At 69.3% G+C, this 54,041-nt stretch carries 49 protein-coding genes and 1 tRNA gene; 18 read left to right on the plus strand and 32 right to left on the minus strand.

The genetic code is table 11. The annotated features are described in order from the left end of the window. The 3 genes from C882_RS24815 to C882_RS21870 form a co-directional block, all read right to left on the minus strand. Positions 1-215 (minus strand): hypothetical protein (locus tag C882_RS24815; RefSeq protein WP_152415464.1); only part of this gene is annotated, 215 nt, incomplete at its 3' end. A 20-nt stretch (positions 216-235) separates the two neighbouring features. Next, positions 236-397, minus strand: a complete 162-nt coding sequence (locus tag C882_RS25175; protein ID WP_160166807.1) for a hypothetical protein — start codon at positions 395-397, stop codon at positions 236-238. Between the two features lie 249 nt (positions 398-646). Continuing rightward, positions 647-723, minus strand: a tRNA-Met gene (locus C882_RS21870). 167 nt (positions 724-890) lie between these two features. Between C882_RS21870 and C882_RS21875 the strand changes: the two genes are divergently transcribed. Both C882_RS21875 and C882_RS21880 read left to right on the plus strand, forming a co-directional pair. Next, complete coding sequence (locus C882_RS21875; RefSeq protein ID WP_009542874.1) at positions 891-2,150, plus strand: patatin-like phospholipase family protein; 1,260 nt, start codon at positions 891-893, stop codon at positions 2,148-2,150. Positions 2,151-2,292: 142 nt separating this feature from the next. Then, a complete protein-coding gene (locus tag C882_RS21880) occupies positions 2,293-3,435 on the plus strand; it encodes a helix-turn-helix transcriptional regulator (protein WP_043647210.1) in 1,143 nt (380 codons plus the stop codon). Between the two features lie 304 nt (positions 3,436-3,739). Here the strand turns inward: C882_RS21880 and mnmA are convergent, their stop codons facing one another. The 5 genes from mnmA to cysE form a co-directional block, all read right to left on the minus strand. After that, positions 3,740-4,972, minus strand: a complete 1,233-nt coding sequence (mnmA, locus tag C882_RS21885) for a tRNA 2-thiouridine(34) synthase MnmA (protein ID WP_009542876.1) — start codon at positions 4,970-4,972, stop codon at positions 3,740-3,742. Between the two features lie 110 nt (positions 4,973-5,082). After that, a complete protein-coding gene (locus C882_RS21890; protein ID WP_009542877.1) occupies positions 5,083-5,412 on the minus strand; it encodes a ferredoxin family 2Fe-2S iron-sulfur cluster binding protein in 330 nt (109 codons plus the stop codon). Between the two features lie 114 nt (positions 5,413-5,526). After that, positions 5,527-6,696 carry a cysteine desulfurase family protein gene (locus C882_RS21895; RefSeq protein WP_009542878.1) on the minus strand — a complete coding sequence of 390 codons (1,170 nt, stop codon included), beginning with the start codon at positions 6,694-6,696 and terminating at the stop codon, positions 5,527-5,529. A 117-nt stretch (positions 6,697-6,813) separates the two neighbouring features. Continuing rightward, on the minus strand, positions 6,814-7,278 hold the full coding sequence (locus C882_RS21900; RefSeq protein WP_043647212.1) for an Rrf2 family transcriptional regulator: 465 nt from the start codon (positions 7,276-7,278) through the stop codon (positions 6,814-6,816). Positions 7,279-7,344: 66 nt separating this feature from the next. After that, positions 7,345-8,214 (minus strand): serine O-acetyltransferase, encoded by an 870-nt coding sequence (gene cysE / locus C882_RS21905; RefSeq protein ID WP_043647214.1) that lies wholly within the window; start codon positions 8,212-8,214, stop codon positions 7,345-7,347. A 288-nt stretch (positions 8,215-8,502) separates the two neighbouring features. Here cysE and C882_RS21910 point away from each other — a divergent pair, with 288 nt between their 5' ends. Beyond that, positions 8,503-9,153: an alpha/beta hydrolase gene (locus tag C882_RS21910; RefSeq protein WP_009542882.1), complete on the plus strand. Its 651-nt coding sequence runs from the start codon at positions 8,503-8,505 to the stop codon at positions 9,151-9,153. Here the strand turns inward: C882_RS21910 and rfbC are convergent. Beyond that, positions 9,150-9,731 (minus strand): dTDP-4-dehydrorhamnose 3,5-epimerase, encoded by a 582-nt coding sequence (rfbC, locus tag C882_RS21915; protein ID WP_009542883.1) that lies wholly within the window; start codon positions 9,729-9,731, stop codon positions 9,150-9,152. The two genes, C882_RS21910 and rfbC, sit on opposite strands and share 4 nt — an antisense overlap. A gap of 95 nt (positions 9,732-9,826) precedes the next feature. Between rfbC and rfbD the strand changes: the two genes are divergently transcribed. After that, a complete protein-coding gene (gene rfbD, locus C882_RS21920; RefSeq protein WP_009542884.1) occupies positions 9,827-10,720 on the plus strand; it encodes a dTDP-4-dehydrorhamnose reductase in 894 nt (297 codons plus the stop codon). Here rfbD and C882_RS21925 read toward each other — a convergent pair. Then, the gene (locus tag C882_RS21925; protein WP_052000265.1) at positions 10,708-11,811 is read right to left on the minus strand and encodes an anhydro-N-acetylmuramic acid kinase; all 1,104 of its coding nucleotides are present in this window, start codon (positions 11,809-11,811) and stop codon (positions 10,708-10,710) included. The genes rfbD and C882_RS21925 overlap by 13 nt on opposite strands. A 118-nt stretch (positions 11,812-11,929) precedes the next feature. On the opposite strand from C882_RS21925, the gene tyrS reads away from it, so the two are divergent. Both tyrS and C882_RS21935 read left to right on the plus strand, forming a co-directional pair. Then, positions 11,930-13,180: a tyrosine--tRNA ligase gene (gene tyrS / locus C882_RS21930; protein WP_009542886.1), complete on the plus strand. Its 1,251-nt coding sequence runs from the start codon at positions 11,930-11,932 to the stop codon at positions 13,178-13,180. Positions 13,181-13,298: 118 nt separating this feature from the next. Continuing rightward, entirely contained in the window at positions 13,299-13,568 is a 270-nt protein-coding gene (locus tag C882_RS21935) for a hypothetical protein (protein WP_009542887.1), read from the plus strand. A 117-nt stretch (positions 13,569-13,685) separates the two neighbouring features. Here the strand turns inward: C882_RS21935 and C882_RS21940 are convergent. Continuing rightward, positions 13,686-14,860 (minus strand): IS3 family transposase gene (locus C882_RS21940; RefSeq protein ID WP_085952461.1). Its coding sequence is split into 2 segments (ribosomal slippage): positions 13,686-14,590 and positions 14,590-14,860, totalling 1,176 coding nucleotides; the frame shifts between segments, so codons are not numbered across the junction. 459 nt (positions 14,861-15,319) lie between these two features. Here C882_RS21940 and wecB point away from each other — a divergent pair. Beyond that, a complete protein-coding gene (gene wecB / locus C882_RS21950) occupies positions 15,320-16,444 on the plus strand; it encodes a non-hydrolyzing UDP-N-acetylglucosamine 2-epimerase (RefSeq protein WP_009542890.1) in 1,125 nt (374 codons plus the stop codon). Between the two features lie 4 nt (positions 16,445-16,448). Here wecB and C882_RS25865 read toward each other — a convergent pair whose 3' ends face one another. The 6 genes from C882_RS25865 to C882_RS21975 all read right to left on the minus strand — a co-directional run bounded on the left by C882_RS25865 (position 16,449) and on the right by C882_RS21975 (position 23,773). Continuing rightward, a complete protein-coding gene (locus C882_RS25865) occupies positions 16,449-16,742 on the minus strand; it encodes a type II toxin-antitoxin system RelE/ParE family toxin (protein ID WP_083876139.1) in 294 nt (97 codons plus the stop codon). Further along, the gene (locus C882_RS21955) at positions 16,739-16,984 is read right to left on the minus strand and encodes a type II toxin-antitoxin system ParD family antitoxin (RefSeq protein ID WP_043647217.1); all 246 of its coding nucleotides are present in this window, start codon (positions 16,982-16,984) and stop codon (positions 16,739-16,741) included. The genes C882_RS25865 and C882_RS21955 overlap by 4 nt, the downstream gene beginning before the upstream one ends. A 124-nt stretch (positions 16,985-17,108) precedes the next feature. Continuing rightward, entirely contained in the window at positions 17,109-18,698 is a 1,590-nt protein-coding gene (gene ahpF, locus C882_RS21960; RefSeq protein WP_009542892.1) for an alkyl hydroperoxide reductase subunit F, read from the minus strand. 120 nt (positions 18,699-18,818) lie between these two features. Beyond that, positions 18,819-19,382, minus strand: coding sequence for an alkyl hydroperoxide reductase subunit C (gene ahpC / locus C882_RS21965; RefSeq protein WP_009542893.1), 564 nt, complete (start codon positions 19,380-19,382; stop codon positions 18,819-18,821). 114 nt (positions 19,383-19,496) lie between these two features. Continuing rightward, positions 19,497-22,739, minus strand: coding sequence for a YhdP family protein (locus C882_RS21970; protein ID WP_043647219.1), 3,243 nt, complete (start codon positions 22,737-22,739; stop codon positions 19,497-19,499). 164 nt (positions 22,740-22,903) lie between these two features. Then, positions 22,904-23,773 carry a hypothetical protein gene (locus C882_RS21975; RefSeq protein ID WP_009542896.1) on the minus strand — a complete coding sequence of 290 codons (870 nt, stop codon included), beginning with the start codon at positions 23,771-23,773 and terminating at the stop codon, positions 22,904-22,906. 202 nt (positions 23,774-23,975) lie between these two features. Here C882_RS21975 and C882_RS21980 point away from each other — a divergent pair, with 202 nt between their 5' ends. From C882_RS21980 to C882_RS21990, 3 genes are read left to right on the plus strand one after another with little or no spacing between them, the layout of a single operon-like run. After that, entirely contained in the window at positions 23,976-26,978 is a 3,003-nt protein-coding gene (locus C882_RS21980) for a bifunctional [glutamine synthetase] adenylyltransferase/[glutamine synthetase]-adenylyl-L-tyrosine phosphorylase (protein WP_009542897.1), read from the plus strand. 51 nt (positions 26,979-27,029) lie between these two features. Further along, positions 27,030-27,506: a thioredoxin-dependent thiol peroxidase gene (gene bcp / locus C882_RS21985; protein WP_009542898.1), complete on the plus strand. Its 477-nt coding sequence runs from the start codon at positions 27,030-27,032 to the stop codon at positions 27,504-27,506. Continuing rightward, complete coding sequence (locus C882_RS21990; protein ID WP_009542899.1) at positions 27,503-28,309, plus strand: ferritin-like domain-containing protein; 807 nt, start codon at positions 27,503-27,505, stop codon at positions 28,307-28,309. The genes bcp and C882_RS21990 overlap by 4 nt, the downstream gene beginning before the upstream one ends. A 4-nt stretch (positions 28,310-28,313) precedes the next feature. Here the strand turns inward: C882_RS21990 and C882_RS21995 are convergent, their stop codons facing one another. Together C882_RS21995 and C882_RS22000 are read right to left on the minus strand one after the other, a co-directional pair. Then, on the minus strand, positions 28,314-28,700 hold the full coding sequence (locus C882_RS21995) for a type II toxin-antitoxin system VapC family toxin (protein WP_043647222.1): 387 nt from the start codon (positions 28,698-28,700) through the stop codon (positions 28,314-28,316). After that, complete coding sequence (locus tag C882_RS22000; protein ID WP_009542900.1) at positions 28,697-28,942, minus strand: type II toxin-antitoxin system Phd/YefM family antitoxin; 246 nt, start codon at positions 28,940-28,942, stop codon at positions 28,697-28,699. The genes C882_RS21995 and C882_RS22000 overlap by 4 nt, the downstream gene beginning before the upstream one ends. 137 nt (positions 28,943-29,079) lie before the next feature. Here C882_RS22000 and C882_RS22005 point away from each other — a divergent pair, with 137 nt between their 5' ends. After that, entirely contained in the window at positions 29,080-29,970 is an 891-nt protein-coding gene (locus C882_RS22005) for an alpha/beta fold hydrolase (protein ID WP_009542901.1), read from the plus strand. Next, positions 29,957-30,409 (plus strand): NUDIX hydrolase, encoded by a 453-nt coding sequence (locus C882_RS22010; protein ID WP_236262736.1) that lies wholly within the window; start codon positions 29,957-29,959, stop codon positions 30,407-30,409. The genes C882_RS22005 and C882_RS22010 overlap by 14 nt, the downstream gene beginning before the upstream one ends. Here the strand turns inward: C882_RS22010 and C882_RS22015 are convergent. Further along, the gene (locus tag C882_RS22015) at positions 30,399-31,346 is read right to left on the minus strand and encodes an alpha/beta hydrolase (protein ID WP_009542903.1); all 948 of its coding nucleotides are present in this window, start codon (positions 31,344-31,346) and stop codon (positions 30,399-30,401) included. The two genes, C882_RS22010 and C882_RS22015, sit on opposite strands and share 11 nt — an antisense overlap. A gap of 92 nt (positions 31,347-31,438) precedes the next feature. On the opposite strand from C882_RS22015, the gene C882_RS22020 reads away from it, so the two are divergent. Continuing rightward, complete coding sequence (locus C882_RS22020) at positions 31,439-32,020, plus strand: LOG family protein (RefSeq protein ID WP_009542904.1); 582 nt, start codon at positions 31,439-31,441, stop codon at positions 32,018-32,020. Between the two features lie 292 nt (positions 32,021-32,312). Here C882_RS22020 and C882_RS22025 read toward each other — a convergent pair whose 3' ends face one another. From C882_RS22025 to C882_RS22045, 5 genes are all read right to left on the minus strand, one after another. After that, the gene (locus C882_RS22025; RefSeq protein ID WP_009542905.1) at positions 32,313-33,206 is read right to left on the minus strand and encodes an alpha/beta hydrolase; all 894 of its coding nucleotides are present in this window, start codon (positions 33,204-33,206) and stop codon (positions 32,313-32,315) included. 36 nt (positions 33,207-33,242) lie between these two features. Beyond that, a protein-coding gene (gene prfB, locus C882_RS22030) for a peptide chain release factor 2 (RefSeq protein WP_152415466.1) occupies positions 33,243-34,374 on the minus strand; the annotation gives its coding sequence in 2 pieces (ribosomal slippage) (positions 33,243-34,304 and positions 34,306-34,374; 1,131 coding nt in all). 86 nt (positions 34,375-34,460) lie between these two features. Continuing rightward, entirely contained in the window at positions 34,461-36,002 is a 1,542-nt protein-coding gene (locus C882_RS22035; RefSeq protein ID WP_009542908.1) for an IS200/IS605 family accessory protein TnpB-related protein, read from the minus strand. Positions 36,003-36,360: 358 nt separating this feature from the next. Next, a complete protein-coding gene (locus tag C882_RS22040; RefSeq protein ID WP_009542909.1) occupies positions 36,361-39,153 on the minus strand; it encodes a penicillin-binding protein 1A in 2,793 nt (930 codons plus the stop codon). Between the two features lie 135 nt (positions 39,154-39,288). Next, complete coding sequence (locus C882_RS22045; RefSeq protein ID WP_085952463.1) at positions 39,289-40,554, minus strand: N-acetylmuramoyl-L-alanine amidase; 1,266 nt, start codon at positions 40,552-40,554, stop codon at positions 39,289-39,291. 670 nt (positions 40,555-41,224) lie between these two features. Between C882_RS22045 and C882_RS22050 the strand changes: the two genes are divergently transcribed. Continuing rightward, positions 41,225-43,945: an Rne/Rng family ribonuclease gene (locus C882_RS22050; protein ID WP_009542911.1), complete on the plus strand. Its 2,721-nt coding sequence runs from the start codon at positions 41,225-41,227 to the stop codon at positions 43,943-43,945. Positions 43,946-44,101: 156 nt separating this feature from the next. Here C882_RS22050 and C882_RS22055 read toward each other — a convergent pair whose 3' ends face one another. After that, on the minus strand, positions 44,102-44,563 hold the full coding sequence (locus C882_RS22055) for a YybH family protein (RefSeq protein WP_052000266.1): 462 nt from the start codon (positions 44,561-44,563) through the stop codon (positions 44,102-44,104). A gap of 219 nt (positions 44,564-44,782) precedes the next feature. Between C882_RS22055 and C882_RS22060 the strand changes: the two genes are divergently transcribed. Beyond that, on the plus strand, positions 44,783-45,907 hold the full coding sequence (locus tag C882_RS22060; protein ID WP_009542913.1) for a helix-turn-helix transcriptional regulator: 1,125 nt from the start codon (positions 44,783-44,785) through the stop codon (positions 45,905-45,907). Between the two features lie 97 nt (positions 45,908-46,004). Beyond that, entirely contained in the window at positions 46,005-46,442 is a 438-nt protein-coding gene (locus C882_RS22065) for an SRPBCC family protein (protein ID WP_009542914.1), read from the plus strand. 48 nt (positions 46,443-46,490) lie between these two features. Here the strand turns inward: C882_RS22065 and C882_RS22070 are convergent, their stop codons facing one another. From C882_RS22070 to C882_RS22090, 5 genes are all read right to left on the minus strand, one after another. Continuing rightward, complete coding sequence (locus tag C882_RS22070) at positions 46,491-47,273, minus strand: hypothetical protein (protein WP_009542915.1); 783 nt, start codon at positions 47,271-47,273, stop codon at positions 46,491-46,493. A 109-nt stretch (positions 47,274-47,382) separates the two neighbouring features. Beyond that, a complete protein-coding gene (locus C882_RS22075) occupies positions 47,383-47,826 on the minus strand; it encodes a YkvA family protein (RefSeq protein ID WP_009542916.1) in 444 nt (147 codons plus the stop codon). A 4-nt stretch (positions 47,827-47,830) separates the two neighbouring features. After that, positions 47,831-48,625 (minus strand): tellurite resistance TerB family protein, encoded by a 795-nt coding sequence (locus C882_RS22080; RefSeq protein ID WP_009542917.1) that lies wholly within the window; start codon positions 48,623-48,625, stop codon positions 47,831-47,833. Between the two features lie 77 nt (positions 48,626-48,702). After that, positions 48,703-50,322, minus strand: coding sequence for a B12-binding domain-containing radical SAM protein (locus C882_RS22085; RefSeq protein WP_009542918.1), 1,620 nt, complete (start codon positions 50,320-50,322; stop codon positions 48,703-48,705). Continuing rightward, complete coding sequence (locus C882_RS22090) at positions 50,323-51,345, minus strand: tetratricopeptide repeat protein (RefSeq protein ID WP_009542919.1); 1,023 nt, start codon at positions 51,343-51,345, stop codon at positions 50,323-50,325. 188 nt (positions 51,346-51,533) lie between these two features. On the opposite strand from C882_RS22090, the gene C882_RS22095 reads away from it, so the two are divergent. Further along, on the plus strand, positions 51,534-52,484 hold the full coding sequence (locus C882_RS22095) for an isocitrate/isopropylmalate family dehydrogenase (RefSeq protein ID WP_009542920.1): 951 nt from the start codon (positions 51,534-51,536) through the stop codon (positions 52,482-52,484). 144 nt (positions 52,485-52,628) lie between these two features. Beyond that, positions 52,629-53,366, plus strand: a complete 738-nt coding sequence (locus C882_RS22100) for a trypco2 family protein (RefSeq protein WP_152415468.1) — start codon at positions 52,629-52,631, stop codon at positions 53,364-53,366. An 87-nt stretch (positions 53,367-53,453) separates the two neighbouring features. On the opposite strand, the gene C882_RS22105 is transcribed toward C882_RS22100, so the two are convergent. After that, positions 53,454-54,041, minus strand: a 588-nt coding sequence (locus C882_RS22105) for a TCP-1/cpn60 chaperonin family protein (protein WP_043647224.1), incomplete at its 5' end; no start/stop codon positions are given.

Genomic DNA, 54,041 nt, shown 5'->3' on the forward strand with positions numbered 1-54,041 from the left:
TGCCCGTCGGATTTGGTATGAGCCGGTTTCGCCGCGCCGGGCCGCAGCGACAGGGCCAGCGCCGCGCCCGGCAGGATGACCGCGATCAGGCCGAACAGGTTCGGGTCCGCCGCCAGCCCGGTCGGCCGCAGAAACGGCGAGGAGAAGGGCCGGGTCACGCCAAGGGCGCCGTCGCACGACAGCGTCTGCCACGCTCCACCGAGCCTGGTGACCACCGTCAGGGCCGACGCCGCCGTCAGCGCCGCAAGAATGGCAGGCAGATCGCGCCGAACCTCAAGGGTGCGGCTAGGACAAGTCCGGTGTAGGACGCCGTGCTGCCGTGGACCCCGCCGCCGGACAGCGCCGCACCGATATAAATGCAGTAGAGGCAGGTCGCGATGATGCCGCGCAGCGCCATGCCGCCTGCCCCGCCTTCATAATCCGTAACGGAGCCACACGGCACGGCATCGCGCACGGTGTTTGCCTCAACGGTTGCCAGCGCAGTCGCGCCGCGGGTTGCGACGCACCGTTCAAAACCGTTGCAGCACCGGCACAGTTCCGTAACCCTCCCGGGGTACTCCCTGAAGTCGGACAGCGGCCAGATCAGGCATAGCATGAGCAAAAAAGAGAAAAGCCCCGAAACCTTTGGTTCCGGGGCTTTTTAACTTGGTAGCGGAGGAGGGACTTGAACCCCCGACACGCGGATTATGATTCCGCTGCTCTAACCAGCTGAGCTACTCCGCCATCGCGCTGGGAGGCCCGTATATAAACGGACGCAGCGGAGGCGTCAACACCTTGTTTTCATTTTTGTGCACGCCCCGCCCTTGCCCGCCGGCCGCACGCGGCCCACCCTTGTTGTGCGGCGCAGCATGACCCGTTCGCGCCCCGTCCATGGGAAAAAGGAGGACACCGTGAGCAGCCACCAGGCCGACGGCACAGCCACCGAGCCCGACATCCCGCCGCTGGGCGCCGACACGCCCGGCCGTCGCGCCGACGCCCCGGCCGATCGGCGCAACCCGCCCCCGGCGACCGGGCGCCGGGCGCGCTTCCAGAGCCCCGGCATCCGCCCCTGCGGCGGCGGACGGCCGGTGAACCTCGCGCTGCAGGGCGGCGGCGCGCACGGCGCCTTCACCTGGGGCGTGCTGGACGCCATTCTGGCAGACGACCGCATTTCCATCGAGAGCATGTCGGGCACTTCCGCCGGAGCCATGAACGCCGCCGTGGTCGCCAACGGGCTTGCCGGTTCGGGCGACCGCGAGGCGGCGCGCGTGGGGCTGGAACGGTTCTGGGGCGCCGTCGCCCACACCTCGCGCCTGTCGCCCTTCAAGCGCGGCCCGCTGGGCTGGCTGACGGGCTCGTGGGGGCTGGACGCCAACCCCTTCTTCCTGGGCGCCGACCTCATGCAGCGCCTGTTCAGCCCCTATGAACTGAACCCCATCAACCACAATCCCCTGCAGAGCATCGTCGAGGAGCAGGTGGACTTCGACCGGGTGCGCCGCTGCGACCGGGTGCAGGTCTTCGTCACCGCCACCTCGGTGCGCTCGGGCCGGCCGCGCGTCTTCCGCCACGACGAACTGACGGCCGACCACATCATGGCCTCGGCCTGCCTGCCCTTCCTCTATCAGGCGGTAGAAATCGGCGACGAAGCATACTGGGACGGCGGCTACATGGGCAACCCGGCGCTGTGGCCCTTCATCTACCGGGGCGGCAGCCGCGACATCGTGCTGGTGCAGATCAACCCGCTGGAACGCGCCGACGTGCCCAAGCGGGCCCGCGACATCATCAACAGGCTGAACGAGATCACCTTCAACGCCAGCCTCTACCGCGAGATGCGCGCCATCGCCTTCGTGTCCCGCCTGCTGGAGGAAGGCCGTCTGCCGCCCGAGGACTACAAGAAAATGTTCATTCACATGGTCTCCGGCGGGGACGAGATGGCCGCGTTGTCGGCGTCGAGCAAGTTCAACACCGAGTGGCAGTTCCTCACTTGGCTGCGCGACCTGGGCCGCGACCGTGCCCGGCGCTGGCTGGACGACAACGCCCGCCATCTGGGAGAGCGGAGCACGGTGGACGTCGGCCGCACGTTCCTGGGCGCTGGCGAGCACCACAGCCTGCCGCCCTGGCTCGATCCGGCATCCGATCCCGCGCCACCCTCTTCCGCGGACGCCGAGTAACCCCGGAAGATGCAATTTGGCTCAAAGGACTCCCGCTGCGGCGGCGAAAGTGGTAGGACTCGTGTCATATCCGAACGGATACGTTCGCGGGGGCATGACGCAGGGGAGCTACGCATGCCGGCAGTCAAGGGGAGCCGCGCGCGTGCGGGGGGAGCAACTGACACGGATCATTGCGGCCATCTATGATGCCGCCGCAAGCGACCCGCCGGATTGCGGCGGGTGGGCCTCCGTGGCGCGGCTGATCGAAGCCGCGACCGGCGGTGCCTGCATCCTCTCGCTGGATGACGCCGCGTCGGGCCGGGTCCACGTGGCGGCGGCGCCCAGCCTGGATGCCCGGTTCCGCGAAAGCTACGCGAGCACCCACGCGCGCAACAGTCCCTGGATCCGGGCGCTCCGCCGGCGCCCCCACCCCGCCGTCATCACAGACGCCCAGGCTGAAACGGACGGCGATTCGGCTGGACCGCTGACCGCTGGCGCCTTCTACCGCGACTGGATGGAACCGCAGCGGTTCCGGCACAGCATCGCCTCCGACGTGTTGCGCGACGGACCCGACATGGTGGTGCTCAAGACGCTTTTTCCGGAAGGCTCGCCGCCGGAAGGCCACCACATTCGCCTGCACACCAAGTTGCAGCCGCACCTGCGTCGGGCGGCCGGGCTGTTTCGCCTCGACCAAAGCCGCCGGGTCGCCCTGCACGCAGCGGAAAGCGCCCTTGAAGGCCTTTCGGTTGCCGTGTTCCTGGCGCGGCAGGACGGACGGATCACCTTCATGAACCGCCCGGCCGTCGTCCTTCGAACCACAGGTGATGCGCTCAAAGTTGACGACGCCGGCCGCCTGACGGCGGCCGATGCCCAGGCGGCGCGGCGCCTGCGAAAGATATTGTGCGAGGTCTCCGCCGGAGCGCACGACGCCATGGCCATGCGCTTGCCCCGCCCGTCGGGAAAGCCGGACATGCACCTCATGGCCGCCCGGCCCCAAGCCGGGGCGGATGCCCGCCTGGCGACACCGACCGTGACCATCTACGTCACCGATCCGTCGCATCCGCCGGCCCTCTCGCTGACCCGCTTGCGCGATCTGCACGGCCTCACCGCCGCCGAAGCGCGGGTGGTGGCGGCGCTCGCACGCGGCGCCAGCATCGGCGAGACGGCCCGCGACCTGGGCGTCGCGGACGCCACCGCACGGCATCACGTCAAGCAGGCCTTCGCCAAGACGGGCACACACCGGCAGGCCGACCTGGTCCGCCTGATCCTGGCCGATCCCCTGATGCACGACCGGCGCGAAGCCTGAGTCGTTTCGGCAAAAAAAGAGGGACATTCCGGACGTGCCGGAATGTCCCGATATCTGGCATGCGCGATCCTGGGGCAGTCCAACCGCCGGGGGTCACAGTGGCGGGTGTAACTGGATCAACGCAGCTAGCAGTAGTTTTGCAAAACGCAAAGCGTAATGCATCCACCAAACGGGGGATGAATCACGAGAAAGTTCTAAGCGATCCGTCGGTGAAGCTCGAAAGGCGCCGGAAGCGGGCCACAAGGGCCGGCGATCTGCGCGCCGTGCCGGGCCATCCGTATACGATCGAGCACGTCGTCCCGTATCAGGCGGCGCCGCGCCGCATGATCCAGCCGCCGCCCAGCACCCGGTCGCCGTCATAGAGCACGCAGGCCTGCCCCGGCGCCACGCCGTGGACGGGATCGTCCAGGTCCACCTCGGCGCGTCCCGCCGAGTCGCCGGGACGGACCAATGCTGCCGCGGGGGTGAAGCTGTTGCGGATCTTGACGGTGCAGCGCACGCCCTCGGCCGGCGGGGCGGCACCACCGCCCAGCCAATTGAGATCGCGGATGACGAAGCGGTCCCGCCCCAGAGCGCTGCGCGGGCCGACGATCACCCGGTTCGCCGCCGGGTCGAGGCGCACCACGTACAGGCGCTCCGCCATGCCGCCGACATCGATGCCCCGGCGCTGGCCGATGGTGTAATGGATGATGCCCTCGTGCCGGCCCAGCACCGTGCCGTCCACGTGGACGATGTCGCCCGGCTTCGTCGCGCCGGGACGCAGCTTTTCCACCACCCGGGCATAGTCGCCGTCGGGCACGAAGCAGATATCCTGGCTTTCCGCCTTGTCGGCGGTCGGCAGGTTGTAGCGGCGCGCCAGGGCGCGGGTCTCGGCCTTGCTCAAGCCGCCCAGCGGAAAGCGCAGGAAGTCCAACTGCTCCGCCGTGGTGGCGAACAGGAAATAGCTCTGGTCCTTGCCGGGATTGGCGCCCCGGCGCATCTCCACCCCCTGCCCGCCCGGCACACGGCGCACGTAGTGTCCGGTCGCAAGCGCGTCGGCACCCAGGTCGCGGGCCGCCGTCAGCAGATCGCGGAACTTGACGGTCTGGTTGCACAGCACGCAGGGCACGGGTGTTTCGCCCGACACGTAGGAGTCGGCGAACTGCTCCATCACGTCGGACAGGAACCTGCCCTCGTAATCCACCACGTAGTGCGGGATGCCGATGGAGTCGGCGACGCGCCGGGCGTCGTGAATGTCCTTGCCGGCGCAGCAGGTGTTGGCCTTCTGGATGGCCGCGCCGTGGTCGTAGAGCTGCATGGTGACGCCCACCACCTCGTAGCCCTGCTCGGCCAACAGCGCGGCGGTCACCGAACTGTCGACGCCGCCGCTCATGGCGACGACGACGCGCGTCTCGGCCCGCGGCTTGTCGATGCCGAGGTCGCCGGCCGTGGCGGCGATGGCCGCCAGGTCGCTTTCGCTGAAGCCGGCGGCGGCGTCAGTTTCCGACGCGGGCGCGCGGGCGGTCAGGGAGCAGGTGGGGGTGTCGGGCATGGTCATGACAGGTCAGATAGGGCCGGCAGCCGCCAATGGGAAGAGGCGGACGGGCGCCCGCAGGCACCGTCGTCCGCCTCCGCATCCTGTCGCGCGGCGCGAAAGCCCGGCGCGTCTCAGTCCATGGCGTTGCGCGTGCCGGCGGGCAGGCGCACGGTCAGGCCGTCCAGGTCGTCGTTCAGGATGATCTGGCAGCCGAGCCGCGAGGTCTTGGTCAGGCCGAAGGCCAGGTCCAGCATGTCTTCCTCGTCCTCGCTGGCTTCCGACAGCTTGTCGAACCACTCCGGCTCCACCACCACATGGCAGGTCGAGCACGCCAGCGAGCCCTCGCAGGCACCCTCGATGTCGATCCCGTGACGGTGCGCGACCTCCAGCACCGACAGCCCTTCCGGGGCGTCGAAGGTCTGCGCCTCGCCGTCTCTGTCGATGAAGGTGATCTTGGGCATGCGCCGCTTCCTTTCGTCCTCAGGTAGACAGGTTGATCGATGGATGGATTACGCTCCGTCCGGCGGGATGCATAGCGTTCCCTTTCCCTCGGAGCAAGGAGATTGCGACGGCTATTACGTCCTTTGCGCCACGCCGCCGTCGACCGTCGCCACCGGTCGGGCGCGACGCGCGAGCGGCCGCCACGCCTCCAGGAACGCATCGACGTCCGCCACCGTGCTCGCCCAGCCAAGGCTGATGCGCACCGCCTCGCGTGCCGTCTCTTCGCTCAGCCCCATGGCCCGCAGAACGTGGCTCGCCGCCACCTTGCCCGATGAGCACGCGGCGCCGGCGCTGACAGCCACGCCGCCCAGGTCGAGCGCCATGAGCTGGCTCTGGTTGGTGACGCCCGGCAGGCCGACGCAGGTGGTGTTGGGCAGCCGTGCCGCCGCGCCCGCGCCATGAATGACGGCCGACGGTGCGATGTCGGCAATGCCCGCCTCCAGCCGTTCCTGCAGGGCGCGGGCGGCCTCGGCCTCCTCGCGCCCGCGGCTGGCCAGGACCTTCGCGACGGCCCCGAAGCCGGCAATGCCGGGCACGTTCTCGGTGCCCGCGCGCTTGCCCCGCTCCTGCCCGCCGCCGCGCTGCACCGGCGCCAGCGCCAGCGGATCGGCGACGATGAGCGCGCCCACGCCGGGCGGCCCGCCCAGCTTGTGGGCCGACAGCGTCAGCAGGTCGACGCGCAGGGCGTGGATGTCCACAGCCATGCGCCCCGGCCCCTGCACGGCGTCGCAGTGGATGATCGCGCCGGCGTCGTGGGCGATCTTCGCGGCCTTCTTCACCGGCTGCACCGCACCGGTTTCGTTGTTCGCCAGCATGACGGAAACGATGACCCGCGCCGGCTCGGGCTCCTCGGCCAGCAGGGCGGCAAGCGCCTCAAGGTCGAGGATACCGTGCGAATCGACAGGGCAGAGGCGCGTCTCGGGGTGCGCCTTCAGCACGGCGTCATGCTCCACGGCCGAGACGATGGCGCGCGCCCGGCCGGTGCCGGTCAGGGCCAGGGCGTCGGCCTCGGTCCCGCCCGAGGTGAAGATCACCTGTTCCGGCCGCGCGTTGACCAGGGCCGCCACCGCTTCGCGCGCGTCCTCCACCGTGGCGCGGGCGCGGCGGCCGGGGCCGTGCACCGACGACGGATTGCCGCCGGCCTCAAGCGCGCGCGTCATCGCCTCCAGCGCCTCGGGCCGCAGGGGCGCGGTGGCGTTGTAGTCCAGGTAGACGGCGGGACGGTCGGAACGGCTGCCAGACATGGTCAACGGGATTTGCGGTGGCTCGAATCGAAAGGACCGCCGCACCGCCGCCCGGGATCATCCCAAAGCGGCGCATCGGCGGCCCTCTTCGCCAAAACGAACGGCTGGGCGGTTGGGTTACTGCGCGGCGGCGTTGATGGCCGGATCGCCGAACAGACCGCTGGTGCCCAGCACCTTGCGCTGCGTCACCTGCTCCAGAGTCACGCTGGAGAGGTACAGATAGATCTGGTTGCCCAGTTCCTCCCACAGATCGTGGGTCATGCAGCGGCCCTTGTTGTTGTGGCAGCCGGCGGGCGTGCCCGGCGTACAGCGGGTCGTCTGGATCGGCTCGTCCACCGCCAGGATGATGTCGGAGATGCGCATCTCGCCGGCGGTGCGCGACAGCAGGTAGCCGCCGCCCGGACCGCGCACGCTGCGCACCAGACCACCCTTGCGGAGCTTGCCGAACAGCTGTTCCAGATAGGACAGGCTGATTTCCTGGCGCTCGGCGATGTCCGCCAGCGCCACGGGCTTGCCCTGCGAGTGCGAGGCCAGGTCGGCCATCGCCATCACCGCGTAGCGGCCTTTCGTACTCAGTCTCACGGTCCGTACTCCCTCTTGCCCCTGCCGCGCCCGCGGCGTTACCGGGCGTTCCCTATCTTTGCGCCGTCACGCCTGACCGCCGGACGCGGCGCGACGCTCATCCTCGTCCCGCTCCCCCACCGGAGAGGCGGCATCACTGCCCGGAACGGACGCATCTTCCACACCGGTGCGCGGCTCCCTCTCCTCGGCGCCCGTGGCGGCATCGCCGCTGCCGCTCACCACGTGCGGAAGCCTCTGGCCGCGCCCAGGCGCCGCACCGGGCACCGCGCCCGGGGAAGCCTCGCGTTCCTTCTCCAGGGTCTCCACCCGATCCATCAGCGCGCTGATCTGGCCGCGCAGGGCGTCCATGGTGCGAACGACGGGGTCGGGCAGATGCTCGGTCGGAACGCCATAGGCGCAGAAGTCTTCCTCGATGCCCTTGGGCTTGCGCATCACCATGCGCGCAGGGATCCCCACCACGGTGACGCCCGGCGGCACCTCGTCGAGCACCACCGCGTTGGCGCCGATGCGCGCGCCCTCGCCCACCGTATGCGGCCCGAGGATCTGCGCGCCGGAACCGACGATGACGCCGTCGCCCAGCGTCGGGTGGCGCTTGCCCTTGTGCAGGGACGTGCCGCCCAGCGTCACACCCTGGTAGAGGGTCACGTCGTCGCCCACCTCGGCCGTCTCGCCAATGACCACGCCGGTGGCATGGTCGATGAACACGCGGCGGCCGATGGTCGCGCCGGGATGGATTTCCACGCCCGTAAAAACCTTCGCCAAATGCGAAAAGAAGCGCGCCGTCAGGCGGAAACCCTTGCCCCACAGCCAGTGCGACGCCCGATGGGTGGCGATGGCGTGGAAGCCCGGATAGCACAGGAAGACCTCCAGCCGAGATCGGGCGGCCGGGTCGCGCGCCAGGATGGCGTCCATGTCTTCCTTGAGTCGTGCGAACATCTTCAAATTCTATTGAAATTCCGCGTCACACGTGTGCTAAGATGCGGCCCGTTTTTAAACGAACGAACGCATCCAAGTTTACGGCGCGCGTCAGGTGACGACAAAGGGCTTATCCCTCGTGGAGTTGAATATATGATCCCCGACCAAGCCGGTCAAGTTTGGCCGGGCCTTGTGGCGGTCCCGGCGAAACGCCGCCGCCACCCTGCCGTTCCGCCGTATTCGTGCGTCCTCCCCGGTGCCGTCGGCGCCATGTCCCTCCGTCGCGTACAGCGAGGCTGAACGTCCCCCATGCCCGAAGTCATCTTCAACGGGCCGGAAGGCCGCCTGGAAGGCCGTTACCACCATTCGAAGCGGCCCAACGCGCCCATCGCCCTGGTCCTCCACCCGAATCCGCAACACGGCGGGAGCATGAACAACCGGGTGGTCTACAACATTTACCAAACCTTCGCGCGTCGCGGATTCTCGGTGTTGCGCTTCAACTTCCGCGGAGTCGGCCGGTCGCAGGGTGTGTATGACGCCGGCCAGGGGGAACTGTCCGACGCCGCGAGCGCGCTGGACTGGATGCAGCAGATCAACACCAGCGCCGGGGCCTGCTGGGTGGCGGGCTTCTCCTTCGGCGCTTGGATCGGCATGCAGCTTCTCATGCGCCGGCCCGAGATCGAGGGATTCGTCTCCATCGCGCCGCCGGCCAACCAGCACGACTTCACCTTCCTGGCGCCCTGCCCGTCCTCGGGCCTGATCGTCCACGGCAACCGCGACGAACAGGTGCCGGAAGCCTCGGTCGCCAAGCTGGCGGCCAAGCTGTCGCAGCAGAAGAACATCACGGTCGACTACCACCAGGTGGAAGGTGCGGACCACAGCTTCACCGACCACCAGGAGGAGCTGGTGAAGGTGCTCGACAGCTACCTCGCCAGCGTGCAGGGCCAGCCGGCGCGCTAGGCGACGGGTCCCCGGCCAGCGTCCGCCATGCGCGGCAGGGTATGGCGCGGAATGTCGGCGAGGCGCGGCAGGCGGCGGTCCTTCTCGGACAGTACCGGGGCGCCCTCCGGCCAGAATATGGCGATGTCAGGGTCGTCCCAGGCGACGCCAATCTCGGCCTCGGGCGCATAGACGTCGGTGCACTTGTAGAGTACCACGGCGTGATCGCCGATCACCTTGAACCCGTGCGCGAAGCCCGGGGGCACCCACATCTGCCGCGCCGTGTCTGCATCCAGCGTGGCACCGAACCAGCGGCCGAAGGCGGGGCTGTCGCTCCGCATGTCCACCGCCACGTCGAACACCGCCCCCGAAAGCACCAGCACCAGCTTGCCCTGGGCGCGCGGATGCTGCAGGTGGAGGCCGCGCAAGACGCCGGCGCCTGACCGCGACACCGTGTCCTGCACGAACGGCAGGCTGATGCCGGCCTCGCGCCGGTACCGCTCCGCCTGCCAGGCTTCCAGCAGGACCCCACGCGAATCGCGGAACAGGCGCGGCTCGATGAGCAGGACGCCCGGCAGCGGCGTTTCGAAGACCTTCACCTTGCGCTCCCCAATGGTACTTGTACTCTGCGACCGTAGATCATCATCGCCCGCGTACCGGCGCGCAAGACGGGAGAGAGAGGAAAATCGGCGGCATGAGGGTGCTGATCACCGGCATGACGGGACAGGTGGGCGCGTATCTCGCCGCACTGCCGCCGCCCTCCGGAATCTCCTGGCGACCGGTCGACCGCGCGGCGCTGGACCTGTCTCAGCCAGAGACCGTGGCCGCATCGGTGGACCGTCTGGCGCCCGACGTCGTCGTCAACGCCGCCGCCTACACGGCTGTCGACCGGGCGGAGACGGAGCCGGATCTGGCGGATCTGGTCAACCACCGGGGCCCGGCGGCGCTGGCTCGGTTCTGCGCGGCGGCGAGCGTGCCCCTCATTCATCTCTCTACGGACTACGTGTTCGACGGCCGGGGCGGCGCGCCTTATGGGCAGGAAGATGCGCCAAACCCGCTCAACACCTACGGCCGCACCAAACTGGCCGGCGAGCGGGCGGTGCTGGAGGCCGGCGGCCCAGCGCTCGTCCTGCGCACGGCCTGGCTGTTTTCGGTCCGCGGGCAGACCTTCGTCCGCACCATGCTGCGCCTGGGTGCGGAGTGGGACATCTTGCGCGTGGTCGCCGACCAGCGCGGCTGCCCCACCGCCGCCGCCGACGTGGCGCACGCCCTGCACCACATGCTCGCCCGCATTGCCCGCGGATGGCGAACGCCATCCGGCGTCTGGCACCTGTGCGGCCCGGCGGACGCCACATGGCATGACGTGGCGGAGGCGCTGTTCGACCTGGCGGAGCCCGTGTGGGGCCGTCGGCCCGCCGTCGCGGCGATCACCACGGCCGACTGGCCGACGCCGGCGGCCCGCCCCCTCGACAGCAGGCTCGACTGTGCCGCCACCGTGCGGGACCTTGGTATCGCCTGCCGGCCGTGGCGGGACGCACTGCCCGAGGTGGTGGCGGCGATCCTGGCGCGTCCGCCTCAGGGGTTGTGACGGCGCCCGCCACTCAAGGGCTCGGGGCACCCCGTCGTGCCGGGCATGGTCAGCGGCAGGCCGCGCAGGGACCGCACGGCCAGGAAGGCGAAGGCCTGCGCCTCCACGGCGTCTCCGTCCCAGCCGACCAGCTCCACCGGCTCCACCGCCGCCGGCGCCAGGCGCCGTGACAGCGCCGCCACCAGCGCCGGGTTGAGCCGCCCGCCGCCGGTGACGATCCACAGCGCCGGAGCCTCCGGCAGGTGGTCGCGCGCCTTGGCGACGGCGGCCGCGGTGAAGGCCGTCAGCGTCGCCGCGCCGTCCTCGGTGCCCAGAGCGGCGACGGGTTCGGTTGTGAAATCGTCGCGGTCCAGGGACTTCGGCGGCCGGGCCTCGAAATACGGATGCGCCGCCAGCATCTCGGCCACCACGCCCTCGTCCGCCCGGCCCTTGAGCGCCAGCCGCCCCTCGGCATCCATGGGCACGCCGGCGCGGGCGTACACCCAGTCGTCGATGAGCGCGTTGCCGGGGCCGGTGTCGAAGGCGATCAGCGTGCCGTCGCGGCCGATGAACGTCACATTGGCGACGCCGCCCACGTTCAGCACCGCCAGCGGCTTGTCCAGGGCCTCCGCCAGGGCGGCGTGATAGACGGGCACCAGCGGCGCCCCCTGCCCGCCGGCCGCCACGTCGTCGGTGCGCAGGGAATCGATCACCGGCACGCCGGTCTCGCGCGCCAGCAGGGCGCCGTCGCCGATCTGCCAGGTCCGCCGCGCCTCGGGCCGGTGCAGGATGGTGTGGCCGTGGAATCCGATGACATCCACCGCTCCGGTCTCGGCCATCAAGCCATCCACCACCTCGGCATGCAGCAGCGTCAGCTCGCGCTCCACCGCCGCGATCTCGTCGGCCGGCGCGGCGCCGCCCAGGCAGGCGCGCAGGCGGTCGCGGAAGGCCTTGTCGTAGGCGCGCGTCAGGCGCGGGCCGGTTTCCAGCACACGGTGGCCGTCGGTGACGATCATGGCGGCGTCGATGCCGTCCATGCTGGTGCCCGACATCAGGCCGATGGTCCGCAGCGGCTGAAAGGTGGAGGCGGCAGGGGCGAAATCGGACGGCATCACGGCGGGCGGGCTCCATGCATGGCAGGCTGCGTTGTCGGGCGGAAGCGAGTGTGCTAAAGGACCCCCCTTCCCGCAACGCCGATCAAGACTGGCAAGAACAAAAGGCAAGATTCCCATGGACACCTACCGCTCCGATTTCCTCCGGACCGTGGTGGAGCGTGGTTACCTCCACCAGTGCACGGACATCGAGGGGCTGGACGCCCGGATGGCTGGGGGAATCGTGCCGGCGTATATCGGCTTCGACTGCACGGCGGACAGCCTGCACGTCGGCTCGCTGATCCAGATCATGATGCTGCGCCACCTGCAGAAGGCCGGTCACAAGCCCATCGTGCTCATGGGCGGCGGCACCACGCGCATCGGCGACCCCACGGGCCGCGACGAGGCACGCAAGCTGCTCGACGACGACGCCATCGCGCGGAACATGGCCGGCATCAAGAGTGTCTTCGCCAAGTACCTGACCTTCGGCGACGGCCCGACCGACGCGGTGATGGTCAACAACGCCGACTGGTTGGACCAGCTGAACTACATCGCCTTCCTGCGCGACTACGGCCGCCACTTCTCCATCAACCGCATGTTGACGTTCGAAAGCGTCAAGCAGCGGCTGGAGCGCGAGCACAGCATGTCGTTCCTGGAGTTCAACTACATGATCCTCCAGGCCTACGACTACCTGGAGCTGAACCGCAAGATGGGCGTGAGCCTTCAGATGGGCGGCTCCGACCAGTGGGGCAACATCGTCAACGGCGTCGAACTGACGCGCCGCTGCGACGGCAAGGAGGTCTTCGGCCTGACCTCGCCGCTGCTCGCCACCGCGTCGGGCGCCAAGATGGGCAAGACCGCCAGCGGCGCGGTGTGGCTCAACGCCGAGCGCCTCAGCCCCTACGACTACTGGCAGTTCTGGCGCAACACCGAAGACGCCGACGTCGGCCGCTTCCTGCGCCTGTTCACTGAACTGCCGCTGGAGGAATGCGCCCGGCTCGAACAGATGCAGGGTGCGGAGATCAACGAGGCCAAGAAGGTTCTCGCCGACGAGGCCACGACGCTCGCCCATGGCCGCGAGGCCGCCGAGGCCGCCCGCCGCACCGCCGAGGAAACCTTCGAAAAGGGCGGTGCCGGCGGCGACCTGCCCACCATCGACCTCCCGCGCGCCGACCTGGAGGCGGGCGTCGGCCTGGTGGACCTGATGGTGCGCCTGGAACTGTCGGCCTCCAAGGGCGAGGCGCGGCGCCTGATCAAGCAGGGTGGTGCCAAGCTCAACGACGCGGCCGAAACGGACCAGGAGCGCGTGGTGACGCTGGCCGACCTGGACGGCGACCACATCAAGGTCTCCGCCGGCAAGAAGCGCCACGCGCTGGTGAAGCCGGCGTAGCGCGCGCATTCCGACGTGTGCACGACGGGCGCTTCCGGGGGACCGGGAGCGCCCGTTATCTTTTGGGACCGGCCGCGCTAGTATGACCCAGTCATACCGCCCAGCGTCGAGACATATCATGACCGTCAAGACCACGCTCAGCTTCACCGACCGCCACGCCGAATTCCTGAAGTCCAAGGTGGAGGAAGGCGTTTACGCCTCCACCAGCGCCGCCGTCGCCGCCGCCGTCGAGGAGATGATCCGCGACGAGATGGAACGCGAGGCGGCCCTAAATGCCATGGCCGACGAAATTCGCGCTCGAATGGCGACACCCCGGGAGGAGTTCATTGACGAGGAAGAAGCATTCTCGTTGGGTGACGCGATGCTTCGCGGCCCTGACGACGAATGAGCTACCGCATCATTTACCACCCCGCCATCCGTCAGGACGTTGCGCGTCTGACACATCAGAGGTGGCCCCGGTTGTTTGGACAGATTGGCGGCTAAATTAAGCTAATCCCGGTGGTTGTTACGCCGCCATTGGAATGGCCGGCACCGTCTCCGGGGCGCGCCCCGGAGACGGTGTCGGAGCGATCTCATGATACGCCTCGTCTGGCGTCTGTCCATCCAGCGCCGAGTGCAGCCGCCGGGTGTTGTAATAGGCGATCCAACGGCCGAGCCCGTCGCGCAGTTCACTGCCGGTCTCGAAGGCGTGCAGGTAGACGTACTCGTACTTCATGGACCGCCACAGCCGCTCGATGAAGACGTTGTCCATCCAGCGGCCGCGGCCGTCCATGCTGATGCGCACCTCGGCGTCCTTCAGGAGGTCGGTGAAGCGCGGGCTGGTGAACTGGCTGCCCTGGTCGGTGTTGAAGATGCCCGGCGCACCGTGGCGGTCCAGGGCTTCCTCCAGCGCCTCAATGCAGAAGTCCGCCTCCATGGTGTTGGACAGCCGCCAGGACAGCACCTTCCGCGTGGCCCAGTCCATGATCGCCACGAGGTACAGGAAGCCCCGCCGCATCGGGCTATACGTGATGTCGGCACACCAGACCTGGTTCGGCCGGTCGATCACTACGCCGCGCAGCAGGTACTTGTAGACTGGGTGCTGCGGATGAGGTGTGCTCGTCCGCGGCTTCTGGTAGATGGGCGACAGCCCCATCTTTGCCATGAGCCGCGACACGCGCTTCCGGCCGACCGTATAGCCCTGGCGCCGGAGATGACGTGCCATCTGCCGAGCCCCGTAAAACGGGCACTCCAGGAAGGCCTCGTCGATCAGCCGCATCAGCACCAGGTTGAGCGGGCTCTCGCCGGTCGGGCTGTAGTAGAACGACGAGCGACTGATGGACACCAGGTGGCACTGCCGCGTGATGGGCAGCACCGGGTGCTCGGGCTCGATCATCTGCCGCCTCCGCTCGATGCTCATCGACCGAAGGCCTTGGACAAAAAATCCCGCTCCACAACCAGTTGGCCGATCTTGGCGTGGAGCTTCTCGACCTCGGCATCACTCGCCTTCTTCGCGTCGCCCTTGCTGGCGAAGGTCGCCGCCATCCCCTCAATGGCCTGCCGTTTCCAGGTCGCGATCATCGTCTGGTGAATGCCGTGCTTGGCGGCCAGTTCCGCCAGCGTCAGCTCCCCCTTGATCGCCTCCAGCGCCACCTTCGCCTTGAACTCAGCCGTGTAGCGCTTCCGGGTCACTTTCCCCATAAATCCAGGTCCTTCTCATGCTCGGGACCAGCTTAACATCCTGTCCGGATTTCGGGGGCCACCTCTGGTAGCCGGGATACATCCCGCCGTAGACTGACGGACGTCAGAAACTTTATCCGTCTTCTGAGCGAGATGCCGCACCGCGGCTCGACCCGAGACGACGTACTCGCGAGACTTAGGTCCGTCCCTGTCAACGGCAAGGCGACCATTACCTTCATCGTCGATGATGAACGGCGCGAGCTATTCATTTATTCCATCTCGCACGCTGGTCAGGATTGGGCACGCCTTGTCCGGCAGCGACGCCTCCAGAAGTGAAACCGTTCACGCGGAAGCGCGGTGACCGCGTGATGCCCCCCCGACACCCCCCATGAACCGCCGCCCGCCCTCTTCCGGTGAATAGGCGGGGCGTTCTTCCGTCCCCATCCTGCTGGTCAGGAATTCCACGGGACGAGACGCCTCATGAAGCCGCTGATCCATGTCATCGCCGCCGCCCGCCCCAATTTCATGAAGGTGGCACCGCTGGTGCGCGCGCTGCGGGCGGAAAAGTGGTGCGAGACGGAACTCGTGCATACCGGCCAGCACTACGATGCGGCCATGTCGGACGCCTTCTTCCGCGATCTCTCCATACCCAAACCCGACCACCACCTGGAGGTCGGCAGCGGCACCCACGCCGAGCAGACGGCCGGCGTGATGGTGGCCTATGAAAAGGTCTGCCTCGCCCGGCGGCCCGACTGGATCATCGTCGTCGGCGACGTCAATTCCACGGCGGCCTGCGCGCTGGTGGGTGCCAAGCTCTGCATCCCCGTCGCGCACCTGGAAGCGGGCCTGCGCTCCGGCGACCGCACCATGCCCGAGGAGATCAACCGCGTCGTCACCGACAGCATCGCCGATCTGCTCTGGACCCCCTCCCCCGACGGGGACGAGAATCTGGCGCGGGAAGGCCGGGCGCAGTGCGTGGAGCGTGTCGGCAACATCATGATCGACACCTTCGAGATGCTGCGCGACCGCATCGAGGCGGCCCGCTCCTACGAGGCGCACGACCTGACGCGCGAGGGCTACGGCGTCGTCACCCTGCACCGCCCCGCCAACGTCGACGACCGCGACACGCTGACGGCGCTGGTCGACGGTCTGGTGAGCGTGGCGGCCGAAACGCCGCTGGTCTTCCCGATCCACCCGCGCACCCGCAAGATGCTGACGACCTTCGGTCTGCTGGACCGGCTGGAGGCCGCGCCGGGAATGATCCTGACGGAGCCGCTGGGCTACATCGACTTCATGGGGCTGGTCACCGCGGCCCGGCTGGTCATCACCGACAGCGGCGGCGTGCAGGAGGAAACCACCTACCTCGGCATCCCCTGCCTGACGCTGCGCCCCAACACCGAGCGCCCGGTGACCATCACGCAGGGCAGCAACCGGCTGGTCGCGCCGTCGGACCTGTCAAGCGCCGCCCATGCCGCCCTCGCCACCGGCCGCCGCACCGCTCCGCCGCCGGCGCTGTGGGACGGACAGACGGCCGCGCGGGTCGTGGCGTCGCTCAAGCGCAGGATCGTCGGAGCAGCGGCGGGGACGGAGGCTCTGACGGCTTGACCCGTCATAGATGCCGGTCCACGTCCATGCGCTGATGTAGAATACGGATCACCTCAATGTCGCCGCCATGCGTGCAGCAATAGAAAAGGATGTGCGAGCCGGCGCGACACCGAAGGTAACCTGCGCGCAAGGCTTCGGCACTTGTTCCCGTCCGTCGCCCGGCGGCGAGGTCGTCGCAAACACTGGCGATCAGACGAACATACCGATCAGCCTGTATTTCGCCCCACCGTTCGACGGTGTAATCCCAGATCTCCCCCAAGTCGGCCCGGGCGCGAGGAGAGAAATTAAGCTTGCTCAAATGTCTGAACCGCGGCGCTTTTCGCGGATGAAGCTTTCGACATCGAACGGCTCCGATGGGCCACTCTCCTCGCCCTCGATCAAGGCCTGACGCAACGCCGCCACCTTCGCCTCATGCTCTTCAAGAAGGCGCAGCCCCGCCCGCACGACATCGCTTGCTGAACCGTACCGGCCGGTTGCGACCTGGTTGTCGATGAAGGCCGCGAAGTGATCGCCCAAACTTACAGACGTGTTTCTCGGCATGACGCCCTCCCGAACCGATACCAAAAAATAGCAGCGCCGTGGTATCGGCGCAAGCTTGTCACAGCCTGCGAAAAGCCCCGCCGAACCGACCGGCGGGGCTTTCCTTTGCACTATGGGGCCATCATCATGCCGCCGCGGCCTCGTCCGCCGGGACGGTGCGGATCAGGTGGTCGAAGGCGGACAGGGCGGCCTTGGAGCCCTCGCCCATGGCGATGACGATCTGCTTGTAGGGCACGGTCGTCGCATCGCCGGCGGCGAACACACCCGGCACCGACGTTTCGCCGCGGGCGTCCACCTCGATCTCGCCGCGCGGGCTCAGGCGCACCGGGCCGTCCTTCAGCCATTCGGTGTTGGGCACCAGGCCGATCTGGACGAAGATGCCTTCGAGCGCCAGCGTGTGGACCTCGCCGGTCTCGCGCTCCTCGTATGTAAGGCCCGTGACCTTCTGTCCGTCGCCGCTGACCTCGGTCGTCTTGCCGTTGGTGATGATGGTCACGTTGGGCAGGCTGCGCAGCTTGGTCTGCAGCACCGCGTCGGCGCGCAGTTGCGTGTCGAACTCGATCAGCGTCACATGCGCCACGATACCGGCCAGGTCGATGGCCGCCTCGACGCCCGAGTTGCCGCCGCCGATCACCGCCACGCGCTTGCCCTTGAACAGCGGGCCGTCGCAGTGCGGGCAGTAGGCCACGCCCCGGTTGCGGTACTCGTCCTCGCCGGGCACGCCCATCTGGCGCCAGCGGGCACCGGTCGACAGGATGACGGTGCGCGACCTCAGCACCGCACCATTGGCCAGATGCACCTCCGCCAGGCCGCCCGGCACCTTGGCCGGCACCAGCTTCTCGGCGCGCTGGAGGTTCATGACGTCGACGTCGTAGTCCTTGACGTGCTGCTCCAGGGCCGCGGCCAGCTTGGGACCTTCGGTGTGGGAGACCGAGATGAAGTTCTCGATGGCCATGGTGTCCAGCACCTGACCGCCGAACCGTTCCGCCGCCACGCCCGTGCGGATGCCCTTGCGGGCCGCGTAGATGGCGGCCGAGGCACCGGCCGGGCCGCCGCCGACGACCAGCACGTCGAAGGGGTCCTTGCGCTTGATCTCTTCGGCCGCGCGGGCTTCCGCGCCGGTGTCCACCTTGGCCAGGATCTGCTCCAGGCTCATGCGCCCCTGGGCGAAGGGCTCGCCGTTCAGGTAGACGCTGGGCACGGCCATCACCTTTCGGCGCTCCACCTCGTCCTGGAACAGGCCGCCGTCGATGGCGGTGTGGCGGATGCGCGGGTTCAGCACGCTCATCAGGTTCAGCGCCTGCACCACGTCGGGGCAGTTCTGGCAGGACAGCGAGAAATAGGTCTCGAAGTTGAAGTCGCCGTCCAGCGCCTTGACCTGCTCGATCACGTCCTGCGCCAGCTTGGACGGATGCCCGCCGACCTGCAGCAGGGCCAGCACCAGCGAGTTGAACTCGTGCCCCATGGGCAGGCCGGCAAATGTCACCGACACGTCGGTGCCGCGCCGGGTGATGGCGAAGGACGGCCGGCGGACATCGGCATCGGCATCGGCGTGGATTACGGCGATGGAATCCGACAGGGCGGCGATCTCGCGCAGCAGGTCGTCCAGTTCGCGGGACTTCTCGCCGTCGTCCAGCGCGGCGACCAGGTCCACGGGCTGGGTGATGTTCTGAAGGTAGGCCTTCAACTGTGTCTTGAGCGTGCTGTCCAGCATGACGCGGGCTCCCCCGACTGATCGGTTTTCGTTTTCTTGGGCGATGTATGGAGGTCGTGGGGGCGATGGGTGGGACGTGGCGCCCCCTTTGGCACCGCGTCCGCCCCCATGGGTCGGTCGTTAGATCTTGCCGACCAGGTCCAGCGACGGTGCCAGGGTCTTCTCGCCTTCCTTCCACTTGGCGGGGCACACCTCGCCGGGGTGGGCGGCGACATACTGCGCGGCGCGGATCTTGCGCAGCAGCTCGCTGGCGTCCCGGCCGACACCCTCGGCGGTGATCTCGACCAGCTGGATCTTGCCCTCGGGGTCGATCACGAAGGTGCCGCGGTTGGCGACGCCGGCCTCTTCGATCATCACGTCGAAGTTGCGGCTGATGGTGCCGGTGGGGTCGCCGACCATGGTGTACTGGATCTTGCCGATGGCGTCGGAAGTGTCGTGCCACGCCTTGTGGGCGAAGTGCGTGTCGGTCGACACAGAGTAGATCTCCACGCCCAGTTGCTGGAACTCGGCGTAGTTGTCGGCCAGGTCCTCAAGCTCCGTCGGGCACACGAAGGTGAAGTCGGCCGGATAGAAGAACACGACGGACCACTTGCCCTTCAGGTCGGCGTCGGTCACCTGCAGGAACTCGCCGTTCTTGTAGGCCTGGGCGGTGAAGGGCTTGATCTCGGTGTTGATCAGGGACATGGGGGTCTCCACTGGGTTTGCGTGTTGCCGTTATCGACAGGCGCAAACATAAGGCGGGCACCCCTGATAAAGGAAACCGATTTACCTGGAATGTTTGAACGGAAAAAACGATGATCAGTCGCCGGTGCTGTCGGCGTCCGCCTCGGCGGGCCGCTCAACCGTCTGCGGCGCCGGCGCCTCGAAAAGCTTGCGCAGGAAGCCGGGCGCCAGGACCGACAGCGGGTTGACGCTGACCGATGGCGCGGCGATCTCGCCCTTCACGGTGTAGGTGGCGGCGAACAGGCCGCCACCCTCGTCGCCGCCGGTGATCAGGTCGCCGATGACCGGCAGGTTGCCGAGCAGGCTGTTGACGGCGTAGACGGGCACGATGGTGCCGCGCAGGTCCACCACCTCGGGCGCCTCCAGCCCCACCACGCCCTCGGCCGTCAGGCCCAGCGAGGGGCCATGGGCGCGGGCGTCCGTCAGGCGCAGGACGCCGTCCTCCACCTCGAACGGCGCGGTGGCGCGGCTGAAGGCCAGGCCGTCGCCGGTCAGGCTTTCCAGGATGCCCGTCAGCGCGGCGACGGACAGCACCTTCGCCAGAACCGGCGCGTCCGTCAGCCGGAAATCCCGGATCTCCGCCAGCCCGCGCACGGTCTCGTCGGGCGCCACCCGGCCGCGGACCGACAGCATGCCGCCGCGCAGGGTATCCATCACGTTCACCGCCCGCAGCACCACGCCGGCCGCGCCGCTGTCCAGCGTGAAGGCATGGCCGACGCCGTCCGCCGCGGGGCGGTACTGGAAGCGCAGCGGCGTCGCGCCCTCGGCCAGGGCGGAGACGTCGGCGGCCTGCCAGCCCGCGTCGTCGCGGATGAGGTGCACGACGGCGTTTTCCAGCGTCGCGTCCTCGGTCACCCAGACGACGTCGAACTGCGCCCGCAGGGACATGGGCGGCAGTTCGGTCTCCGCGTCCTGCCCGCCAGGAGCACCCGCGGCCGCGGGAGCGGAGCCGCCCTCGCCGTCCTGCGTCGCCGCCGCCAGGAACGGCACGGCATCGAAGGCATGGCCGGAGATGTCGACGTCGATGCCGCCGTCGGGCCGGAACGAGGCGCCGCCGGTGAACGCGGTTTCGCCGACGCTGGCCTGCTCCAGCGTCACCCGCGCGACGCCGCCCTCGGGCAGCAGGCTGACGCCGCCGGCCATGGACAGGTCGTCGCCGGCGATGACGGTGAAACGGTTGATCTCGCGCAGGCTTCCGCCCGGCCCCATCAACGCGGACAGCGTTGCGCGGCCAGAGGTACCGGGCGCCTTCTGCCACTCGAAGCCGGGCAGGCGCATGGCCGCCGGGGTCAGGTCCAGCGTCGCGCCGAGGGTGCTCTGACCCGACGGCAGCTGCGTGACGATGACCGAGGCGCCGGTGGGCCCGGTCAGGAACGGCGGGCTCAGTGGCACGATGTCGAGGTCCAGCGCTATGCGGTCGGCGGCGGTGAGCGTCGCCTCGGCCTCGTAGCGGCTGCGGAAGGGGGCGCCGTCCTCGAAGTTCTCCGTCCACTTCACGGTGGCCGGCACGGCGGCCACCTCGGCCTCGCCCTCCACCGTCATGCCGCGCTTGGTGACCGACAGGGACAGGTCGCCGTCGGTCAGCGGCTGGTCGAAGGCGGCATCGGGCAGCACGGCGTCGCGGATGGTGCTGTCGGCGCGCACCTCCACGTCGTCGAGCGTCAGCGCGTCCAGCATGGGAAAGCTGATGGCGAGCCGCGTCGAGGCATACCCCTGCACCCCGTCCAGTCCCAGGCCGTAGCGCGAGACGTAGCCCAGGGGCTCGTTGTCCACGAGGCGCAGGGCGGAGCGCAGGGGCCCGTCGATGGTCAGGTTGATGTCGGCGACCTGCGGATGCCGGTTCAGTTGCAGGAAATCGACATCGCCGCGCGACACCGTCAGGTCGCCCACATGCCCGCCAGTGATGCTCAGGCGAAAGGCGTCGGCCGTCATGGTCATGTCGGCGCTGGCGTCCTCCACCACCGGCATGGGCGGCAGGTAGTCGACGGCTGTGCCCTCCACCCGGCCGAACCCGTCCAGCGCCACCAGGTCCAAAGCCTCCAGGCTTTCGCCCGCCAGGCCGGCGCGCAGGGTGAACGACGGCACCACGCCGCCCGCCAGCCGCGTGTCGATCCAGTGGCGGGTCTTGCCCTCGATGGCCTGCGGCCACAGCCCGGCGACGGCATCGACGGCCACGTCCTCGGCCCGCGCCTCCAGGCTGAGCCCGATGCCCGCGTCCTGCTTGTCCAGCGCCGCGCGCAGGGACACCAGGGGCGCGCCTTCCAGGTCCAGCGTCAGGGTTTCCAGCGCCACCTGGCGCAGGTTGTCGGCGGCGGACAGGCGCACTTCCAGCCCGTCGAGCGACCAGGCGTGGGAGACGGGCGCGGGCGCGGCGATTGTTCCGGCGCCGCCGTCCAGTGACACGCCCAGAAGGTCCAGCGCCACCGCATCGCCCCGCAGACCGAGCGTGGCGGTGACGGTGCCCGACAGCGGCAGGTCCACCCCCGCCAGCGGCGCGGCGGCCTCGGCCACCGTAGCGAAATCGGCCGGGCGCAGGTCGCGCAGGGTCAGGCCCGCATCGATGACGCCGCCGCCGTCCAGGGTCGCCACCGCATCCACCAGCGTCTGCCGGCCCTCGGCCACGGCCAGCGCGACCGAGGCCTCGGCCCGCACCCGTCCGGGCTCGCGAGTCACGGCTGCGTCCACGTGAGGCAGGCGCCACGTGATGCCGGAGATGCGGTCGTCGATGACAACGCGGGCGTCGGAGATGCGCACGGTCTCGGGCAGGTCGACGCCGCCGATGGACGCCTCCGCCGCCGCTTCCTCACCCAGGCCCAGCGCCCGCATCGCCCCGCGCAGCGCCTGGGCGGGACTTTCGGCGCGGCGCTCCACCGGCGCGACCGCCTCGGGCGCCGTTTCCATGGCGAACACCACCGCGCCGTCGAGCTCGCGCCGCAAGTGGACCACGCCGCCGTGCAGCGTGACGGCATCCAGCGCCAGGCGCCCCTCGCGCAGAAGGGGCCCGGCGTCGATGCTCACGGACGCGTCGGGGATGGCGGCGATCAGCGCGCCGTGGGCGTCCAGCACCTGCACGTCGCGCACCCGCAGGTCGAAGGGCTCGTCCACGCCGCCCCAGCGCAGGTCGGTGCCGCCCAGGCTGTAGCGCACGGCCGCGCCGGGCGTGTTGACCGCTTCCAGGATGTAGGGGTTGAGCAGGTCGAGGGGCAGCGGTCCCTGGGACAGGCGCGCCGCCAGCAGCGCCCCCACCACCAATGTCAGCACGGCCACGGCGGCCACGCCCTTGAACACCCACCTCACGGGGCCATGAACCACGCCCATTCCATCTCCACTGACACCGGCGCCGTGCCGGCGGGGCCGCCTGCCGGCCCGACCTTCTTCTTACCAGCAAAAGGGGGGCCGGATAAACTGTTCAGGGCCACGAAACCGCCGAAACCAACGCCGGCCTCCGGCGCCAGCATCACGCAGGCGACTCCGCGCCCGCGTCAGAAACGCGTGAACAGGCGGGCGCGGATGCCGGCCTCCGCCGTCTCGGCCTCGCGTGCCAGGCTGGCCGAGGCGCCGAGCTTCAGGCGCCCGCCGCCCGACAGGCCGAGGTCGATCCGGTCGCGCCGCGTCAGGCCGCCGGCATCCAGGCGGCGCATGTCGGTGAAGGCCGCCGTGGCGTCCAGGTCGCCGCCGAAGACATCCACCCCCGTGTCCAGCGTCAGGCCCAGGCGGTTACGCAGGGTGAAGTCCACGACACCGTCGCCGCGTTTTCCGAGCCGCGCGCTGTCGAACGCTTCCCCGGTGGTGCCGAGGGTCAGCCGCAGGCCCGGGGTCACCGGCCAGGCGACGGAGCTGACCACGCGGCCGGAGACGGTCCGCCGCCCCGTCCCGGGCGCCAGGGGCCCCGAGACGCCGACGCGTACCGAGGGCCGCAGCGTCCATTGCTCGGTGATCGGCAGGCCCGCCGCAAGCCGCAGGTCGCCGGAGTAGCCGCCCACGCCCTGCGCCCGGTCGCGCAGGCGCAGCGGCGCGTCGAGCGAGATTTCGGCGCCGTCCCCGAAGCCGTAGGTCAGGGACAGGGGCAGTTCCACCGCCGTCGTCCGGTTGTCCTCGCTGCCGCCCAGGCTCGCCCGCGCGCGCCACGATCCACGCAGGCCCAGGTCGCGCCGCCGCGGCACATGCCCATGGTAGGGGCGGACGGATGCCAGCGGCGCCAGTTCGGCCGTCTCGGGGCTTGCCTCCGGCTGCGCCACCGGCGCCGGCGCTTCGGTGCCCGGCGTCAGCGCCCGCGCAGGGGCCGGCGCAACCGGCAGGAGCACGGCAGCGGCCAGCAGGACAGAGAGGCGGCGGAAAGCGGACAAGCGCATGGGGCTCGACGGATCGGCAGCGGCGGAACGGTTTTCGGTTACCGCGCCATCGTAGGACGGAAGGCCTTAAGCCATCGTGAACCTCCGGCGCGGGACCGGTGCGGCTCAGCGGCCTGATTCTGCTTGTCTGACGCGGCGGCGGGGCATAGACCAGACCCACGAGACAGCACACGAACACCTCCGCCTGCTGATGGGATCGTCCATGGCCGCCTTCGCTTTTCCCCCCGCCGACGCCACCCTGCCCGCGCCCGCCGACCCCGAGCGCCGCGACCGCGGGCGGGAGCGATGGCTGGGCCTGGCGGATCTCGCCGACGACGATGCCCTGGCCGAGGCCGTCCGCGCCGCCGCCGAAGACGCCACGCCCCAGGCGGCCCTGCTGGACGCCCTGTTCGGCAACAGCCCCTTCCTGACCTCCTGCGCCCTGCGCGACGGCGCCTTCATGGTCGAGGTACTGCGCGACGGCCCCGACGCGGCGCTCGCCCGCATGGTGGAGGCCCTGCGCGCCGACGCGGCGGCGGAGGACGACACGACCAAGCTCATGAAGCTCTTGCGCACGGGCAAGCGGCGCATGGCGCTGGCCGTGGCGGCGGCCGACGTCGCCGGGGCGTGGGACCTGGACACGGTGACCGGCGCCCTGTCCGACTTCGCCGAGACCGCCCTGCGGCTGTCCATCGCCCACCTGATGCGCAAGGCCCACGCCAAGGGCGACCTGGAGCTTCCCCACCCCGACGACCCGGAGCGCGACTGCGGCTACTTCGTGCTGGGCATGGGCAAGCTGGGCGCGCGGGAATTGAACTATTCCAGCGACATCGACCTGATCGTCGTCTTCGACCCCGACAAGGTGGTCTACAAGGGCGAGAAGTTCATTTCCGAATTCTTCGTGCGCATGACCAAGGACCTGGTGCGCCTGATGGACGAGCGCACCGCCGACGGCTACGTCTTCCGCACCGACCTGCGCCTGCGGCCCGACCCGGGCTCGACGAAGATTGCCATCGCGCTTCCCGCCGCCGAAACCTATTACGAGAGCTTCGGCCAGAACTGGGAGCGCGCCGCCATGATCAAGGCCCGCTGTGTCGGCGGCGACACGGCGGCGGGGCAGGCGTTCCTGCGCCACCTGCGGCCCTTCGTCTGGCGCAAGTCCCTGGATTTCCACGCCATCCAGGACATTCAGTCCATCAAGCGCCAGATCCATGCCGCCAAGGGCGGCGCCAAGGTGGCGGTCGCCGGGCACAACATCAAGGTGGGCCGAGGCGGCATCCGCGAAATCGAGTTCTTCGCCCAGACCCAACAGCTCATCTGGGGCGGGCGCGAGCCGCAGAACCGCAGCCCCCGCACGCTGGACGCCCTGCGCGCCCTGGTGGAGACGGAACACGTCGCCCCTGTCGTCGCCGACCAGTTGGAAGCGTCCTACATCCAGCTCCGCACCCTGGAGCACCGGCTTCAGATGATCGACGACAGCCAGACGCAGACGCTTCCCGACGACGACGAGAAGCTGCGCGCGCTGGCGGTCTTCATGGGCCACGAGAGCCTGGAGGACTTCGAGTCCTGGCTCATGGACGTGCTGCACACGGTGGAGGGCCACTACGCCGACCTGTTCGAGGAGGAGCCCAGCCTGTCGGAGGAAGGCAACCTGGTCTTCACCGGCAACGAGGACGATCCGGCCACCATTCAGACCCTGACCGAACTGGGCTACGGCAACCCGTCCGCCGTCGCCGCCACGGTGCGCGGCTGGCACCACGGGCGGTATCGCGCGGTGCGCTCCACCCGGTCGAAGGAACTGCTGACGGAACTGGTGCCGACGCTGCTGCGCGCCTTCGGCCAGACCGCGAGCCCCGACCAGGCGTTCTTCCGCTTCGACGACTTCCTGAGCCGCCTGCCGGCGGGCGTGCAGCTGTTCAGCCTGTTCTACACCCATCCGCAGCTTCTTGATCTGGTGGCCGAAATCATGGGCGACGCGCCCCGGCTGGCGGAGGTTCTGGCCAAGAACCCCGGCCTGCTGGACGCCGTGCTGACGCCGGGCTTCTTCGGCCCCCTGCCCGACCGCGCGGCCTTGGGGCAGGAGCTTGACCTGCGGCTGGCCGATGCGCGCGACTATGAACACGTCCTGGACATCACGCGCCGCTTCGCCAACGACCACAAGTTCCAGGTGGGCGTGCAGACGCTGCGCCTGCTGGCCGACGCGCGCGAGGCCGGCGACGCCCTGGCCGCGATCGCCGACGTGGTGCTGGACCGCCTGCTGCCGGCCGTGTCCGAGGAAATGGCCCGCACCTACGGCCGCTTCCCCGGCGGCGACCTGGCGGTGATCGCCATGGGCAAGATGGGCGGGCGCGAGATGACGGCGACCAGCGACCTGGACCTCATCTGCGTCTACGACACAGACCCCGCCGCGGAAAGCAGCGACGGCCCGAAGCCGCTCACGCGCGGCGAATACTACGCCCGCCTGACCCAGCGCTTCGTCGGCGCCATCAACGCGCTGACCAGCGAGGGCCGGCTGTACGAGGTGGACCTGCGCCTGCGTCCCTCGGGCAAGAAGGGGCCGCTGGCGGCCAGCCTGGAAAGCTTCATCAAGTACAACCGCGAGGACGCCTGGACGTGGGAGCACCTGGCGCTCGTCCGCGCCCGCGTGGCCTGCGGCGACCCCGAGCTGTCGCAGAACATCCGCGACGCCATCTGCGAGGTCCTCACCCGCCCGCGCGACCGCGACGCGCTGCTGATCGCCGTGTCCGAGATGCGCGCGCTGATGGCCAGGGAGCACACCAAGCCCGGCGACATCTGGGACGTCAAGCACATGCGCGGCGGCATGGTGGACGTGGAGTTCATCTCCCAGACGCTGCAGCTTCTGCACGGGCATGAACACCCCGACATCCTCAACAGCAACACCGGCGACGGACTGAAAAACCTGTCCGCCGCCGGCATTCTGGACGCCGCCGACGCCGAGACCCTGGACCGGGCGCACTTCCTGTGGCTGACCATCCAGGGCCTGTTGCGCCACTCCATCGCCGGCAAGTTCGACGAGACACAGATCTCCACGGGCCTGCGTCGCAAGCTGCTGTCGGCCTGCGGCTGCGAGGACCTGGACGGCCTGAAGGCCCTGGTCGCCGAGCGGGCGGAAGCCGCCCATGCCGTCTTCGTGCGCCTCATCGACGAGCCGGCCGCGGCCGCCAAGGCAAACCGGGCCGACGGCGGCTCCGTAGAGGAAGCCTGAGCCTGCGGGCTCGCCCCTGTTCCATCTCACCAGCAAAGGGAGCCAGACGCCATGAGCCTTTCCGTCGGCGACGCCGCCCCGGATTTCACCCTGCCCACCGACGGCGGCGGCAGCGTCAGCCTGTCCGCGCTCAAGGGCAAACCGGTGGTGCTGTACTTCTACCCGAAGGACGCCACCCCCGGCTGCACGACCGAAGCCTGCGACTTCCGGGACCTGGAGCCCGACTTCTCGGGCGTCGACGCCGTCATCATCGGCGTTTCCAAGGACAGCGTGAAAAAGCATGACAGCTTCAAGGCCAAGCAGGGCCTGACCTTCCCGCTGGCGTCGGACGCCGACAGCGACGTCTGCGAGCGTTACGGCGTCTGGAAGGAAAAATCCATGTACGGCAAGACCTTCTGGGGCATCGAGCGCACCACGTTCCTGATCGCCCCTGACGGCACCATCGCCCAGGTCTGGCCCAAGGTGAAGGTCAAGGGCCACGCCGCCGAGGTGCTGGACGCCACCAAGGCGCTGCGGGAGACGGCATGACCGCCTCCGGCACCCTGCTTGACGCCGCCCGCGCCGTGCTGCGGGCGGCGGACCCTTCCGAGAAGATCCGCCTGACCCGCGAGACCGCCGACGCCTGGGCCTTCGGTGCCCTGGCGGAGGTGGGCGCGCCCGGTGCGCCCGACCGCCCGGCGCGGCCGGAGAAGCCGGCACTCATGGCCCCGCGCGACATGCCCAAGCGGTCCAAGGGCGGCGTGCGCGGGCGCATCGCGCTGCTGCACGCGCTGGCGCATATCGAGTTGAACGCCATTGATCTGGCGTGGGACATCCTGGCGCGCTTCCTGGGCGGGTCGGACCCGCTGCCGCGCGCCTTCATCGACGACTGGATCAAGGTCGCCGTCGACGAGGCATTGCACTTCGAGCTTCTGGAAAAACGCCTGGGCGAGTTGGGCGCGGCCTACGGCGACCTGCCGGCCCACGACGGCCTGTGGCGGGCGGCGGTGATGACGTCCGACGACCTGCTGGACCGCCTGGCCCTGGTCCCCATGACGCACGAGGCCCGCGGGCTGGACACCACGCCGCCCACCATCGACCGCCTGACCGCCAACGGCGATCCGGAGACGGTGGCGGTGCTGGACGTGATCTACCGCGACGAAATCACCCACGTCGCCGCCGGAGTGCGGTGGTTCCGCCACGTCTGCGAGGCGCGCGGCCTGGACCCGGAGGCGGAATACGCCGACCGCCTGAAACGCCTGCACCCCGGCGGCCTGAAGGGGCCGTTCAACGACGATGCGCGGGCGGAAGCCGGCATGCCGGTAGGGTGGTACGAGGCGGCGGTGGGGTGACGCGTCAGACTTTTCGGATCGGCCCCGGGTACTGTGCCACCAAACCGTCGGCCGTCAGCAGGATAATCCCTTCTACCTGAGCCTGCGCAACAAGCATACGGTCGAACGGGTCTTTGTGGACATTGGGCAATGTCTGCACCGCGACGGCATGACGTCCTTCAACAGGGAGTTCGACATAGCCGTTCTCGAGCGCCGCCCGCCTGAAGACACCTGCATCGACTTGGAAATCCTCACGGCCCAAGCCGGCCTTTATGGCGATCTCCCAAAGGCTGGCGGCGCTGAAATACAGTTCGTTCGCCTCGTCCGCAATGAAAGCCGAGGCTTCGGAAGAAAGGCATTCCGGCTCGCCTGCTGCCCAGAGCAGGATATGCGTGTCCAGTAGATACTTCACGATCCGCCGCCGAACAGCGCTTCGATCTCCTCCGCTCCCATCCGGTCGAAGTCGTCCGGCACCTTGATCTGGCCCTTGAGAAACCCGAGACGCCGCTGCTTTTGTGCTGGCGGAGCCTCGATCGCCGTGACCTTGACCAGCGGCTTCCCCGCGCGGGCAATGATGAAGGCTTCCCCCTTGCTCGCCTGCTCGACGAGCCGCGACAGGTTGGTTTTGGCGTCGTGGATATTGAAGGTCTGCATACGGGCCTCGCGGTCTGGACTAAGTCAAGTTAGTCCACCGCCACGGCATTCTCAAGCCTTGCACGATAGGCATGGGTCGCAAGGCTGATGAAACCCCGCCATACTCTCCCGCGCCCCACCCCACAGCGGAGCCAGCCATGACCGACCTCTTCCCCGAGAGCTTCACCCTGCACCGCATCCAGGCCAACGGCATCACCCAGGCCGTGCGCGTCGGGGGCGAGGGGCCGCCGCTGCTGCTGCTCCACGGCTACCCGCAGACGCACGCCTGCTGGCACCGCATGGCGCCGCACCTGGCGAAGACGCACACGCTCATCATGCCCGACCTGCGGGGCTATGGCGCCTCCGACAAACCCGAGGGGGACGCGGAACACCGCGCCTACGCCAAGCGCACCATGGCCGCCGATGTCGCCGCGCTGATGACGGCGCTGGGGCACGAGACGTTCGAGGTCATCGGTCACGATCGCGGCGGGCGGGTGACTCACCGGCTCTGCCTGGACCACGCCCGCCGCGTCACCCGTGCGGCCGTGCTGGACATCGTGCCGACGCACACCATCTTCGCCACACTCGACCGCGCCGTGGGGCTCGCCTACTACCACTGGCTGTTCCTCGCCCAGCCGCGCCCGCTGCCGGAAACGCTGATCGGCGCCGATCCTGACTTCTACCTGGAATGGAAGCTGGGCGCCTGGGGCACGGGGCTGTCCGCCTACGATCCGCGCGCGGTGGAGGAATACCGCGCCGCCTATCGCGACCCCGCCTGCATCCACGCCACCTGCGAGGACTACCGCGCCGCCGCCACCGTCGATCTCGCCGACGACGAGGCCGACGCCGATGCCCGCATCGCCTGTCCGCTGGCGGTCCTCTGGGGTGCCAACGGCTTGATGGAAAAAAACTACGACGTGCTGGAGACCTGGCGCGCCAAGGCCGCCGACGTCTCCGGCCGCGCCGTCGCCGGCGGCCATTTCCTGCCCGAGGAAAGCCCGGCCGAGACCATCGAAGCGCTGAAGGAGTGCGGCTTTGCCCTCGCCTGATCCTATGGCCGCCGACCTGCCGCCCGGCCACGCCGCAAGCGAACCCCGCGTCGGCGTCATCGCAGTGGTGCGGGATGAGGCTGGCCGCATCCTGCTGGTCCGCCGCCGCAACCCGCCCGCCGCCGGCCTATGGGGTTATCCCGGCGGCAAGCCCCGGCGCGGCGAGACGCTGGCCGAGGCCGCCGCGCGGGAGCTTCTGGAGGAAACCGGCATCACCGCCCGCATCACCGGCCCGCTGACCGCCTTCGACACCATGGAGCGCGATGCCGCGACCGGAGCACTGGCGCACCACTTCGTACTGGTCGCCATGCTGGGCGTGGAGCCCTCCGGCACGGTCGCCGCCGCCGACGACGCCCTGGACGCCGGCTGGTTCAGCCTGGACGCCCTGCCCCGGCCCCTGGTCGCGCGGGTGGCGGAGGTGGCCGCCCTTATCCCTTGATCCCCACCTCTTCCAGAAACCCCGCCATCAATGCCGCCGCCCGGTCCAGCGGCTCCGGTTCGGCGGGGAAGTGTTCGACGCCGTCAAGCATCTCCAGCCGGCGCGGCTCGGCGGTCAGGCGGGTGAAGGCGCGGCAGGTGGCGGCGGGCGGGATCATGCGGTCGTTTCCCGGCTGCATGACCAGGATGGGCCGATCCCAGGCCTCCCACCGCAACAGCGGCGGCAGGTCGCGCTGCAGGGACAGCATGGCGCGGAGGTTGGTGGTCTTGGCGACCAGCGGGTCGTCCTTCAGCGACCGGACGAAGCCCGGCGCGGCGTTCAGGTGCTCCAGCGCCAGGATGAACCAGGCCGCCATGGGCAGGCCGGGGATGACGCGCCCCACTGGCCTCATCACCCCCAGCGTCGCCCCGCTGAACCGCCCGAACCGTCCGGTGGCGGCAAGCACGGCGGGATCGTCAGGGCTGAACAGGGTCCACAGCGTCAGCGCCCGCACCTCGGGTACCTTGAGCGCCGTCGCAAAGGCCAGCGGCGCCCCCAGGCTGGCGCCCGCCAGCACCAGCGGGCGGTCGGGCCAACGGGCGGCGGCCGCACGCACCGCGGCCTCCACGCCGTCCAGTTGGTCGGCCACCGCCCGCCGCCCCCGGTTCTTGCGGCTGGCCGACAGGCCGTAGCCCGGAATGTCCGGCGCCACCACGGCGCAACCGCGCCGCCACAACCCCTCCGTGACGCTGAGGAACATGCGGCCGTAGCCCTGGATGCCGTGCAGCAGAACCACCACGGGCGCCGACGCCTCCGGCCGGTCATAGACGTCCTGGTGGAGCGTCCCGCCGCGCCACGGCCGGCTCTCGGCGGTGCCGTTCGCGTCGTGGAACGCCAGGCGGCCCTCGCCGTACCACCGCGCGACGAAGGTCCGCCAGCCGTCCGGGTTCGTGGACATGGATGATCCCCCGCGAATGGTCTTTGCCGCATGGTCCGCGCAATGCTATAGGCAGGCAACCCTTTACCCGCGATGCACCACGGAGGATCTTCATGCGGCGGCTGTGCGTCTTCACCGGCTCCAACGCGGGCGCCCGCCCCGAGTATGCCGAGGCCGCCGCGACGCTCGGCCGAACGCTGGCGGCGCGCGGCGTCGGGCTGGTCTACGGCGGCGGGCACGTGGGGCTGATGGGCATCGTCGCCGACAGTTGCCTGAAGGCCGGCGGCGAGGTGATCGGCGTGATCCCCAAGTTCCTCATGGACCTGGAAGTGGGGCACGGCGCGCTGACCGACCTGCGCGTGGTCAACACCATGCACGAGCGCAAGGCCCTGATGGCCGACCTGTCGGACGGCTTCATCGCCTTGCCCGGCGGCATCGGCACCATGGAGGAACTGTTCGAGGTCTGGACCTGGGGGCAGCTTGGCGAGCACGAAAAGCCGGTCGCCCTGCTGGACGTCGCGGGCTATTACGACGCCATGCGGGCCTTCATCGACCACATGGTGGCGGAAGGCTTCCTGCGCGACCACCACCGCGCCATGCTGATGGTGGAACACGACGCCGCGCCCCTGCTCGACCGGCTGGAGGCCTACGAGCCGCCCAAGCAGCAGAAGTGGGTGACGCCGGCGACCCGCTAACGGCCTGTACCCGCTGTATGTTTTTTTTGAGGCACCAAGGCACAAAGCACACAAAGGCTTTCCGGCTGCGCCGGAATGATATACGAGGGAGCCACGGGCTCCCTCGCGCTCCCGCGGCTATCTGATCCTTCTTCCCCGACAAGACAGAGCAAAGGTGCTCGGCGTACGGATGATTGCGCGCCTTCGCGCGCTGTCTTGGTGTCTTGGTGTTTGAAAAGGCACCGCGCCCACCAGTAAAGCCGCAGTACCAGCCACCAGCACACCGGCTTTGTGTCCTTCGCCGACTTAGTGGCTATCCCTGCACCACACCCGAGGCTTCCGTCCCCGGCGGGGTGCGGGGCTGGCCCCGCGCGCGAAGCGCACCCTCCACGGTCTCGGCGACCCACCCCGTAATCCGCTCCCCGGCCCCGAAGTCGAACAGGTCCGCGTGGCCCGCGCCGGGCAGCAGGACAAGCTCCTTCGGCTCCCGCGCCGCGGCGTGAAGGCGGCGGCCGAAGTCGACCGGCACAAGATCGTCGTCCTCGCCATGCACCACCAGCACCGGCGCCTGAATGCGGCCGATCTTGGCGAGGCTTTCGTAGCGGTCCTTGGTCAGGCGGTGGACGGGAAGCCAAGGGTATTGCAGCTTGCCGACGGCAGGGATGGAGATGAACGCCGCCTCCAGCACCAGCGCGGCCGGCGGATGCTCAAGCGCGAGTTGCGTCGCCACGCCCGAGCCCAGGCTTTCGCCGTGGATGACCAGCCGGTCCTCGGTCACGCCCTGTTCCTCCAGCAGGAAACGGCGGGCGCTTCGGGCATCGGCGTAGAGGCCCTGTTCGGTCGGGCGGCCGGCGTTGCCGCCGTACCCACGATAATCGAACAACAGCACGCCCATGCCGCTCGCGCGGTAGGCGGCGACCTTGAAGGCGCAGTCGGCCATGGAGCCTGCGTTGCCGTGGCAGTAGAGGGCCACGGGCGCCTCGGCGTGCGCCGGCGGCAGCCACCAGGCGTTCAGGGCCAAGCCGTCATCGGTGCGAAGCGTCACCACCTGCATGTCGCCGACACCGCAGGCGGCCGGGTCCGGGCGCTCAAGGCTCGGCGCGTAGAGCAGCGCGCGCTGGCGCAGGTACATGTACAGGACGGCGGCGGTGTACATCACCAGCACCGCCAGCCCCGCCCAGATGACAGTGTTGACCAGGAGTGTCATCCGTTCCCCCGCCCCCCGCATGAGGAACGGCGGGCCTCAGCCCGCCGCCGCCTCGTCGCGGCTTTCACCGCCCTGGATCTTGGCGGCCAGGGCAGCCGCCATGAACGGGTCCAGGTCACCGTCGAGCACGCCGGAGGTGTCCGACGTCTCCACGCCCGTGCGCAGATCCTTGACCATCTGGTAAGGCTGCAGCACGTAGGAGCGGATCTGGTGGCCCCAGCCGATGTCGGACTTGGCGTCTTCCGTCGCCTGGGCGGCCTCTTCCCGCTTGCGCAGTTCCGCCTCGTAGAGCCGCGCGCGCAGCATCTTCATGGCGTGGTCGCGGTTCTTGTGCTGAGAGCGCTCCGCCTGGCAGGCCACCACGATCCCGCTGGGGACGTGGGTGATGCGGATGGCGGATTCGGTCCGGTTGACGTGCTGACCACCGGCGCCCGAGGCGCGGTAGGTGTCGACCTTCAGGTCCTTGTCCAGGATCTCGATGTCGATGGTGTCGTCGATCACCGGATAGACCCAGACGGAGGTGAAGCTGGTGTGGCGGCGCGCCGCGCTGTCATACGGAGAGATGCGCACCAGCCGGTGCACGCCGCTCTCCGTCTTCAGCCAGCCATAGGCGTTGTGGCCCATGATCTTGACCGTAGCGGACTTGATGCCGGCCTCTTCGCCCTCAGACTCTTCCACCACTTCGGTCTTGTAGCCGTGGGCTTCGGCCCAGCGGACGTACATGCGCAGCAGCATGTTGGCCCAGTCCTGGGCCTCGGTGCCGCCGGCGCCGGCGTTGACGGCGAGATAGCAGTCGTTGGCGTCGGCCTCGCCGGACAGCAGGCTTTCCAGCTCCGCCTTCTGGACGTCGGTGCGCAGGGCGCGCAGGGCATTCTCGCCCTCGACGATGGTGTCCTCGTCGTCCTCCATCTCGCCCAGTTCGATGAGCGTGACGGCGTCTTCCAGCTGCTTGTGCAGGCCCTTGTAACGGTCGATGGCCTGGGCCAGATGGGTCCGCTCCTTCATCACCGCCTGAGCGCGGTCGGAGTCGTTCCACAGATCAGGGTTCTCGACCTCGGCGTTCAGTTCGTCGAGGCGCAGGACAGCCTGATCGTAGTCAAAGATGCCTCCTCAGCAGTGCCATCGACTGCTTGATCTCGGAGATCATGGTTTCGGTTTCGGCCTTCATGTCGTCCTCTCATGTCGGCGGGGAGGCCCCTACTTACGGAAAACCGGCGGCTTCCTCAACCGTTTATGTGTCTCGCATCTGACGTATCAGACGCGCGCCCGGGCAACGGCGGCCCGGACTTGATGATGGCCGGAGGCGGTTGTCGCTGTGCGCCGTCGCCGTCGCGCAGGCCCGGCTCTTGGCTCAAGCCGCCCGTCTTCGGTTGCCCCATCATCAGACCTCCGCGGTGCGTGCGGCACCGTGCCTCCCGCGGAAGCCATCAAGTGCACGTTCCGCCATCGGGACCACAGGTGCCTCGGCTGGCTCCTTCCAGGACCGCCGAGGGCCTTGTCGCCCATGCAGACGAAACGCTCCTCGAACCCTTGGGCCCGGCGCGCGATGACGAGCGCGGCGGCATGATGCCGGCTCATCGCCCGGCCGGTGGCATACTTGACCCCGCCGATCACGCTGGTGAAGGCAGGGTTGACGCGGGTGAGGTCGATGCCGTGCCGTCCGCAGCGGCTCGCAATCATCTCCCCGAACTTGCTGTAGGCGAAGGACGACAGGCGGCGGGCGTGCTTGCGGCCGTAGGTCTTCAGGGCCGCCTTCTTGCGCCCGAAATCGAGGTCTTCCACGGCGACGCCCGCCTCATACCGCAGCGCCAGGTCGCAGACCCACTTCACGGCATCCCCGATCATTGCCTGGGCTGTTCCGCCGTCCGTTCCGGCCACAGGGAACGGAACCGTCGCGCGCTCGACCGGATTGCCGTAGCGATCCGTCACCACGACGGCCAGATGTTCGACGTTGAGGTCCACCCCAACCGTTGCAATCCGGATGTCGGTGAGCTTGGGCACCTCGGGCTGTTCGATGGTGGCCCGGAGGTGCCACCGGCGCCTGTCATCGCGAAAGAACAGGAAGGTGATCCCAATGCCACGCTCCGCCGCGTTAGCCAGATCCTGCTGGCCGTAGCGGAACACCACGTTCTCGAAAACTACCCGGCCCCGCCTGTCCACGGGCGCACCGGCCGCCCGTGCGGTCTCGGCATCTGCGTCGGACAGGCGTAGGACCAGCCGCCCGTTGTATGGGTCGTATTGGGCCGTCTGGTTGCCCGCCGTCTCGTCCTTCGATCCCACCAGCAGGAAGCGGCCTTGGCGCTTGTCGCGCCACGCCTCGACAGCGCCTTGGCGCAGCAGATCGCGACCGCCGAAGCACAGCGCCGGCGGGCCCTCCAACGTCTTCTGGCAGGCCGCCATCGTATCCCGGCAGCGGCCGACGTGGCGCTTCTTCTGGTGGCACCGCATCTTTAACGACGCGCGCAGTGCCGGAGGCGCGCCGGCCATCTTGCGCTCCAGGCGCGCGATGTGGCCCTCCGTCTGCTCCATGCGGTCCCGAAGCCGATCAATCCTGTTGCGCATCATACCGCGCCAGGCGGTGACCGCTTGGTCGAGATCGAACTCGTTGGCAAGGGCCTGCCGCTTGGTCAGACCGAACCGTTGCTGCGCCTCCTTGCGGACCGCCAGCTTCGGCCGGCCCTTGATATGCAACTCCCGGAACTGCCAGTGGCGGGCTCGGGCCATACGGGCCGCGAACGGCGCCAGTACCGCCTCCGCTTGCTCGCTGCGGATGATCGTGCCGAAGGTCCGCATCATGGCTTCAGCGCTTCCGCCGCTTTCGTCGCCCTACGACGGACCGAGCGCTTCCCGTAGAGCCGTGCCGTAAAGCTCGCCGTCAGATCGATCATGTCGTCTACCAGATCCTCGTCGGCCTCCCGGTCCTCGACGACGAGGATCCGGCGCCCTTGCGCTTCAAGGGCAGCCTCCAGATGGCGCCCAGATTTTCGAGATGCCGCGCCTCTCCTCCCAAGCGTTAAGGATATCCCAACGTTACATCATGATGTTCGAGACTGAGCCGTAGGCTGCAGTTGTCAACCCCTTTTGGCTGTTGCACCGCCGAAAGACCGACGGCGGCCGAAGCACTCCGGCCGCCGTCGCCGTTGGTGATGGTGCGTCAGTACAGCCCGCCGGCCTGCGGCGCGCCGCCGCCGCCGCCACCGCCGGAGGCCGTGGGACGCTCGCCGTAACCGGGTGCGGTACCGCCGCCGGTGGATCCGGGCAGGCCGCCGGAGTCCATTCCGCCCCCGAACCCGCCGGCGTCGCCGCCAAGGCCGTCCAGCGTGCCGTCGGCGTAGGTGTCGTCGCCCACGCCGCCGGGGCCGACGGCATAGGTCGTGCCGTCCAGGCGGCGCTGGTTGTAGGGCGTCTGGCCGGGCTTGAAGGCTTCCAGGATCACGTCACTGTCCCCCGGCATGGCGGGGCGGCCGGTGTCATGGCTGACGCGCACCAGCTGGACGCCCGGCGGGATGCGAAACGGCGTCTTCTTGCCGTCGAGCGCGGCGGCCATGAAGTCCTTGAAGATGGGCGCGGCCACCGACGACCCGGTCTCCCGCGGACCCAGCGTGCGCGGATCGTCAAAGCCGACGAACACGCCCACCACCAGGTCGGGCGAAAAGCCCATGAACCAGGTGTCCAGGCTGTCGTTGGTGGTGCCGGTCTTGCCCGCCAGCGGAATGCCCAGCTCGGCGATGCGCCGGCCCGTGCCGCGCTTGACCACGCCTTCCAGGATGGAGGTCATCTGGTAGGCCGTCACCGGATCGATGACCTGCTCACGCGCATCGGGCACGCTCGGCACGCCCTGGCCGGTCCAGAACACGCCCTTGCAGTCGGTGCAGGCGCGGTCGTCGTGGCGGAAGACCGTGCGGCCGGTGCGGTCCTGCACGCGGTCGATCAGGGTCGGCGTGATCTTCTTACCGCCGTTGACGATCTGGGCATAGGCCGTGGTCATGCGCAGCACCGTCGTCTCGCCGGCACCCAGCGAGTAGGACAGAAGCTCCGGCATGTCGTCGAAGACGCCGAACCGCACGGCGGTATCTGCCACCGCGTCCATGCCGACGGCGTGCGCCAGGCGCACCGTCATCAGGTTACGCGATTTCTCGATGCCGATGCGCAGGGTCGACGGCCCGTAGTACTCGCCGCTGTAGTTCTTGGGCTTCCACTTGGGCAGGCCCGGCCCCTGGTCGAACTCCACCGGCGCGTCCAGGATGATGGAGGCCGGCGTGTAGCCGTTGGCCAGCGCCGTCATGTACACGAAGGGCTTGAACGCCGAGCCCGGCTGGCGCCACGCCTGCGTCGCCCGGTTGAACTCCGACGCGTTCAGCGAGAACCCGCCGACCATCGCCAGCACGCGGCCAGTGTGGGGGTCCATGGCGACCAGGGCGCCGTTGATATCGGGAACCTGGCGCAGGGCGTAGGTGTCCGTCGCGTCGGCCGGCGGAGAATCGGTCGTGCGGGCATCCGGTGCCTCAGGCGCGCCGTCGGCGGCGTCCTCCTCGGACACCGGTTCCACCAGCACCACGTCGCCGGCCTCCAGAACGTCGTGCATGTCCTTGGGCTGGGCGCCGTAACGCTGGTTTTCTAGCCATTTGCGGGCCCACTTGGCTTCCTCGAAGGGAATGGTGCCGGCGTGGTCCGACAGCCCGATGCGGGCCCGGTCGGCGGAAACCTCCAGCACCACGGCCAGGCGCCAGTCCTCCAGCGCGGCGGCCGGCTTTTCGATGTCCTGCAGCGCCCGCGACCAGTCGTTCAGGTCGTCGAGGTGCGCCACCGGGCCGCGCCAGCCGTGGCGGCGGTCGTAGTCCAGCAGGCCCTCGCGCATGACGCGGGTGGCGATGGACTGCAGTTCCGGGTCCAGCGACGTGCGCACGGCCAGACCGCCCTCGTACAGGCCCGTGTCGCCATAGCGGTTCTGCAACTCGCGGCGGACCTCCTCGGCGAAGTAGGCGCCGTTCTCCACCAGTTCGGTGTCCTCGCGCGGGCGCACCGTCAGCGGCTCAGCGCGGGCACGCTCGGCTTCGGCCGGGGTGATGTGGCCGTCTTCCAGCATGCGCCCGATGACCCAGTTGCGGCGCTCGATGGCCGCCTCGCGGTTGCGGTAGGGATTGTAGTTGTTGGGCGCCTTGGGCAGCGCGGCCAGATAGGCCATCTCGCCGATGGTCAGCTGGTCGAGCGACTTGTTGAAGTAGTTCAGCGCCGCCGCCGACACGCCGTAGGAGCCGCCGCCCAGGTAGATCTCGTTCAGGTACAGCTCCAGGATATGGTCCTTGGAGAACGCCTGCTCGATGCGGAAGGACAGGATGGCTTCCTTGATCTTGCGCTCGATGGAGACCTCGTTGGTCAGCAAGAAGTTCTTGGCGACCTGCTGCGTGATGGTCGACGCACCCTCGGGCCGGCGCCCGGTGCCGTAGTTCTTGATGTTGGTCAGAACCGCGCGGGCCAGCCCTTTGAAGTCCAGGCCCGGATGGCTGTAGAAGTTCTGGTCCTCGGCGGAGATGAAGGCGTCGATCAACTGCCGGGGCATGGCCTCCACCGGCACGAAGACGCGCCGCTGCACGGCGTATTCCGTGATCAGCCGCCCGTCGCCGGCATAGATGCGCGTCGCCACCGGCGGGTCGTATTCGGCAAGCTGGGTGTGGTCGGGCAGGTCCTGGCCGTAGTAGTTCAGCACCGCGAAGATGCCCAGCACGCCGACAATGGCGCCCAGGAACCCGAGGCTGAGCGTGAACACCACCAGCCGCCCGAACAGCGAGCGGCGTTTGCGCGCGGGCTTGCCGCCGGCGGGCGTCTTGCCGTTGCCATTGCCCTTCCGGCTGCCAGAGTCCTTGCCGCGCTTGGGCTTGTCGCCGCGCGGCGCGTCGTCGGGGTCGCGCTCGGCGCGCAACACGGGCTTCTTGTTTTCGTCAGTCATCCTGCCGGCAATCCGTGGTCGCCCGCGCGGTCAAGGCGGCGCGGGCCGTCGTGCCTCTTCATATCCTGATCGGCCCTGTTTGGCACGACAGAAGGGCATAAATGTGGCCGAGCGAACGGCGTAGGTGCGATGACGCTACGGCCTGTACGCCTTCTGGGTTCGGCTGAAGTGGCCGTCCAGAGCGCGCTGCAACGCGCCGCCCAACTTGGCGCGATATGACGCCTGACGCAACAGGCGCTCCTCGTCACGGTTGGACAGGTAGCCCATTTCAATCAGAACCGACGGCACGTCGGGCGCCTTGAGCACCGCGAAGCCGGCGAAGCGGTGGGTGCGGCGCAGCAGCTTGACGTCGCGCTTCAACTCTTCGATCACCGCCTCGGCGATGCGCGAGGACAGGTTCATGGTCTCGCGCTGGGCCAGGTCGATGAGGATGTTGGTGACCTCGGCGCTTTCGTGGCTGAGGTCGATGCCGGCGATGATGTCGGCCTTGTTTTCCTTCTCGGCCAGCGCCGCCGCCTCGGAGTCCGAGGCGTTCTCCGACAGCGTGTAGACCGACAGGCCGCGCACGTCGGGGCTCTTGATGCTGTCGGCATGCAGGCTGATGAACAGGTCGGCGTTGTGGCGCCGGGCCACCTCGAACCGGCCGCGCAGCGGCAGGAAAATGTCGCGGTCGCGGGTCAGCACGACCTTGTACTTGCCCGAGCGGTTGAGGATGTCGCGGAATTCGCGCGCAGCCGCCAGCGTGATGTTCTTTTCATAGACGCCCGAAGCGCCGATGGCGCCGGGGTCGACGCCGCCGTGACCGGGATCGAGCACGATCACCTTCTGGCGGTTGGGGTCCTGGCGGGGGTCCACCGGCGTCGGACGGATGGCCACCTGCTGCACCGGACGGTCCGGCGTCAGCTCGGGCTTCAGCGCGCCGATGCGGTTGCGCGGGCCGGCGGCGGCGACGAAGGTGGCGTGGCTGGCTTCCTTCAGGTCCACCACGAACCGCCAGCCCGTCTGGCCGTTGGGCGGCAGCAGGAAGGCCTGCTTGACGGTGGCGGGACGCACCAGGTCGAGCACGATGCGCGACTGGCCCGGCTGGAACAGGCCCCAGCGCAGGGCGTCGACCACGCCCCGGCCCGTGGGTATGTGTTCCTCGCCGAAAGTCCATTCCACCTCGGGCAGGTCGACCACCACGCGGTAGGGTTCGGGCAGGGTGAACAGGGAGAAGTCCACCTCGCTGGACAGGTCGACGACGAAGCGGGTGAAGTCCTGGTGGTCGCCGAGACGCACGCCCGAGGCGCGCACCAGCGCCCAGGCCTGGCTGGGACCAAGCACGGCGGTCAGCGCCGCGGCGGCAGCACCACCCAGCACCACGCTACGTCGGGTCGGTTTCGGAAGCGCCTTCCCGGCCATCTTCCCCCTCACGGCCGTCATTCGGACACCCGCGCGGCCGACTGGCGGCCGCGCCCTCGCATCGGTGTGGCCGGCTCGGCCACTCTCTCGCTCTCTCAGGATCAACGGCGGTGCCGCTGCCCGTGTTTGTAGAAACCGCCATCCCGTGGGATTAACAACCGGTTAAGCGGCTTTCGTTGAACCATCGCATGATCTCTGATCTGGAGTCGCGACGCAAGCAAAACCCGACTCGGGCGACGGTATCGGTTCGGCCGTCATAATAATGTGTGTGCGCGGGCAACAAACCGTTGTACGGCTGCCCGCCCCTCGCTATGTTGGTTTTGCGAATTTCCGCTGTCGGCGGAGATGATCCTGACCCGCCGTCCCAGCACTTGCGTGACGGCGGCCGGAAGGCTGGAAGACAGTCCAGCAGCCGCCGACGGCCTGTTCGAATTTTGGTCCGAGGCCGGTTTGCAGTTCCACGGCATTTTGACAGCGAAGCAACGTCCGACCGCGTCCGCAGCGCCCCTTTCGGCGCCGCGCGCGACGGACGCGCATCAGCGCGCGTTCCCGGAGGCTTCCGCCTCGCCTGTCCATGCCGCATCACCCGCACGCCGCCTCGTCGGATTGATCCCCCATCCCGCCGAGCGCCGCGCGCGCCGCGGGGTGGCGATGCGGAGTCACAGGTTTAATGGTCAAGCGTATGCTCATCGACGCCACGCACTCGGAAGAGACGCGGGTGGTGGTCGTCAACGGAACCCGTCTTGAATCCTTCGACGTCGAAACCAGCACGAAGAAGCAGATCAAGGGCAACATCTACCTCGCCAAGGTGATCCGCGTGGAGCCGTCGCTCCAGGCGGCCTTCGTGGACTACGGCGGCAATCGCCACGGGTTTCTGGCGTTCAGTGAAATTCATCCCGACTACTACCAGATCCCGGTCGCCGACCGGCAGGCGCTGATCGAGGAACAGAAGGCCGAGGCCGCCCGCGAGGCCGCCGAGGACGACGACGGCGACAACGGCGACGACGTCGAGGATCTGGGCGGCGACGAGGGCGAGGAAGAGCGCGCGCCCCGCGCCCGTTCCAGGCCCGCGCGCAACTACAAGATCCAGGAAGTCATCAAGCGCAAGCAGATCATGCTTGTGCAGGTGGTCAAGGAAGAGCGCGGCAACAAGGGCGCGGCGCTGACCACCTACATCAGCCTGGCGGGCCGCTACTGCGTGCTGATGCCCAACACCGCCCGCGGCGGCGGCGTCTCCCGCAAGATCACCAACGCCACCGACCGGCGCCGCCTGAAGACCATCATGTCGGACCTGGACGTGCCGGCCGGCATGGCCGTCATCCTGCGAACCGCGGGGTCGGAGCGCTCGAAGGCGGAAATCCGCCGCGACTACGACTACCTGATCCGCACGTGGAACCAGATCCGCGAAACGACCATGGAGTCCCGCGCGCCGGCGCTGATCCACGAGGAAGCGAACCTCATCAAGCGCAGCATCCGCGACGTCTACTCCGCCGACCTGGAAGAGGTGCTGGTGGAGGGCGAGGAAGGCTATCGCCTCGCCAAGGACTTCATGAAGATGCTGACCCCCAGCCACGCGAAGAAGGTCCAGCGCTACCGCGACCCCATCATGCCGCTGTTCCACCGCTATCAGGTGGACAGCCAGCTTGATGCCATGCACAGCCCCGTCGTGCAGCTGCGCTCGGGCGGCTACGTCGTCATCAATCAGACGGAAGCCCTGGTCGCCATCGACGTCAACTCCGGCCGCGCCACCAAGGAGCGCCACATCGAGGAGACGGCGGTCAAGACCAACCTGGAGGCCGCCGACGAGATCGCCCGCCAGCTGCGCCTGCGCGACCTGGCCGGCCTGATCGTCATCGACTTCATCGACATGGAGGAAAACCGCAACAACGCGGCCGTCGAGAAGCGCCTCAAGGAAGCCCTGAAGACCGACCGCGCCCGCATCCAGGTGGGCCGCATCTCCGCCTTCGGCCTGCTGGAACTGTCGCGCCAGCGCCTGCGCCCGTCGCTGATGGAAACCAGTTTCCACAGCTGCCCGCACTGCGGCGGCACGGGCATGATCCGCTCCACCGAGTCCACGGCGGTGCACATCCTGCGCATCATCGAGGAAGAGGGCGTGCGCCAGCGGTCGTCCGAGGTGACCGTGACCGTGCATCCGTCGGTGGCGCTCTACATCCTCAACTACAAGCGCGAGGCCCTGGGCGACATCCAGGCGCGCTACGGCATCCATGTCTACATCCAGGGTGACGAGAGCCTCATCCCGCCCGACCACCGCATGGAACGGGTCAAGGGCGACCGCCGCGAAGAGGTTCGCATCGCCGCCGAGGCCGCCGCCGCGCCCGACGAGGACGAGGCCGAGGAGACTCCCCCCGCCGCCGCCGCACCGGCCGAGGCCGCCAGGCCTGCACGCGCCGAGGCCGAGGCCGAGGAGGATGAGGACGAGAAGGGCAACGGCAAGAAGCGCCGCCGCCGCCGCCGTCGCAAGAAGCGTAACGGCGACGCCGTGGAGGCGCAGGAGGGCCAGGGCGAGTCCGCGGGCGACGCCGCCGGCGCCACCGAGGCCGCCGACCGCGACGATGAGGCGCGGGAGGAGCGCGAGCAACGCGAGGCCGAAGCCGCCGAGGCCTCGGACGAAAGCCGGGACGAGCGCGGCGACGAGGACGAGGGCGAGGACGGGGACGGCAAGCGCCGCCGCCGCCGGTCCCGCCGGGGCGGCCGCCGCCGCCGCAAGTCCGCGACCGGCGAGGATCAGGACCAGGACCAGGACCAGGATCAGGAGCACGAGCAGCGCGAGGGCGCCCGGCCGGCTCCTGTCGCCGCCGAGATCGCCGAGGATCACCCGCACCCCTCCGAGGTCGAGGTCGAGGTTGCCGTCAGTGACGAGGACGAGGGCGGCCATCTGACGCCCGACGTGGACGAGGAACCCGCACCCGCCGCCGGCCGCAAGCCGCGCCGCCGCCGCACCCGCAAGCCGGAAACCGCCGAGGCGACGGAAGGCGCCGAGGAGGAAGCTGCACGCGCCGAGGCCCGCGAGGCCATGGCCGAAGCCGCCGAGGCGGACGCGGACTCCGACAGCGCCGGCCGGACGGTCCATGTGCATGTGACGTCGGAACCCGTCAAGCCGCGCACCGGCTGGTGGGACGCGATGCCGCAGCCGGCCCAGCCGGCGGAAACGACCGCCACGGTGACCGCCGAGCCGGAACCGCGCCCCGAGCCGGAACCCGAGGCACCGTCCGAGCCGGTGGCCGAGACGACCGCTCCTGCGCCGGAGCCGGCCGAGGAAGAGGCCGCCGAGGAGGAAGCCCCCGCCCCGGCGACGGCCGCCGCCTCGACGCCGGAGCCCGAGGACCTGCCGGTCAAGCCGCGCCGCGGCTGGTGGGAAATCGGCGGCTGAGGCCGGCTGAAAACACGAAAAGGCGAGGGACGCCCGCAGCCGCGGGCGTCCCTTTCTCATTCGTGCGTTCCGGCAGCGTCTCCGCGCCCCGCGAAGGACGCGCCCCGGGTGCTGCGAGGGCTGGTCGCCCCCGGGGCGCGTCCGCCGACGGCCCTTCTAGCCGCCGGTATTCCAGACGTGGGACTGTGACAGCCATTCCCCCGTCTGCGGGTCCCGTTCGTAGACGTTCATCATGATCCCGCCGAACGCCGGACGCTCGCCGTCCTGTTCGCCGCCGAGCGCCGACCACTCGGCAACCTGATGGAGCCCCGGGCCCTTGCTGCCCACGACCACTGGCGTCAGCTCGTGGTTGCCGGCACCGGAATCGATGAAGGCCTGGAACAGGTCGCGGATGGCGTCGCGCCCCTGAACCACCTGCCCGTTGCCGGGCGACACGACGGCATCGGGCGCATACAGCGCCGCCAGCCCCTCGGCGTCGCCGCTGTTGAAGGCCCGGTTCCACTTCTCGTTGATCTGCGCGACGGTCTCCTCCGGAGGCCCCATGCCTTCCGCGGAGGCGGCTGAAGGCAGAGCAACGGCCAGCGCGAGCGCCAGCAGGGGAAGCCTGATCCTGGACATGGCTGCGGTCTCCCGTTTCACCTGTTGCGTGGTTGCATGCCCCGAAAAGCCTGACGCAACCCCGGGGCCGGCAAAACCCCCATCCGGGGGTTGACGTGCCCGGCGTGCTACCACGGCTTCCCACGTCGCCTGCCCATGTGACGGATTGGTTACATCTCGCCGCCCTGTGGCATCCTTATCCTGGGCGTGATCGAACGGACCGGCGGCCAGGAGGAGCGGATGCCCCAGATGGATGACGCCGTTGCCCTGCTCTACGAGACCGTCGAGACCCCGGCGCTGTGGACCGAGGCCGTCGCCGCCCTGACCGCCGTCGTCGGCGCCGAAAAGGGCGCCATGTTCGGATCGATGCCGGGACGCCCCGACGGCTTCGCCACAAGCGGCTATCCGGCGGAGCAGGTCGCGGCCTACCAGGACCACCACTTCCGCAAGGACCTGTGGGCCGAGGCCGCCCTGAGGAGAGGGCCGCCGTCCGGGGAGCCGTGCGCGAGCGAGGACCTCGTCCCCGAGGCGGATCTCGTGGACAGCGCGTTCTACAACGACTATCTGCGCCGCTTCGGCGACCGTCACGGCTGCGGGCTCAACTTCCGGTCGCCCGAGGGGGCGATGACCGTGGTCAACTTCGTGCGTGGTCCGCGCCGGGGCCCCTTCGGCCGCCGGTCGGTGGAGATGCTCAGGCAGGCCAGCCCGCACATCGCACGCGCCATGACGTTGCGCCGGCTGCTTGGCGGCGCCAGGGCCGGGCGGATGCGCCTGCAGGCTGCGCTCGACGGCCTGATCCAGCCGGTCCTGGTGGTGGACCGCCGGCTCCGCGTCCTGGAAATGAACAGCGCGGCGGAGCGCTTCCTCTCGGGCAGCAAGGCCTTGCGCTGCCGGGCCGGCGTGCTCGGCACGGGCGCGCCCTCGGCCGACCGGCAACTCGCCCGGCTTGTGGCCGATGCCGTGGCGGCGACGCGGGCCGGCGGCCCGCCGGGCGGTGCCGTCCTGCTCGATGCCGGCGACGGCGACCGCGTCGAGGTGGCCGTCACTTCGGTGAGGAGCCGGAGACCGGGCGATACCGAGGTCGGTACCCTCGCCCTGGTCGCTGTCGCACCATGGCGCGGCCTGACTGGATCAGGCGCCGCCAGACACCGCTTCATGGAAGCCCACGGGCTGACGCCGTCGGAGGCCGGCGTTCTCGGCCTTGTCGCCCAGGGTCACGGCGTGCCGGACATCGCCGCGAGGCTCGGGCTGACCACCGGCACGGTCAAAAGCTACCTAAAGTCCCTGCATGCCAAGCTTGAATGCAACAGCCGCCACGCCCTCGTGGCCCGCGCGCTGCGCTCGCCGGCGTGGTGGATCGGCTGACTCCGCAGTTCGGCCGTCGGACGCGCCGATCCGCGACCCGCACCCGCCTTCCCCGCGTTGATCGGGTAGCGCGAATAGTGATCCCGGAGGAACAACCATGGTTCGCATTGTCGACAGCATTACCGTTCCCGCTCCGGTGGAGCAGGTCTACCAGTTCATGGACGCGTCCATCCGGATGATCGAACTGACGCCCGGCATGCAGAAGTCCGGCGACCTGGGCGGCGGCGGCGCCAAGGGCAAGGAATCGAAGGTCGAGTACACCTACGAGGTCACCGGCATGCCCATCCGCGGCGTCGTCGAGATCACCGAGACAGAGCAGAACCGCAAGGTGACCTACAGCCTGTCGGGCCCGACGCCGGGCACCTTCACCTGGAAGTTCACGCCCGAGGACAACGGCACCAAGGTGGAACTGGAGGCCGAGTACGGTTCGCAGATGCCCATGCCCGACAGCATGCTGGCCTTCTTCACCAAGGCCTACAACGAGAACAACATCAAGGTGATGCTCGAACGCCTGCGGGACCAGTTCAAGACCTGATCGGTCGCGTGGGACACGAGGGGCCGCCACGCTGCCCCTCGTGTCCCGTCACGACGACGCCGCGCCGCCGGCCGGCCGGAAACACAAGCCGAGGGTGGACCGCATGGTCCTTGCCTCATCGGGCGTGATCGCGTCATCGGCGACGGCCTCTATCACGACGTCGCGAAGAAGCCCCCGCACGGTGGCCGGCGTCATGTCGGGATGCCGGTCGAAATCGGCGCCAAATCCGTCCCGGGCGCGTGCCTCGAACCGCGTGTAGACCTCGCGCACGGCCGGGCTCATCTCCATGGCGCAGGCGCGCACCTCCGCTCGCGTCAGGCGGGCGGCAGGACCTTCGGCGGGTGGCTGATAACCCGGCGTCTGCGGGTCCCAGAGGTCGACGTAGGAGCGGCCGCCGTACGTCCGGCGCGCCAGGACGACCTCGCCGTTGGTGAACACGTCATAGCACAGGCGCACGTTCCAGTTGGCGCACAGCCGGCCCCGATCCACCTCCCAGGTGCCGCCCTGCACTGCCGTCACGCCCATGCCGCCCGCCACGCGCTGGCGCGACACGGCGGTGCCGGTGAAGCCGTACTGGAACACCTCGGGATTGCTGCTGAGGTAGTGGACGTTGAGCGTCCGCCCGGCTACGAACCGCTCGATCTCGACCGGCGGAAGCAGCCGCCAGCCATCAGGGACCGCCGCGCGGGCCGTGGGCATGGCATCCGCCACGGCAGCCCCGACGCGAAGGTCGGCGCGCGTTTCCTCCGAGACCTCAACCGTCGTGCAGGCGGACGACGCCAGGACAAAAGCAAGAAGGGCGGCGCGGGCGCGAAGGTAGCGGAAGATCATGCGATGTGGTCCAGGCTGGGGATAGACCGCATGCCTGTACCACTTTTTATTACAACAGAGCAACGGGCGGCCGTATACCCCGCCGCAGCCCCCCCGCCCCGCCGCCGGCTCAGGCGCCGCGCTCGATGGCCGCGGCCTCCTCGGCCGGACCCGGAACGAAGGCCGCATCCCCGGTGCCGGCCCTCCAGGCCTCGTAGCGCCTGAGGTCCTGCCCGATCAGCTTCAATGCCAGCCCCAGCACCGTCGCGTCGTCCAGCAACCCGGTCGCGATGATGACGTCGGGCATCAGGTCCATGGGATTGAGCACGTAGAGCAGCGCGAACACCACCGACGCGATCGTTTTCCACGACACGTCCCGGTACCGCCCGGTGCGCCAGTCGTCCAGCAGGCGCAGCAGCAGGCGACCCTCGCCGGCGAAACGCGCCAGGGCGCCGCCGGTCATCTTGGTCTCCACCTCGCGTGCACGGCGGAGCGTCGCCGTCACGTCCTCGCGCCGCACGGACCGTGCGCCGCGCTTGAGAAAGCCTGTGTCGATGCGGTCGAGAACGCCCATGGCGTCAGGCCTCCTCGCGGCCCAGTTCCAGGCGCGCTGCCTCGATCTTGGCGTCCAGGTGGCTGATCAGGTCGCGCGGCAGCCCCAGCGCGCCGGCCAGCCGCTCCAGGTACTGGTGCTCGGCCGGTACGTCGGGATCAATGGCAAGCCTGGAGGCCGCGTACAGCTCCGCCCCCTGCTCCGGCGTGCGGGCGAGGCGGGCGACGGCGAAGGCATCCGACTCCTCCGAGAAGGCATCCAGCAGGAACCCCTTCTCCTCGGACGACAGCTCCTGTTCGGCGATCTGCTGCTGGATGCGGGCGTGTTCGTCGCGATCGATGTGGCCGTCGCACTTGGCGGCGGCGATCATGGCGCGGATCAACGCCAGGCGGAAGTCGGCGCCGGCGCTGTCCTGATCGCTGTCGGGGGTGAAGCCGCTGGAGGCCGGCGGCGGCGCCAGGTCGAGCCCCGCACCCTGCCCCACGCGGGCCGGCGCGGCTTCCTGCGGGTCGCGGTTGCCCTTCCAGTCCGACCATGCCTTGTAGGCCAGGCCCGCCAGCAGCGCCGCGCCGCCGTACTTCAGCGCCTTGCCGCCCATCTTGCGGCCCTTCTTGGACCCCATCACCAGATTGATGAGGCCGCCGGACAGCGCACCGCCCATCATGCCGCCGGTGAAGCCGGAGCCGCCCTTGCCGCCACCGCCTTGGCCGGAGGAGTGCTGACCGCCGGAGCCGCCGCCCATCATGCGGCGCGCCTCCCGCTCCAGCTCGCGCGCTCCGCTGGAGCCGAGAACGCCTTCCATCAGCCGCCGCACGTCCATGCAAACCCTCCTTCACCGAACCGGTTGAGATCACTGTCCCCTAGATGGACAGAATCCGGCGCCAGGGCAAGCGGCGGTCACCACACCGGTTGCAGGTCGAAGGTCTTCACCTTGGGCACGCTGTCGGGCGCGTTGAGCATGGCGCGCACGGCGCCGGTGCCCGGCAGGTCCTTGTCGAAGCGCGGCGTGCCCGTGGGCTGGCTTGCGTAGCACGCGATGATGTGGTCGCGCGGCGTCCCGAAGTAGCGGCCGCGCGGGCTGAACAGGTCGAAAACGTGATCGCGCAGCACCTCGGCATAGCGCCCGGCGGTCTGCTGGTCCAGCCAGCCGTCGGGCTCGAAGCCCACCAGTTCGCCGTTGGCGAGCGAGCGCTTGTAGTAGACCTTGCGGATGCCGAACTCTGTCGGGCGGTCGTGAATGGGCGTGCCGGGCTCCAGCACGAAATGGCCGCACAGGATCTGGTCGATGTACGCGCTGTTGCGCAGCATGAAGTCGACGGTGTCGTCCAGGTCGTCCCGCGTTTCCGTGGGGAAGCCGACGATCAGGAAGATGTGATTGCGGATGCCCGCCTCCGACGCCAGCCGCAGCGTCGTTTCCGAAGACTCCACCGTGTTGCCCTTGTCCATGAGCGCCAGGATGCGCTCCGACCCGCTCTCCAGTCCCCAGTAGACGGCGCGGCAGCCGGCCTTGTGCATGAGTTGAAGGATTTCGGGCGTGAAGTCGGCGGTAGGCTTGGCGAGCGCGTAGTAGTGCAGGTCCAGCCCTTGCGCCAGGATTTCCTCGCTGATCTTCTTGAAGCGCTTGGCCGAGATCATCTCGTCGACGAAGGTGAACAGCCGCGCCCCGCGCGCCTCCTGCTGGTGCGCCATCTCGCGTACGACGCGGTCGATGGCCTGGGTCTTGTAGGTCCCGGCGTAGGAGGCGAAATGGTTGCAGAAGGTGCAGCGCCGCCAGTAGCAGCCGCGCGACGACAGCACCGGATAGACCGGCTCGGGCACGAAGTACTGCGGCGGGTCGAAGTCGGCGAAATCGGCGAACGGCTGGGTGTTGTAGTCCACCGGGAAGCCGTCGCTGCTGACCTTGGCCCGGCCTGTCGCCGGGTCGTGGAAGGCCAGCCCCGGGATTTCCGGCAGCGGGTCGGCGCCCGACCGAAGGGCCTCCACCAGCGCCAGGAAGCAGGCCTCGCCGGCGTGCAGGACCAGATAATCCACGTAGTCCTCGGCCAGAAAGCCGTCCAGGTTCACGGCCTTGAAGAAGCCCCCGCCGAAGACGATGCGGATGCTGCGGTCGAGCCGGCGGATGGTGCGCGCCAGCAGCACCGCATAGGGCAGCTGGTCGGTGTAGGTGATGGAGATACCCACCACGCCCGGCCGCGTGGCCACCAGCGCCTCGGCATCGCGGATCACCCACCAGGGCGTCGGCGCACCGGCGCCTTCCGCGCGGCGCACGCGGTTCAGCCCGTTGTCGTAGAACAGCGAGAAATACTTGATGAACGGCTGCAAATGCCGGTCATACGTGGTGGGATCATCGAACTCGGCCCCGCCCTCGCGGAACACCGTGCCGGCGGCAACGAAGGCCTCGCGGTCCTCGAAGGACGGGTACAGGGCGTCGTCGCGCAGGGCCCGGTACAGGCCGTCGAACCGCCAGGCGTTGGTGTCGGCGCAGGACGCCTCGAACCCCTCGCCCTTTTCCGCCACCTAGCTTTTCACCAGCGAGATGCCCAGGGGCACCGCCGGATAGTGGCCGAAGCCGTTGACCAGGATCACGCGGCTGGGATCGGCCGGAGCATCGGGAATGGCGGTCGGCGGCGCCTCGTACAGCAGGTCGAGGAACCGCTTGTCGTAGCCCGGCACGGCCTTGCGCGCGGCCTTGACCGCCTCGACGGCCTCGGCATGGCGGCCGGCGGCCTGCAGGCTTTCGACCAGCGCGGCATGGGCGTCGCCCACCTTGGGCGCCAGCGCGATGGAGCGCCGGAAGGCGTCGATGGCCTCGTCATAGCGGCCGGCGTCGTGCAGGGTCGCCCCCAGCACCCACAGCAGGCGCGGCGGCTGCGCGTCCGGGCAGCCCAGCGCCGCCTTCACGGCCGCCACCGCCTCGTCGTACCGGCCGCGCCGGCGCAGCAGGCGGCCGAGCAGCGCGTGCGCGGCCGATGCCGAAGGCGCCCGGGCCAGCAGCGCGCGCACGGCCTTTTCGGCGTCCTCGGGGCGGCCCTGGTCGAGCAGCACCGCCACCAGCCCGTCGGTGGCGGCCGGATTGCCGGGTGCGGCCTTGACGGCGGCGCGGGCCTCGGCCTCGGCGTCGGCCAGCGGTCCCCAGCCGCGCAGCGCGGCGGCGCGGATCAGGCGGGCGGACAGAACGGTGCGGTCGGCCTTGAGCGCGCGGCCGGCGGCCTCGGCGGCTTCCGTGTAGTCACCGGCGAAATAGAGCTTTTCGGCAATCTGCGTCAGCGCCCTGGCCCTGTCCGCCCCCTTCAGCCGCTTCGGCAGCCCCAGGGCCGCGGCGGCGGTGGCCTCGGCATCGGCGCGACGGCCGTCCTGCCACAGGGTCACCGCCTCCTCAAGGCGCGCCTCTGGCGGCACGGCGGCCATGGCAGGCATGCGCGCCGGTGCTCCGGGCATGACGGTGGGACCGGCGGGACGCGCCGGCCGGGCGGCGGCCTTGGCGGCGGACGGCGCGGCGACGGCGGCCAGGGGGAACGGCGGCAGCGGCTTGCCGGACATGGCGGACCTCTTCTTCGGAAACCGCCCGGAGTATGCGGAGAAAACACAGTCGGCACAACCATCCGCGACTCGGGGGTTTTTCAGCGTTTGAAATCCCGCGCCGCGCACCGATGTCATGGTCGTGCGCTGCGGTACTCCCCCGTCCCCCAATCCGGCTCCCCGGCCGCGCGCGCGACAAGGAGGCCCTTATGACCACCCCGATCCCCATCACCGTCTGCGAAGGCGACGGCGTCGGTCCCGAGATCGCCGACGCGGTGCTGCGCATCCTGGAGGAAGCCGGCGCGCCCCTGGCCGTGGAGTTCGCGCCCGCAAGCCGCGCCGCCGCCATCGCACGCAACAGCGGCGCGCTGCTGTGCGGGCCGCTGAAGGCGGAGACGGTGCGGGACCTGCACGCCGAGGCCGCAGTGGTGGCGGAGGTGCGGCGGGCGCGGGCGCCGGCGCCCTTCGTCCGGGCGGCGACACCGGGCCTGGACCTGACGGTGGTGCGCGCGCTCGACGATCGTCCCGGCGCGGTCGCGCGCGTGGCGGTGGAGGCGGCCCGGGCTCACGGACGGCGGCGGCTGACCGTGCTCACGGGCGGCAGCCGCGCCGATGACACCCTGGTGGACGCGGTCATGGCGCACGCGCCCGCCGACCGGCTGCAGGTAGAGCGCCGCCCGGTGGACGCGGCGACGGCGCAACTCGTCACCGAGCCGGGCAGCCTGGAGGCCGTGGTGGTCCCGGCCGTGCACGGCGCCGTGGTCGCCGGGGTGGCGACGCGGCTGGCCGGGGGCACGACGCTGACGTCGCTGACCATCAGCGGCCGCGGCGGCGACGCCTTCGCCTGCGCCCACGGCCCCGCCTTCAGCCGTGCCGGCCAGGACGAGGCCAACCCCTCGGGCCTGCTGCTAGCGGCCGTCGACCTTCTGATGCACCTCGGCCTTGAGGACGACGCGACGCGCATCCACAACGCCTGGGCCCGCACCATCGAGGACGGCATCCACACCCCCGACCTCCACCATCAGAGCACGAGCTGGCGCAAGGTGGGCACCGGCGGCTTCGCCAAGGCCGTGATCACGCGCCTCGGCCTGCGCCCCGTGCACCTGCCGGCCGCGCCGCATGGAACCGGCAAGGACGGCCACATCCTGGCGGCAGAGTAGATAAAGGATCACGTACGGGCGCGACCGGAGCCGGCGAGACGTCTCGCCGGCTCTTATCTTTCGAGGTACCCCTCCCCTTCGCCGCTTGTCGGAACACGAATCAAGAGCATCATACCTCATTCACCACCTTTCAGAGATGGTAAGATGCGCCTTCGCTTCTTCAAGACGGCACTGCTGGCTGCAACACCCCTGGCCCTGGCGGCGTGCGCCGGAGCCGATCGGCCGATCGAGCCAAGCGCCGTAGCAATGGAAGACATGGTTTCTGCTGTTCAGCAGGAACTCGCGGTCATGGGCGGGTTTCTTGAAGATCAGAGGAAGATGTGCCCGTCCGACAAAAGCCTGGGCCTCCGGCCCGAGACGGTGAAGCTGACCGCGAAAGCGGTTGCGAAACGGACCGTCGACGGCGGGGTCGAGTTTCAACTGGTGACGCTGCCCATCGGCGGCGGAGCCTCGGCGGCGACCGAGCGCAGCGGTGTCCAGACCTTCGAAATGACCTTCAATGTCCCGACCCAGGGCCCCGGCGGCGCCCTTCTGTCGGCGCCGCTTGAAGAAGTCGGCAGGGACGAAAAATGCCAGGCGGTCATGGACCAGCGCCGCGGGCTCAAGACCACCGCCCCGCTGGCCTATGCGATCCTCGATGTTCGGCAGGCGGTGTTGTCGGGCCTGGATTCCGCTGACGGCCCCCAGCTGTCGCCCCAGACGATGAAGGCGACCTTCGGAGTGACGGCGGTCGAGCGGCAGGAAGGCAGAGCGGGAATCGATATCCTCGTCTTCAGCGTCGGTGGCGGCGGCAGCCATTCGACAAGCAACGGACAGACGATGGAAATCAGCTTCACGAAGCCGGCGGAGGACGCCGAAGACGCCGCTCCCGCCGGAAGTTGAGGGCCGTACGCAGATGGAAAAGGGGCCGCCCCAGCCGGGGCGGCCCCTTCCTCTTGGCGTTCGGCCGGTGGCCGGACGGTCGGGCTCTTAGAAGCCCATGCCGCCCATGCCGCCCATGCCACCCATGCCGCCCATGTCGGGCGCGCCGCTTTCCTTCTTCTCGGGGATCTCGCCCACCATGGCTTCGGTGGTGATGAGCAGGCCCGCGATGGAGGAGGCGTCCTGCAGGGCCGCACGCACGACCTTGGTCGGGTCGATGATGCCGGCCTGGACCATATTGACGAACTCGCCGGTCTGGGCGTTGAAGCCCATGTCGACGTCCATCTTCTCCAGCAGCTTGCCGGCGATCACGGCGCCGTCATGGCCGGCGTTCTCGGCAATCTGGCGCACCGGGGTCTGCAGGGCGCGGCGAACGATCTCGATGCCGACCTTCTGGTCCGGGTTGCCGCCTTCCAGGCCTTCCAGCGCCTTGATGGCGTACAGCAGCGCCACGCCGCCACCGGCGACGATGCCTTCCTGGACGGCCGCGCGGGTGGCGTGAAGGGCGTCGTCCACGCGGTCCTTCTTCTCCTTCACCTCGACCTCGGTCGCGCCGCCGACCTTGATGACGGCCACGCCGCCGGCCAGCTTCGCCAGACGCTCCTGGAGCTTCTCGCGGTCGTAGTCCGAGGTGGT

Origin of the sequence: Caenispirillum salinarum AK4 (assembly GCF_000315795.1) — a bacterium.
In the GTDB taxonomy this organism is placed as follows: Bacteria; Pseudomonadota; Alphaproteobacteria; order Rhodospirillales; family Rhodospirillaceae; genus Caenispirillum; species Caenispirillum salinarum.

Bases quoted from the DNA above. Each gene is read 5' to 3' on its own strand.
- C882_RS22035 (WP_009542908.1), bottom strand. From the start codon at position 36,002: ATGATGCGGACCTTCGGCACGATCATCCGCAGCGAGCAAGCGGAGGCG.
- C882_RS22090 (WP_009542919.1), bottom strand. From the start codon at position 51,345: ATGTCCGGCAAGCCGCTGCCGCCGTTCCCCCTGGCCGCCGTCGCCGCG.
- C882_RS22050 (WP_009542911.1), top strand. From the start codon at position 41,225: ATGGTCAAGCGTATGCTCATCGACGCCACGCACTCGGAAGAGACGCGG.
- C882_RS21970 (WP_043647219.1), bottom strand. From the start codon at position 22,739: ATGGGCGTGGTTCATGGCCCCGTGAGGTGGGTGTTCAAGGGCGTGGCC.
- ahpC (WP_009542893.1), bottom strand. From the start codon at position 19,382: ATGTCCCTGATCAACACCGAGATCAAGCCCTTCACCGCCCAGGCCTAC.
- C882_RS22055 (WP_052000266.1), bottom strand. From the start codon at position 44,563: ATGTCCAGGATCAGGCTTCCCCTGCTGGCGCTCGCGCTGGCCGTTGCT.
- C882_RS22070 (WP_009542915.1), bottom strand. From the start codon at position 47,273: ATGATCTTCCGCTACCTTCGCGCCCGCGCCGCCCTTCTTGCTTTTGTC.
- C882_RS22080 (WP_009542917.1), bottom strand. From the start codon at position 48,625: ATGGACGTGCGGCGGCTGATGGAAGGCGTTCTCGGCTCCAGCGGAGCG.
- C882_RS22025 (WP_009542905.1), bottom strand. From the start codon at position 33,206: ATGACACTCCTGGTCAACACTGTCATCTGGGCGGGGCTGGCGGTGCTG.
- C882_RS22015 (WP_009542903.1), bottom strand. From the start codon at position 31,346: ATGTCCACGAACCCGGACGGCTGGCGGACCTTCGTCGCGCGGTGGTAC.
- C882_RS21890 (WP_009542877.1), bottom strand. From the start codon at position 5,412: ATGCCCAAGATCACCTTCATCGACAGAGACGGCGAGGCGCAGACCTTC.
- C882_RS25175 (WP_160166807.1), bottom strand. From the start codon at position 397: ATGGCGCTGCGCGGCATCATCGCGACCTGCCTCTACTGCATTTATATC.
- C882_RS21935 (WP_009542887.1), top strand. From the start codon at position 13,299: ATGACCGTCAAGACCACGCTCAGCTTCACCGACCGCCACGCCGAATTC.
- C882_RS22040 (WP_009542909.1), bottom strand. From the start codon at position 39,153: ATGACTGACGAAAACAAGAAGCCCGTGTTGCGCGCCGAGCGCGACCCC.
- bcp (WP_009542898.1), top strand. From the start codon at position 27,030: ATGAGCCTTTCCGTCGGCGACGCCGCCCCGGATTTCACCCTGCCCACC.
- C882_RS21980 (WP_009542897.1), top strand. From the start codon at position 23,976: ATGGCCGCCTTCGCTTTTCCCCCCGCCGACGCCACCCTGCCCGCGCCC.
- ahpF (WP_009542892.1), bottom strand. From the start codon at position 18,698: ATGCTGGACAGCACGCTCAAGACACAGTTGAAGGCCTACCTTCAGAAC.
- C882_RS21910 (WP_009542882.1), top strand. From the start codon at position 8,503: ATGCCCGAAGTCATCTTCAACGGGCCGGAAGGCCGCCTGGAAGGCCGT.
- cysE (WP_043647214.1), bottom strand. From the start codon at position 8,214: ATGTTCGCACGACTCAAGGAAGACATGGACGCCATCCTGGCGCGCGAC.
- C882_RS22020 (WP_009542904.1), top strand. From the start codon at position 31,439: ATGCGGCGGCTGTGCGTCTTCACCGGCTCCAACGCGGGCGCCCGCCCC.
- C882_RS22000 (WP_009542900.1), bottom strand. From the start codon at position 28,942: ATGCAGACCTTCAATATCCACGACGCCAAAACCAACCTGTCGCGGCTC.
- rfbD (WP_009542884.1), top strand. From the start codon at position 9,827: ATGAGGGTGCTGATCACCGGCATGACGGGACAGGTGGGCGCGTATCTC.
- C882_RS21895 (WP_009542878.1), bottom strand. From the start codon at position 6,696: ATGTCTGGCAGCCGTTCCGACCGTCCCGCCGTCTACCTGGACTACAAC.
- wecB (WP_009542890.1), top strand. From the start codon at position 15,320: ATGAAGCCGCTGATCCATGTCATCGCCGCCGCCCGCCCCAATTTCATG.
- mnmA (WP_009542876.1), bottom strand. From the start codon at position 4,972: ATGACCATGCCCGACACCCCCACCTGCTCCCTGACCGCCCGCGCGCCC.
- C882_RS22095 (WP_009542920.1), top strand. From the start codon at position 51,534: ATGACCACCCCGATCCCCATCACCGTCTGCGAAGGCGACGGCGTCGGT.
- C882_RS22005 (WP_009542901.1), top strand. From the start codon at position 29,080: ATGACCGACCTCTTCCCCGAGAGCTTCACCCTGCACCGCATCCAGGCC.
- C882_RS21975 (WP_009542896.1), bottom strand. From the start codon at position 23,773: ATGCGCTTGTCCGCTTTCCGCCGCCTCTCTGTCCTGCTGGCCGCTGCC.
- C882_RS22060 (WP_009542913.1), top strand. From the start codon at position 44,783: ATGCCCCAGATGGATGACGCCGTTGCCCTGCTCTACGAGACCGTCGAG.
- C882_RS21955 (WP_043647217.1), bottom strand. From the start codon at position 16,984: ATGCCGAGAAACACGTCTGTAAGTTTGGGCGATCACTTCGCGGCCTTC.
- tyrS (WP_009542886.1), top strand. From the start codon at position 11,930: ATGGACACCTACCGCTCCGATTTCCTCCGGACCGTGGTGGAGCGTGGT.
- C882_RS21925 (WP_052000265.1), bottom strand. From the start codon at position 11,811: ATGCCGTCCGATTTCGCCCCTGCCGCCTCCACCTTTCAGCCGCTGCGG.
- C882_RS22045 (WP_085952463.1), bottom strand. From the start codon at position 40,554: ATGGCCGGGAAGGCGCTTCCGAAACCGACCCGACGTAGCGTGGTGCTG.
- C882_RS22065 (WP_009542914.1), top strand. From the start codon at position 46,005: ATGGTTCGCATTGTCGACAGCATTACCGTTCCCGCTCCGGTGGAGCAG.
- C882_RS21990 (WP_009542899.1), top strand. From the start codon at position 27,503: ATGACCGCCTCCGGCACCCTGCTTGACGCCGCCCGCGCCGTGCTGCGG.
- C882_RS22100 (WP_152415468.1), top strand. From the start codon at position 52,629: ATGCGCCTTCGCTTCTTCAAGACGGCACTGCTGGCTGCAACACCCCTG.
- C882_RS22075 (WP_009542916.1), bottom strand. From the start codon at position 47,826: ATGGGCGTTCTCGACCGCATCGACACAGGCTTTCTCAAGCGCGGCGCA.